This window comes from Candidatus Parakkermansia intestinigallinarum (genome assembly GCF_944389695.1).
Classification (GTDB): Bacteria; Verrucomicrobiota; Verrucomicrobiia; order Verrucomicrobiales; family Akkermansiaceae; genus Akkermansia; species Akkermansia intestinigallinarum.
This window is the reverse complement of sequence record NZ_CALXNG010000003.1, coordinates 57,672-114,697: the sequence shown is the minus strand read 5'-3', so window position 1 is coordinate 114,697 and position 57,026 is coordinate 57,672. Positions and strand designations below refer to the sequence as shown.

Genomic DNA, 57,026 nt, shown 5'->3' with positions numbered 1-57,026 from the left:
TGCTGATGTTTGCCGCCGGCATTTATCTGCGCTACCGCGAGCCGGACACGCCTCGCAGTTTCCGCATTCCGGGCGGCAAGTTCGGGATGTGGCTCGTGGGCGGGCTCGGGCTTCTGGGAAGCGTGATTGCCTTCGTGCTCAGCTTTGTGCCGCCGAGTCAGATTCCGGTGGGCAGCCCTGCGGTGTACGTGGGTATTCTGATTGTCGGCATGCTGGTGTTTGCGGGTATTCCTTTCATCATTTACGCGATGAGGCGCCCTGAGTGGGCCGACCCGCGCAGCGTCGCGGAGTTCGAGCCCTTCGGCTGGGAGAAAGCCGGCCGCGGCGGGGCCTCTGCCGCATCGTCGCACCATGCTTCTCAAAACACTGATTCTTCCGAACAATGAACACGACTGCCATATCTGCGGATCAGATCCGCCAATGCCTTCAGGAGGCGCACGACCGCTTCCTGTTGGCTCCGGGAGGCAAGAATGCCTCTTACATTCCGGCCCTAGCAAGGGTTGATTCCAAGCTATTCGGGCTCGCTGCCGCGACGGTGGACGGGCAGGTGATTACCGTGGGCGACAGCGAGGTGCCCTTCGCGATTGAGTCGATTTCCAAGGCCTTCAATTTGTCGCTGGTGATGGATGTGTTGGGCGCTGCAACCGTGCGGCGCAAAATTGGCGCGGAGGCGACGGGCGAGGCCTTCAATTCGGTCATGGCGCTCGAGTTGCACGGCGGCCGCCCGCTCAATCCGCTTGTGAATGCCGGAGCCATTTCGGCCGTCAGTCTGGTGCCGGGCGGCAATGCCGCAGCGGTGTGGACGAAGATGATGGCGCGCTTCACCGAGCTGGCCGGCCACGAGTTGCCGGTGATGAACGAGGTCTATGAGTCCGAGAGCGCGACCAATCAGCACAATAAGGGACTGGCTTGGCTCTTGGATAGCTACGGCTTTTTGTACAATGACCCGACGCAGAGTGTCGACCTCTACACGCGCATGTGCAGTCTCGCCGTCTCAACGCGCGATCTGGCCGTGATGGGGGCCTGCTACGCCGCCGGCGGTATCAACCCGCTCACGACGCGCCGCGTGGTGCGCCGCGAGCACGTGCCGCAGATTTTGGCCGATATGATGATGGAGGGGCTCTACACCGGCTCCGGCGACTGGCTCTATGCCAACGGTCTGCCGGCCAAGAGCGGCGTGGGCGGCGGCCTCGTCTGTGTGGTGCCCGGACGTCTCGCGCTGGCGGCATTCTCGCCTCCGCTGGATGAGGCCGGCAATTCGGTGCGCGGCCAGCTGGCTCTCAGTTACGTGATTGATGAGCTGGGACTGAGTCTTCTTCGCTGAGTTCCGCGTGGGCTCGTTGCCCGCCGTCGGGTTCACCGGGAGGCGGTGAAGCTGAGTGACAAGAGCCCCCGCCGTCGCGACGCGACGGCGGGGGCGATGGCATCGGGCTCTGCCGGGCTGCGCTCCTTGCCTGCGCCCGTGGCCCGAGTCGCTTCGACGCTGAGAGCGCCGAGGGTATGGAAGCCTTGCGTTATTCGGGGAGCTGCTCGCCTTCGACGATTTGCTCGAGGGTCTGGCGCTTGCGGATGATGCTCCATTTGTCACCGTCGACCAACACCTCGGCAGCCAGAGGGCGCGAGTTGTAGGTGGAGGACATGCTGAAGCCGTAGGCTCCGGCGCTCATCTCGGCCAGAACCTCGCCGGGTTTGACGTCGGCAATGGCGCGGTTCTGCGCCTGGAAGTCGCCGGATTCGCAGATCGGGCCGACGATGTCTGCCGTGATGGTGTCGCCGCTGTGTTCGCTGACGGGCCAGATTTCGTGATAGCCTTCGTAGAGGGCGGGGCGGATGATGTCGTTCATGCCCGCGTCGATCATCTTGAAGGTCTTGGCTTCGCCCTTCTTCTCGCAGACGCAGGTGGTGAGCATGACGGCGGCATTGCCGATGATGCGGCGGCCGGGTTCAACGAGAATCTTGAGCCCCAGCGGCTTGAGCAGCGGCACAATGGCATCGGCGTAGCTCTGAATCGTGATCTGCTCGGGGTGAGCGGCCCACCACTCGGGCTTGCCCGAAGCCAGACAGCCGTCGTAGACGATGCCGATGCCGCCGCCGATGGACCAGAACTCGATGCCGTAGAGCTCTTTGAACTTGAGCGCGATGGGCGCCACCTTCTCGATGGCCATCACAAAGGGCGCCACTTCGGTGAGCTGCGAGCCGATGTGCATCTGAAGACCGCGGATGTGCAGGTTGGGCATCTCGGCGGCGATGGTGGCGTAGAGCTCTTCGATGCGGCTGATGTCGACGCCGAATTTGTTCTCGTTTGTGCCGGTGGTGATGTATTTGTGCGTGTGGGCGTCGACGTTCGGGTTGACGCGGACGGCGACCGGAGCCTTGACGCCCATCTCTCCGGCGATGCGGTTGATCTGGCGCAGCTCGTTCTCGCTTTCGCAGTTGAAGCAGTAGATATTCAGACTGAGCGCGTAACGAATCTCGGCCTCCGTTTTGGCAACACCGGCGTAGGTGCAGAGAGTCGGGTCGCCGCCGGCGTTGACGATGCGCCAGAGTTCGCCGCCCGAGACGATGTCGAAGCCGACGCCCTGCCGGGCCATGAGGTTGAGGATGGCTTTGTTCGAGCAGGCCTTGACGGCGTAGGCGACGTGGGCGTCGAGCGGGGCGAGGGCCCGCTGAAGCTCAGCGAGGTCGTCGGTGATGGTTTTGCGGCTGTAGACGAAGGTCGGGGTGCCGACGGCGGCGGCAATGTCGGCCAGATTCACTCCCTCGCAGTGCAGGGAGCCGTTTTTGTACGCGAATGCATGCATGCTGTGTTTCTGTCTGTTGTTTGAAGGGGGGAGTCAGCCTTCGGTCGGGAGGCTGATGCTGTCGTTGCGTTTTCGGCCGCAGCGTGAGCCTTGCGGCTTTTTTCGGCGCCGCTGTCGTCGATGAGCTTGGCGATCCAAGCGAGATCCTGCGAGTTCTCCATGGCCAGCTTGAGCAGCACCGTGATCGGCACCGCCAGCAGCATGCCGCAGGGGCCGAGCACCCAGCCCCAGAGCATGACCGAGAGCAGCACCACCGACGTGGCAATGCCGAACTCCTTGCCGAGGAAGAGCGGCTCAATGCAGTTGCCGATGGCCGAGTTGATGGCCAGATAGCCGCCGGCGACGACGAAGGTCTCCGTCCACGTGCCCAGCAACATGGCCAGCAGAATGGGAGGAATGGCCGCGGCAATCGAACCGATGGTGGGGATGTAGTTGAGCAGGTAGGCTACCAGCCCCCAGAGGAAGGCGAAGGGAACGTTCATCCAAGCGCAGACGCCCCACGCCAGCAGCCCCGTGATGGCGCTGGCAACCGTTTTGATGAAGAGGTAGCGCTGGATGCCCAGCACGGCATGGACAACTTTGCTCTTGCTCTCTTCGGAGTTGCCGAGGCTGTCGAGGTTGCGGCGGAAGAGGGGTGTTTCACCCAGCAGGAAGGTCATGAGCACGAGCACGAGGGCGGTGGAGGTCATGAAGCCCGTGAGAGCCTGCGTCATGGAGAGGACGTTTTGCGGGTTGATGATCTCGGTCGGCGAGCTGATCAGCCCGCGGGCTTGCTCGCCGATGCCGATGTTGTCCAGAAAACCCATGAGCTCCTCATACTTGCGCGTGAAGCGGGCGATGAGGTCGCCCTGAAGAGTGGCTTTCATGTCCGCCGCCAAGAACCTGATGAGCATGAAAACGCCGTAGATGATGGCGCTGTCGACGACCACGGTCAGAGAAACGGCCAGCCAGTGCGGAAATTTCAGATAGCGGCGGAGCGCGACCGTTACCGAATAACTGATGACGGCCAGAAAGCTCGCCATGAGGATGGGAACGACGACGGAACTTGCCTGTTGCAGCCCGAGCAGGATGATGATGATGGCGGCCAGAGTCAGCACGACGCCGGCTCCGTCTTTGAGATAGAGGCGGTTGGTGTAAGGCTGTGAACGCTTTCTGTTGTCTTCGGGAATCACGCGCGACGCATTGTACACAGGCGGATGGCGGAATGCAAGAGCAATGCTGCCCCATGACGAAAAAAGGCCGAGGCTTCAGTCCGCGCGAAATATCACGCTGGTTTTCACGTCGGCGGCCACCGCGGCGCCGCCGCGACGGGCCGGGTGAAAGCGCCAGTGTTTGAGAATCCAATCGCGGGCGGCTGTGTCAAATTCACTCCGACCGCCGGAGCGGGTGATGTGCACGGCGAGGGGGGTGCCGTCCGCCCCGACCTTGATGAGCACGCCGACGCTGCCCGAGTAGCGCCCGGCTCGCATGTCGGGCGGGTAGGGCGGCGGCGGCGCCTCGAGGTAGCGCGGCGGGCTGTAGGAGCCCGAGGAGCCCGCCGCGGCGGCGGCGCGGGCGTCGGCTGCACGGCTGTTTGCCGATGGGGCCGCGCTGCGAGCTTGGGGCGCCCTTCGTTCCTGTCCTGCTGCGCGCGCCGCCTGCCGCGTCGGGGCGCCTGCTCGGGGAAGGGACGGAGCTGCGGGGGAAGCTGCCGGGGCGTCAGCGGATGATATCTCCGTACTGGGGAAGGCAATTTCAGCGGTCATGGCGGCGAGGAGCACGCCATCCTCCGCCGGGGCTTGCGGGGCGATGTCGAGCTGCGGCTCCGGGAGCATCACGGGGCGGGGCTCTGCTGCCGCCGGTTCGGGCAGCAGACGGAGCGGGGGGTGGAGAGTCGCTGCGAGGGCCGTGAGGTCGAGGGCGGGGGGGATGGCCGCGCTCTCCGGCTCAGCCGGAGGGGACGGGACGCAGAGAGCGGCCGACACGCCCGGCGCGACGGGAGACGTGGCCGAACCGTCCGTGTGCAGGCCGGGCAGCAGCAGGAGCGCCGCGAGCGCAGCCGACAGGAGCAGCACGGCGAGGGCTGCCCGTCTCAGCAGCCTCAGGCGCTCATGGTAAAGCTGCACGGGGCTGACGCGGCTGAAGCGCTCGAAGCGGCTCATGGGTCAACGGGGAGGCGAGGTTTCCGCAGAGGGTGGCTCCGTATCAGAGGCGCAGGGCGTGGCCTCGGAGGAGAGTGGCTCTGCCTCGGAGACTTGAGCCGGGGTTTCGGCAGAGGCTTGCTCCGCTTCGGCTGCGCAGGGCGTGGCCTCGGCCGAGGGTGGCTCCGCTTCGGGGGCCTGAGTCGGGGGGGCAGCAGGTGACTGTCCCGCTTCGGCGGCGGGGGGCCTCACCGCCGCTTCGTGGACCTGCGAAACCTCGTGCCCCGCGCCGCGACCGAGGCGCTGCGGGTCGATCCAATACAGATGCGCCTCGGCGACCTCATAGGGGCCGGGGGTGGAGAAGCGGCATGAGTCGCAATCGGGAAAGCGAACATGGCTGCGGCAGGACAGCAGCACGAGGTTTTCCTTGTGCCCGGGCAACCAGACGGCGAGTTCGGCGACGAGGCGATCAACTTCCGCCATGGCGGCGGCGCGTTCCGCGTCGCTGCCGGCTTGCTCCATGGCGGCGACGGCGGCATCCATGCGGGCATCGGCGAGCAGAAAGGGAGCGTCGTAGCCGCGGGCGTCGCTCGTGAAGAAGCGGCGATAGTCCGGCAGGGGGCTGCTCGCCATGGTGGCCCAGAAAATCAGCTCATGCTCGCCGCGCTGCAACTGAGAGGCACTCAGCTGCCAAGGCAGGGGCTCGAGGCGGAGCTCCAGACCGCACGCCGCAGCACGCTGAGCCAGCAGTGAGGCTGCCGCAGAGTTTTTTTCGCTCGGCGTGTAGCCGAGGCGAACGCTGAGGCGTTGCCCGTCCGCGCGGCGCAGAATGCCGTCGGAGCCCGCTTCGCCGTAACCGGCGCGCGCGAAAGCGGCGCGGGCTGCGGCCGGGTCGTAGCGACAGCTAGGCGTATGACGAGGCGTCAGCGCCCCGTAGCCGGAGCTGAAGGTGCCCAGCTGCTCGCCCTCTCCGAGATAGAGCAACTCGAGAACGCCGGGCATATCCATCGCCTGCATGATGCCTCGGCGCAGGTCGGCGTCGGGCAGGCGCTTGGTATTGAAGGCGATGCCGTAGGGCGGCATGGGGTAGTCGGCGCGGAAACGGTGCAGCTCGATGAGCCCGTCGCGCACGGCCGGGTGCGTGCCCGATTCAAACTGATCGCGCCAAGCCACGAGGTCGCGCGTCTGCAGGAGATCGAGTTTGCCGCGCAGCAAAAATTCGCGCGCTTGAGCTTCGTCCGTCAGAAAGTGGTGCTCGATGGCGTCGACGTTGCAGGTGTAGCGTCGGTAGCGGCGTTTCTCGGCCCACCACCCGGCGACGCGCCGCAGCTCAATCATCCGCCCGCGCTCGATGCGGCCGATGGTGTAAGCTCCGCTTGTCGGCGGAATGCGCTGCCGGTAGAGCTCCGTGTAGTCGCTGCCGAAGTCGGCGTAGAAGGAAGGCTCCGCCGCATGCAGCAGAGCTGCGGCCTGAAGAGGAGCGCGGTCTCCGGCTTCGTGCCTCAGCTTCACCATCAGCAGATCGTCAGCCAGCACGCGGATCTCTGCCAGACCCGCTTCCTGCGCGGCCGCATCCGCAGCAGGGCCTCCCATCTCGGCCAGCCGACGTCGCAGGTGCGCCCCGAGCGCGTAGTCCCCTGCGCGAACGGGGCGCCCATTGCTGTAGCGAGCCTCGGCGTCGAGGCGAAAGAAGACGCAGCGCCCCTGCGTAGCCCATGCGCAGGCGACCCCCGGAATGGCTCGGCCCGTCACGGGGTGGCTTTCCACCAGCGGCAGCTCGATGCGCTCAAAGCAGTTGTAGTGAAAAAACTGCGGACTCGGACTGCCGAAGGCGAGAAAGTTCGCCGGAAAGGGGCCGGCATTGCTCAGCCGCAGACACCCGCCCTTGAGAGCGGCGGGATCGCCGATCTCCGGCTCCTCAAGCCCCCGTTGCCAGTGGAGCTCGGCCGGCAGCTCGTCCTCGCAGCCGCGCAGAATGTGCAGCGCCTCGGGGCTGGGCGGGGTATGGGTGTCGCGCCAGAGCTCAGCCGGGTAATCCGCCGGCGGCAGCAGGCGTGCCGCGGTCTGAGCCGGCGGCGCACTGCCGGCCGTGCCGGAACACCGGCACAGCCGCAGCGCGAAGAGCAGCAGCACAACAAGTGCCGCCGCGACGAGCCATCGCGTCTTCATTGCGGCATCAGAACTTGATCGTCGCGCCGCCGAAGACGCCCACCCCCGCGTTGATGACGGAGCAGGCCGGATCGAGCCCCGCCGCCCCGTTGTAGCTCGGCGCCGTGATGAACTTCTGATTCGTCAGGTTCTCGACGCGCAAGTGCAGGGTGAGGTTCTCATTCACCTCGTAGCTTGCATACCAGCGCAGCATGTAGTAGGAATCGAGGCGGGGCTGGCCGACACTCCAGCCCGTGCGACCGCCCGCCGCCACGAGGCCGATACCCGTCGTGAGCCCCTCCAAGGGGCTGGTGTGAAGGTCGGCATACCAAGTCTGCCGGGCAGAATAGGCCACCTGACGGTCATCGCCCCCCAGCGGCTGCGCGAGCGTGCAGGCCAAGCGGTAACCCGTCTTGCAGTAGGGCTCGAACTGACCGTGCAGAGCCAGCTCGACGCCTTGGAGCGTCTGGTGCCCGGAGTCATTCACAAATCTGCTCGTCCACAGCCCGGTCTGCGGATCGAGACCCGAGACGGTGGTGATGGCGTCGCTCTTCTGCTGCCAGAAAAGCGTGGCGGTGAAACTGTGGTCGCGCACGATCCGCTGCTCGAAGCCCAGATCGACCGAGACACTCGTCTCGCAGTCCAGCTCGGGGTTGCCCCGGTAGAGACCGTAGCCGGAATCGTAGACCGCGCGGGAGCGCTGGAAGCTGCTCGGGGCGCGGTAGCCCGTGCCGACCGAGGCAAACACGCGCGAGCTCGAGTCATTGAAGCGATAATTGCTCGCGGCGCGGAACGTGAAGTGCGAGCCGTAGACGCTGCTGTTTTCGAGGCGCAGCGCCAAGGAGTTATCCCAGTTCTGCGCCGGCTGCCAGAGATGCTCGGCAAAGACCGTCGACGTCGTCTCGAGATTGCAGGAGGAGATGTCGCGTGCATAGTCCGCGCCCGACTCGACGCCGTAGTCGCTGCGCAGCCAGCTGAAGCCCAGCTGAGTCTTGTGATGCTCATTCCACGTGAAGCGGTTGCGCCACTCCAGCTGCACGTTGCGAAGATCGGAGACAAAGGGATACGTGGGGCTGCTGAGATTGTTGTCAACCCCGTAGTAGCCGGCCATCAGGCTCAGGGCGTAAAAGTCGTTGACTCGGCTCTGCCAGCGCGCCGTCACCAGATTCGAGCGGAAGCTGTAGCGCGAGAGCTCCTCGACCGCCTGTGCCGCTCCGTAGGCCGGGTATTTGCCGGCGTTGTTGTACGTCGCGTCCTCGCGGCGGTAGGTGAGCGTCAGCTCGTTGTCGTCGTTGAGGGCGTAATCGAGGCGCAGCGACTCCTGATAATTTCGATACAAACCTGCGTGCTTCAGCAGCGGCTTGCTGCCGTCCGCGTAGCTCAGATCATTGCCCGTGCGGTCGTAAGAGGCGTTGAGGAAGAAGGCGAACTTGTCCGTGCTGCCCTGAACGGTCGTGCTGTTCGTGTAACTGTCGAAGCTGCCCGTCTCGTTGAAAGTCGAGAAGCTCGGCTTGCCTTGCCCCTTCGGCGTCTCCATACAAATGACGCCGCCGATGTTGCCGCCGCCGTACACCGCACCCTGCGGACCTCGGAGCACCTCAACGTTGTCGATGCTCCGCAGATTGGTGCGCGCGATGACGTTTTGCGTGAGCGTGGTCGAGGTGTTGGTCAGGCGCATGCCGTCCATCATCGGCAACACATCGCTGCCGCCGCTCACCCCGCGAATAGTCACCGCCGTGTAGTTGCCGCGCTGGTAGTCGCCGCCCGGCAGCACGTAGAGCCCCGGAACTTCCGCCAGCGCCCCCGTGAGATCGTTGATGCCCTCCTTGAGCTTCTGCTTCACGTCGATGACGGAAACGGAAACGCCCGTCTGATCGCAGGGCAGCACCATGCCGTCGTGAGCCGAGACGGTCACGGGCGGCAACTCCGTCGCCGCAGCCTCTTCGGCGGCCGTCGGGGATGCCGTCGGGGATGCCGTTGCTGCGGCAGCCCTGCTTTCGCCTGCCGCAGCCGCCTGCGTCTCGCCGTTTCCGGCGTCGGGGCGGGCGGCGTCAGCCGTGTCGGATTGATACGTCCGATCTTGGTTATTTGTGTGGAGCTTCGCGGTCGCCGCCTCAGCGGCGGACGACTGAGCGAAGGCGCAACTGCCTGCCAGCGCAAGGGCAAGCACAACACGGATCGCACCCTTGGCGGGTGCCATGGTCTTGTCTTTCATCTGTATGGTTGCCGGATTCGAGGCAGTGCATCGCTGCCTCCGTGTTGGGCGATTCTCTCGGGCTGGCATTCCGACTGGGGGAGCAGAACTCCCGACACGGTTGCGGCACAGCGACGGATTCTCACCGTCTTCCCCATCTATTTCCTGCGGCATCCCGCCGCCTCCCGAAAGAGCCTCCGCGGCAGATCGGCCGACGGAAAGCGGCGCGATTAAACCATATCGGCGCGGGGGATTCAAGCCTTTTTCGCCCGAGAAGCGCGATGTGAGCGACTCCGCGAGCGGAGAAACCTTGACGCCGCCCCTTCCGCCTGCTATGATAGCGCAATCATGAGAGTCGTAGAAGCCCGCATCGAAATCCCCATGGGGAGCCGCAACAAGTATGAGGTCGATCCGAAGACGGGACGCATCAAGCTTGATCGCGTCCTTTACTCCTCGGTGTATTACCCGGCTGAGTACGGCTTCGTTGAAAAGACGCTTTACCTCGACGGTGATCCGCTGGACATCCTCGTGTTCACCTCCTCGCCGACCTTTCCCGGCTGTTATGTCGACTGCCGCATCATCGGCGGGATGGACATGATAGACGGCGGACAGCCCGATGTGAAGATTCTGGCCGTCAACGTCGGCGATCCGCGCTACGACCACGTGCAGTCCATTGCCGATCTCGCGCCGCACTACCTGCAGGAGATTCACAATTTCTTCTCGACCTACAAGACGCTCCAGAACAAGGTGACCGAGGTCGGCGAGTTCTTCGGTGTCTTCAAGGCCAACAATATCATCGACGAAGCCGTCGCACGCTACGAGGCGCAGCAAGCGCAGCAGCCGCGGCCCTGAGGCCGACGCTGACCCGACGCTGACCCGCCTGTTATCGACTCGCGTTGCGGGGGGCTTCCGACCCCGAGGGCGGGGAGGGGCTTTTGACTCGCGGGCGGTGCGCGGCGGGGAAGGGATTCGCTTGGCGTCGGGGGCTCCGTCAGTCGGGGAGTTTCAACAAGTCGCGGGCGTGGGCCTCGGCGCTTGCGCCGCTCATGCCCAGCATGCGCATGAGCTCCGAGACGCGGGCGTCGCCCTCGACCTCGCGCAGCCGCGACACCGTGCGCCCGTCCTGCACCTCTTTGCTGATCAGGTAGTGGTGGTTGGCCAGCGCCGCCACCTGCGGGAAGTGCGTGATGGCGATGACTTGGTGATCTCGCCCCAGCTCGCGCATCTTGAGCCCCACGGCGCGGGCAATCTCGCCGCCGACGTTCGCGTCGATTTCGTCAAAAATCAGCAGAGGCGTGTCATCCTGCTTCGCCAGCGCACTCTTCAGGGCGAGCATCACGCGTGCCAGTTCGCCGCTGGAGGCTATCAGCCGCAGAGGTTTGAGCGGCTCGCCCGGGTTGGGACCGAAGAGAAAATCGACCGCCTCGGCACCCTGCGGGCCGGGTTCATCAAGCGGCTGCAGCTGCACCTCAAAGAGCGACTGCCTGAAGCCCAAGTGCCGCGCATGCTCCAAAAACTCCCGCTGCAGCGGCCCTGCCGCTCGGCGGCGTGCGGCACTCAGCGCTCCGGCTGCCTTCACGAGCTCATCGTGGCGTGCCCGCTCGCGCTCCGCCAGCTCGCGCAGGCGCTCATCGCGGTTATCGGCCTCATCGAGGCGCCTGCGGCACGCCTCACCATGGGCTTGAATGGACTCCCAATCCTGACCGTATTTGCGGCGCAGCGAATCAAGCAGCGCGATGCGAGCCTCGAGCTCCGCGAGCTCGGCGGGATCCGAGCAGAGCTCGTCGGCGTAGGTTTGAAGCGACTGCCCCACATCCTCGAGCTCGTCGATCATGCCCTCGAGCGGCGCCAGCCAGCGCGACGTCGCGGCATCGAGGCGCTCGAGGTCGCGCCCGCAGCGCACCAAGCGTCGCAGCGTTGCCAGCAGGGATGACTCATCGCCATCGACCATCTGCACCATCGGCAACACCGTATCGCGGAGTCGCGAAGCATTGCGGGCTCGCTGCCAGCGCTCCTCAAGCCCGGACACCTCCTGCGCCGTAAACCCGGCCGACTCAATCTCCTCAACTTGGTGGCGGAGAAAATCGAGCTCGCGTTCATTGGCCATCTCACTCTCCAGCAGCTCGCGATGCGCCTGACGCGCCGCGGCCCACAGGCGATAAGCCGAATGGTAGGCATCGAGCTGCGCGGCATCCTCGGCAAAGGCATCGAGCAGGCAGAGCTGGCGCTGCTGCGACGTCAGGGAGCGGTGCGCCTCGGGGTGGTGCATATCGACCAGCCCGCCGGCCACCTCGCGCAGCAGATGCTGCGTCACCGGGCAGTTGTTGATAAACTGGCGATTGCCCGTCGCCGTGATCACGCGGCGAATCAGCAATTCGCCGTCTTCACAGCCGCTCACACCCGCCGCTTCGAGCTTCGCGTTGAGCTCATCCGTCGCCGGCAGGTGAAAAATCGCCTCGATACTGCACTGCGACTCGCCGTTGCGAATCATCGACTTGTCCGCCCTCTCCCCCATCACTAGGGCGATGCCGCCCATGATGACCGACTTGCCCGCACCCGTCTCACCCGTCACGCCGAGAAAGCCGGAACCGGGTTCCCACACCAGTTCATCGACCAGAGCCAGGTTGCGGATCTTGAGCAGAGCGAGCATATTTTGCTTTCAGTATCGCGCGAATTATGGCATAATCCGCCGCGAAAGTACACCCCAAAATCTTCAGGCATGAACGTTCTTTTTCTCGGCACAGGCACGTCCACCGGGGTACCCGTCATCGGCTGCGACTGCGCCGTCTGCCGCTCGGAGAACCCGCGCAACAAGCGCCTGCGCTCGTCGGTGCTGGTGCGCACGGCTGAGACGACCTTGCTCATAGACTCGGGACCCGACCTGCGCGCTCAGGCTCTGCGGCACGGACTCACGGCCATAGACGCCGTCATCTACACCCACGAGCACCTCGACCACACCACCGGCTTTGACGAGATGCGCGCCTTCGGCTGGAAAACCGAGGCGCGGCTGCCGCTCTACGCCGGCACGCAATGCCTCGAGCGCCTGCGTGCCATGTTTACTTGGGCCTTCTCTCCGCAAAACACGTATCGCGGGTACATCCGTCCGGATGCCCGAGACCACGGCGGGCGCCCCTTCGAGATCGGCGACATCAGCGTGACCCCCGTTCCCGTCGAGCACGCGACGGTGGAGACCTACGGCTACGTCTTTCGCGCCGACGGACGCAGCTTCGGCTACGTGCCCGACATTAAACGCTTGCCGGAGGCATCCGCCCCGCTGCTCAGGGGCCTCGACGCTCTCGCGATGGACGGACTCTGCTTCCCCGAGCACCACACGCACCTCACCGTCGATCAGAACATTGCCCTCATGCGCGAGCTCGCACCGACGCGCGGCTACGTCACCCACAGCGGGCACAGGCTCGACTTCGACGAGTTGGCGGCATACCTGCCCGACTTCATGAGCCCGGCCTATGACGGCCTGCTCATCGAGCCCTGACGGCAGGAAGCTTGCCCCGAATCACGGCAACACCAAGCGCCGACGAACACCCGCCGGCGCTTGGTATCGTTGAACGGCGCTTGCTCCCGATCGGGAGCTCAGACCTTTTCAATGCACACCACGCCGCGATCGTAGGCGGTGATGCGCGCGCGGTCTCCGTTGGCAAAGCCGGCTCGGCAGGACTCGTCCACGGCCCAGAGCTCGTCAAGAACGCGCAGGTACATCTCCTCGCCCTCGCCGATGACCGTTCCGGTTTGCCCCACAAGAGCCTCGGCGGCTTCTCGCGACAAGCTCGAATGGCCGAAGCAAAGCTTCATCACCCACGGCCGCACGATTTTAGCCCAGCAGAGGTAATAAAACGCCACGCCCAGCGCCGCGTAGATGATGAAAACGAGCACCGACCACTGCAGCGGAGCCCCGGTCATCCAAGTGCCCCACGCAGCGAAAATCGCCAGCGACGCATACGACAAAAACTCCGTGCAGGTGAAAATATCAATGACGAGCAGCGTCAGCGCCACGGCCAGAAACCAGTGCAGAAAGTCAGCGCTGAGGCCGACATCGGCGAGCATCTCCATCATGGCTCAGAGACGTTGACGGATGCGGGCAGATTGGCGGGCAGGTAGACCTTGGCGTTCGTGGTATGCGAGATCGTCTCGTAGCCCTCGAGCGTCTGACGGTTGAGCAGCATGCGGACGGCCTCCTGTGCGCCGACGACCGGAGCCAGCGCCGCCAGATAGGCCTTGTCGGCTTCTGCCCGAAGAGACATGGCTTGGGCGTGCCCCTCGGCGCGGATGACCTCTGCCTGCTTGTCCGCCTCCGCCAGCCGGATGCGGGCGTTGCTCTCGCCGTCGGCCTCGGCTCGGATCGCCCGACTGCGGCGTTCCGCCTCGATAATCTGGCGCATGGCCGCCGCCGTGTCCTTGTCCGTCGTCATCTCCTGAATCTCGACGGCCGTCAGGCTGACGCCCCAGCGCGAGAAGGTCGGTGCAATGGCTCGGGTGATTTTTTCCGAGAGCGCGGCTCGGCCCGAAAGAACGGCGTCGAGTTCCATCGTGCCGATGGTTGAGCGAACCTCGTTGAGAACGGACTCCACCAGTGCGCGATGCAGGTTGTCGACGTCGTAGACCGCCTTGATGGGGTCGACGATGCGCCAGCGTATGGTGCAGCTGACCTCGACGTTCGCATTGTCCTTGGTCGTGCAGGTGCGCCCGTTTTCACATGTGATCTGCTCGGACAGCTGGATGAAAATGCCCTCCTTGTTGGTTTGATTGCCCCAGAGAGGGCTGACGTCTTTGGGTGACTGAATCAGGGGAAGGCGGAAGTTGAGGCCGCTCTTCTTGACGGATTGCGGCTTGCCGAACATTTCAATGATGCAGCAATGCCCTTGCGGAACGGAAAAGATAAACATGGGATGAGAGGTTGCCGTTGGTGCCGATCGCTCGGTTCGCCGATTCAGCGAACGAGGCTTGTCGCCGTATGTTATCTTTTTTTACGCCCCGATGCAAGGAAAATGACGCGTGCCGCATCTTTGCGGCGGGGAAGGGGCGGGAGAGCGGCGAGGCCTGCGGGGCAATCGGCGGGATTGAGTCGATTGAGGGGATTGAGGGGATTGAGGAGGATTGAGGGGGACCGCGTTTGCGGCACCGCGGAGGAGCGTCGTCTGCCCGACCTCGCTAACTGTTTCTGAATGCAGGCCGCTCCGGCCGTGTCTGATTGTCGCAGCTGCACCTTCAACATGATCAGAAAAATAGGACGCATACTCGAAGACGCTTGGGTGTATCTCGGCTCCCTGGCGGCGATGGCTCTTCTCGTCGGGGTGCTGGGTATGGGGATTTATCATATGATGACTTGGCGGGAGGATCGCGGACACATCGAGTGCTTCAGGGGCGCCGTGAACACGCCCGACGCCTCCCTGCCCGTGGGGCTCTCTCCGCTGCCCGACAGCGTGGCCGACAGCGGCGAGACCGCCCACATTCGCTTCGAGTACGCAGACGACGGGAGACTGCGGCGTCTGGCCTACGTCGATGCCTCCGGTGAGGTGACACCAATGCCCGGCAGCCGCGTGGCCGAGCAGCGTATACGCTACGATGACAAGGGACGCGTGAGCTGCAAGGCGAATTACGACGGAGCCGGCGAACCCGCAGCGGACGCCGCGGGAGTGGCAAGCCGCCATTTCTTTTACGATGAGCGCGGCAACTGCGTGCGCACGGAACTGCGGGATGCCGACGGGGCTCTGGTGTGTGCGCGGCTCCCCGGTTATGCCGTCGCAACAACCCGCTACGACGAGCGGAATCGCCCCTTGGTGACGGCCTATCTCAACGAGAAGGAGCAGCCGACCGTCAACGCGCTGGGGGAGAGCCGGGTAGAGTATGCCTATGACGAAACGGCGCACGAGATGCAGCGCCGCAACTATGTCGGCGAGGCTCTGGCGGTGAATCGCTTGGGCTACGCCATCGAGAAGCACACGATGAGCGACGGCAATCGACTGCTGCGCGTCGAGTGGCTCGATGCCCAACAGCAGCCGGTTTACAACGCGTCAGCGGGAGCCGCCGTCGTATGCACCAAGCGCTCGCCGGGAGGGGCCGACACTCTTGAGCTTTACGGCGGGTGCGACGGCGCATTGCGGGGCTGTGAACCCGTCTGCGCCGCGCGTCTGGTGCACTGCGACCTCAAGGGTCGCCCGGAGTGGGAGCGCTATCAGAATGCGGAGGGAAGACCGCAGATGAATGAGGCTCTGGGGTATGCGGAGCGGCACTGCCGCTACCGCGAAGACGGAGCGCTGGCCAGCGAGACTTTCCTCGACGCCGGCGGGCATCCGGCATCCTGCGCCGAACGGCATTACCCGCTTCACCGTGCTGATGAGGCGCCGATGGTGCTCACCTTGCACCGCGACGGCCGCACGGCACTGCGACCGCTGGAGCCCGCCCAGCAGCTCGGAAGATGGCAACACTCGCAAGGAGGCTCGCTGCGCCCTCATCTCCGGCTTCTCCTTGCCGGAGCGATGGCCTGCGGCACATGCCCGTGAGCGGCTCTTTCCGCTGTCGGCAGCGCGGCGCGCAAGCCCGGCGGCAAGGCGCTGAGCTTTGACTTGCCAGGAGTCGACTCATTGTGTAGAATCCCCGAGTCTTACGATTCATGCCGACGCCGGATTCAGCCTTGCCCCGAGAAGAGAGTCCCGCTTTTCTCTCGGAACAGATTGTGACATACTTGGGCAACAAACGCGCCTTGCTCCCCTTCATCGACGCGTCGGTGAAGGCCATCCGCGAGCGCCTCGGAGGGCAATCCTTGCGTGCGGCCGATTTGTTTTCCGGCTCGGGAATCGTCGCACGCTATCTCAAACAGCACTGCCGGCTCCTCATCGCCAATGATCTCGAGTCTTATGCAGCCTGCGTCAACCGCTGCTACCTGACCAATGCCGAGACGGTGGATCGCCGCGAACTCGAGGCCGATCTGGAGCGCCTGCGGGAGCGAAGCGCCGAGCTGATGCCCGAGGGCGGCCCCGTGTCGGAGCTCTACGCCCCGGCGGATGACGCGCACATCGCGCCGGGAGAACGCGTGTTTTTCACGCGGCGCAACGCCCTTTTCATCGATGCGGCACGCCGAGCCATCGACGAACTGCCCGCCTCCCGGCGCGATTTTTTCCTCGCGCCGCTGCTTTACGGCGCCTCGGTACACAACAACACGGCAGGCGTCTTCAAGGGCTTTTACAAGAATCGCCGCGGCATCGGGCAGTTCGGCGGCGAGAATCGGCAAGCGCTTTCGCGCATCACGGGCGATATTGAGCTGATGTTGCCGATCTTCTCGCGCTTCAGCTGCGAATGCCGGGTCGAGCAAGGCGACGCCGGCTCGCTGGCGGCGCGCTTGCCGCAACTCGATCTCTGTTACCTTGACCCGCCCTACAACCAGCATCCCTACGGCTCCAATTATTTTATGCTCAACCTAATAGCCGAGCATCGCCGCCCGTCGGAAATCTCTCGGGTTTCGGGCATTCCGGCGGATTGGAATCGTTCGGCTTACAATTCTCCGGCGCGGGCGCGCGAGTCGCTCTTCCGTTTAGTCGAGCAATGCCCGGCGAAGTACCTGCTCATCTCCTACAACTCGGAGGGCTTCATCGGTCGCGAGGAATTGACGGACTTTCTCGGCAAACTCGGGCGCGTCGCATGCCGAGAGACCCCCTACAACGCCTTCCGGGGCAGCCGCAACCTGCGCTCCCGGCCTCTGCGTGTTCGCGAATATCTCTTCGTTCTGGAACGGAGCTGAGGGGAAAGCCGCGCCGGACTCAGACCTGATCCTCCGGCAGAGCCTCAGCCGCAAAGCAGCGGCGCGTCGTCACGTAGATAAACACGAGACCGACGACGACGGCCATGCTGCCGTAGAGTAAAAAGGTCGGCGTGCTGCAGGGATTGCTGACCGCCGAGGAGAGGTACATGACCAGCAGGTTGCCGAGTGTGGAGGTGAGATACCAGAAGCTCAGCACGATGCTCTTCATATTTTTGCCGGCAGCCGTGTAGGCGTATTCGAGGCCGGTGGTGCTCACGAGAATCTCGGAAGTGGTGAGAATGAGGTAGGGGAGGCATTGCCAGAGGATGCTCAGCTGAGCGCCGTGCTCAAGCTGCGTCTGAATGCCGGCGACGGCGAAATACGAGACGCCGGCCAGCACGATGCCGACACCCATGCGCTTGAGCGGAGCGCCCCACTTGCCGATGCGCGGGTAGATGAGCAGCGTGACAAGCGGCACGAGAATCATCACGAAAAGGGGATTGATGCTTTGAATCTCCTCGGCTCCGAAGCGCCATTCACGGCCAAAGAGGCCGAATTGCAGAGGCGTCATGCGATCCCCTTGGAGCACCCAGCTCGACATCGTTTGGTCGAAAAGGCTCCAGAAGGGGATAATCATCAGAAAGACAATGAGCACGCGAAACATGTTGCGCGCTTCGATCCGCCGTTCGCGGCTGTAGTGCGCCTCCAGCTCGGCGCGTTTGCAGTAGAGCATGCTGCCGGCCGTGCCGAAGAAACCGCTGAGGCGGAAGCTGGCCGCAAGCCTCAAGCCCGCCAGCACCAAAGCCGCCACAAACAACAGAAGCATGATCAGACCGCAGAAAGACGCCGCCGCTGCACCCAGCCCGCTGAGCAGCGCCATCTTCTCTGCCCCCGTGTAGACCCACCAGCCCAGCAGGACGACGATGGGGGCAATGACGATGAAGGCAGCGATGCAGAGAGCCGTGTCCGTCGCCTTGCTCACCTTCTGAGCCCCGTAGCGCTCGCAGGCGCGGGCCCTCCCCAGAAAGAGCCGAGTGGCAAGAGCCGGCAGAAACTCCGGCTGCGTGGGCTTTTTGTGCTGATAGTGCCGGCGCCCGCACCAGAAGATGAAGGTGGCGATGGCCATGAAGATGCCGGGTATCCCGAAGGCCCAACCGTAACCGAGGCTTTGCCGCGCCCACGGTACGACGAGGAAGGAGAAGAAGGAGCCGAGGTTGATGGACCAGTAGAAGGCGGCGTAGATGCGCGTCATCACGACGGAATCCTTCATGCCCTCGACCTGATCACCCACAAAGGCTGAAACGCAGGGTTTGATGCCGCCGGCACCGACGGCAATGATGAACAGACCGGTGAAGAGGATGGTCCTCTTGGTGTCGATATCACCCGTCAGATCGGCCAGCGCGAGCACACCGTGCCCGATGCAGTAGAAGAGCGAGACGTAGAGAATGGTGTGGTAACGCCCCAGAAAACGGTCGGCGACCCAAGCCCCGAGCATGGGCAGAATGTAGATGAGCGCAATGAAGAGGTGCGAGACCGCCATGGCGTCCTTCTCGCTCATCAGCAGCATCGACGTCATGTAAAGCGTCAGAATACTGCGCATGCCGTAAAAGCTGAACCGCTCACAGGCCTCATTGCCTACGATGTATTTAGTCTGGGGAGGCAGGCTGCGCGCCATGGTGATTCAGCTTGTGCGGGTGGGTGACCTGTGTCGGACGGGAAGGGATGGGGGAAGGAGATGTGCGGCCGGGCGGCCGGGCATTTCGGCGCGAACGATCAGTCTCTGCCGGAGGCGTTTTCGGAGAGCTTCAGCTCGTAACGCTGGTAGGCGCTCAGCAGCCAGTCGCGAATGAGCATCTGCTTGAGCGACGAATTGGCCTGCATCGAGAAAATCATGCGCGAGGTGCGGTACGCATCGTCATCGGTGACCGTGCGCGACGTGACGATGGCGAGGCTGGCGCCTTCCTCCGAGATCTGAGGTTCCGCGACCTTGTTGGAAGGCACCGACAGCAGCGTCTCCATGGTATAACCCGTCGGCAGCGTGCTCCGCGACTGAAGAGAGCAGGGGCCGAAGTCGCTCACCTGTCCGCCCATCGCATGAGCCATGGTGAAGGCGGCGTCGCCTTGGCCCTCGGCCAGCGCCTTGTCCAAAGCCTCCCGGAGCTCGTTGCCTGCCTTGGTAATCGCACTGAGCTCGTTTTGCTTGCGCAGGTCCGTGAGCGCCTTCTCACGAGCCTCCTCGTAGCTCAACACAGTAGGAGCATCGACAGCCTCGACGCGCATGATAATACTCTTGCCCTCGTGGCTGAAGGGACCGCACAGCTGGCTCATGCGCGCCAAGCCCTCGGTATTACCGGCAGCGAGAGCCTTTTCGTAGTCGGCGAGCGCCGGTGCATTGCCGGGCTTGACAGAGGTGAATGCCAGCTGCCCGAGCGTGGCTTGTCCGCCGCCGGCGACGGGCACCTCAAGCTTGAGAGCCTCGGGCAGCTCGCCCAACGTGCAGATCGGCAAGGTTTCCTTCGCGAAGCTGAAAGGCGGGTTTTCCGGACTCTCGGCATTGCTTTGCAGAATAGTCTCAAGACCGCGGCCGGCGCTTTCATGCACCTGCATCATCACCTGGCTGGTGACGTTATTGTTCATCGAACCGCTCTTGGCCGTGAGCGTGTAGACCGTCACAATGCGGCGCTCATCAGTCTTGTAATTATCCTTGTTCAGCTCCCAGAAAGCCTTAATTTGCTCCTCCGTAGGCTCGGCGGGCGCCTCGACGGCCGAAGCCGGAAGCCACACTCTCTTGCCCGAGAAGTTCTGAAAGAGAACATCCGTGATCAGCATCTGCGTCGACGGATGGGTGCTCAGGCTGCCCGTGTGCAGCTCGCAGAGCGCATTCCACGTGATAATATCGGCCACCAGCTCGCGGAAAGCGCGCTCCTGCGAGGTGCTGTGATCCGCCTCGCGCCCGCTGAGTTGGTTGTAGCGTTGCTCGCTGAACTGCCCGTTCTCCATGAGGCAGGGCAGCTGGTGCAGGTAGGCGTCAATCTGCTCGCGGCTCGGGCGCAGACCGAGCTCCTCGCCCTCGCGGCGGATGATGGCGCGGGTGATGGCCACATTCGTCTCGGCGCGCTTGGTGGGCGCCATGCTCCAGAGCTGCAGCGTCATCTGCAACTGCGCGCGAGAGAGCACGAGCGGCGAATCGGCATTGCTCTCATACCAAGCCTCCATGGCAGCCGCCTCGTCGTCGTCAATCTTCTGATTCTTGTTCTTGTCAAAGGCATTGCGCACCATGTTATCGCAGGCGTAAATCATGCGGCTGAGGCCGGCGCTGCCGCCTTCCCCGAGATTCAGATAGTCCTCGTAGCTGTAGTTGGTATCGCCGACCTTGAAGTAGTAATCGCGCGAGAAAAGGGAACTGTTGCCGGCGTAGTCCATCACGATGAGGCCGGTACCGACGCCGGCGATGGCAATGAGAACGATGACGGAATTGCGGCGGATGAAGTCAAGAATGTTCATGGCGTAACGAATGACGACCCCGATTCGGGCGGGGGAAGGTAACGCGCACTATTGTACCTGAAAATCACGCCCTTGCAAGTCCAAAAGAACCCACGACGTGTCATTCGCCGAGGGCGTCAGTAGAAGAAGAGCCCCTGCCATCGGGGCTCCTTCATTCAGCCCCTCTCCTCAGAGCACACCCTCATCGCCGGTATCATAGAGGCTGAGTCGCAGAAAGCCTACGGCACTTTCCGCCGCGCGAAGCGGCGCGGATAGCAGAGGCTGCACCTTGAATCGCCGCATCACCAGCCCGTCTTGCGACAGACCGAGAACCATTATGCGCCGCATACCCTCGGAACCTCTTGAGCAAACATACATGCAGCCATAAATCAAAAGAGGACCTCATACAGCAATTGACAAAGCAGCCCGCATCAACCCGCCGGCGGCAGAGACAGCGCATCATCCTCCCCCACCGGAATCACCAGCACCGGCGCCTCCTGAGGCGCCTGAGACCCCTCGTGCAGCAAACGCGCCCGCACCCGAATCTCCCCCGGCACATCCCCCACGCGAATCAGCAGCGGCGCAGACCCCCACTCCACCTGACGCGGAGCCCCATCCACCGCCACCCCGGCACCCTCCACCGAAAACTGCACCCAATCATTGCTCAAACGCTTCACCGACCCCGCATCATCCGTCACCTCCGCCACCACCGGCACCAGAGACGACCCATCCGCCCGCAAATCCGGCAAAGACGCATCCACCCGCAGCCGCAAGCGAGACGGGCGGCGCGCCGGGCGCACCACATCGCGGCACACCACCTTACCGTCAATCAGCCCCTCCGCCACCATCACATCCTCAGCCAACTTCCGCTTGCGCGTCACAGCCCCTTACTGCGCTGGAACTCCCAAGCACCCTCAAACACCACCGGCAAATAACCGCCCAAATGCTGCCCCACCTCAACACCGTCAACAAACACCCGGCAGCGCCCCATCACCCCCTCAAAATAAAGCAACTGGCGGCGGCCCTCCTCACCCTTCGGCAACTCGAACGTGCGGCGATACCAAGCCGGCCCCTGATAATTGCGACCGCCGCTGGCCTCAGCCGGCAGCACACCATCCACGGAATGCGGCAGCGTCACCCGCTCGCGGAACGCATCCGCCGCCGGCGGATTCTTCCCGCCGCGCACAAAATCCCAGCCCTCATTCAAGCGATAACAGCGGCGCCCAGGCGCCTGCGCATCACCCCCATCCGGCGCCCCGGCCACCGTCAAATGCTCCGCCCGCACCACCGCCGGCGACGGCTCCGTCCCATTCGTGAGCCCTGCCGCCGGCGCAGCCGCCCCCTGAGCCATCACCAACGAGCCCCCCGCGCCCAGCACGGCCATGCTGAAAGAGAGTAAAAGAGACCTCATACGCTCCTACCCCTACCACAAACATAGGCCCGCTGTCAAGCCCGGAGAAGAGAGCCGCAGGGCACACGAGGGGATCAAGAACCATGTTTTTGATCGAGAAGAAGAGAACGGAGAAGTGAAGTGAAGAACTTAACAGGTGGTATTGCCGCTATTGGGCAGATCGTCGATCCTTATAGAATGCGACGGGTATATTGAAACTGATATTGTTGTGAATTCGGAAAGTGTTCCTAAGGCGATTTCTTTTCTTCCATTTTTCACGCAGTTCTGATGAGTTCGTTTAATGTAAGTTGTTACAGAAGCCCCCGTCTTAAGATCTATACAGTCGTACTTCTTTTTAGGATCCCAATCCATATTCCTCATAATATTCTTTCTGAGAATCCCATATACCTCATCAGATAAGTTAACGAAAGGTTTACAGATGATCATATGTTTCTTTTCTGAAATTCTGGCTCTTACGATAGTTAGTTTAGAGGGTTTGTATTTTTTCTCACCTTTGTATCTTATAGATCTGCATATTGCTTCAGCTTGTCGCGTGCTCATTGCACAATGAGCTCCCAAGATGACACCGTATAATTTACGAGATAAAGATGTAGTATAAAAAGATCCATTTTCGTATTCAAGCCCTTCATCTAGCAAAAATCGGAATTCTCTTTCATAGCTCCAATCGAGCGGTTTGATGCTAAGAAGATCTTTTATGAGTTTTTCCGATGCTAATAAGTTGCCATTTGGATTTTTTACAATATAGTTTTTGAATTTTAATCTGTCTTTTGAATATATAACTGGAAAAAAGATATAATCTTTTTCTATGTCCAACAGAGATTTGAATCTAAAGACTAGGCATACTCCTTTATGCGAATCTGCATAATGGCCCCACATTAACAGAGAAGAACAGTTTGATGACATGCAGACTGCTGGATGGAAAGAGTCTCTCGTACGTTCGTACCAGAATGATTTGAAATCAAGAATATCTATCTTATCATTGCTATCCTTGACATCATCAGTATCAAACGACGGCAATATTTCTAGCGGGTCGTTGCTGTGACCAAGTTGCGTGACCTTAATTCTTACTACATTATTATTGATTATTTTAGCGAGATTCTCTGCTCTTGTATAATAAAACAAATAAAAGTAACCGTTTTTATCTGGGTTCAGGATCGACGTCATATCTCAACCAAGGAAAATAATTCAGATGTTGACACAAATATTTTTTTATAATGGTATATTCTTAAGCAATAAACAAGAGATACATAGGAACTGTTTATGTGCAAGAAAATCATATTAAGAATATTTATGTGATATTTCTATCCAGAGTGATTTAATCTTAAATGAGACTTCGACAATGCGCTTTTGCTCATCCAGAGGAGGGATTGGAATAAGTAACGAATTTAGCTGTGCAGCATTCGCGCGTGGCATTTTAACGCCATATGACAAGCTATTGATCTGATAAAGATATTCTGGTGAGATTAAAATAGCCTTCAGATATTCAGGTATACTTTGGGCAAATAGTTTAACTGGCACTATTTCGGTTGTACAGTATCCGTCGTTATCTGCTATTACTACTTTGTTTAGATACGGGCGAAGCTTACTATACAAAAGCATCCCCTTGAAGAATCGATACTTGTTGCTCGAAGATTTGCGATCAGCTAGAGTAATGTGTTTTAAAACTCTCCCAGTTTGTGATTCAATGTCTTCCAAATCCAAGACCCACGTGTCAGAGGGAGCATCCTGCACGGAGGATGCCGGGATTCCTCCGTATTGGCAATAGTTCTCCAGCCTCACCCACTCCCAACTCTCGGGAATATCGAAGGGAATCTCGTCGGAGATGTCTTTTTCCGAGCCGTCGGGGAAGAGCTCGAAGATGCCGCCGGAGCGGCGCTCGATACGGCTCGACGGGCCGGCTTTGCGCTTGCCGGGCAGGGCGGCGCGCTCTTTTGCGATGCGCTCCAGCAGGGCCGAGGCGGGTTCCTCCTTCGGATCCTGCGCGACGAGCTTGCCCTCGATGGCCGCTTGCAGCAGCTGCTGCCTCAGGCTGGTGGGCGTTTCATGGAGGATGCGGCGCATGCGTCGGTGGCTTTCTCGCAGGATGTCCAGTTGTTTCAGTTGGCGCTCTAAGGCGTCGACGATGCGGTGTTGCTCTTGAAGGGGGGGAAGAGGAATGAGGGTTTTGCCGAATTCCGTTCCCGATATTTCTGCAAAAGTTGTACCCGAAGCTCTATGTTTGATATCATCAGTTAAGGCGATGAGAGAATAGTATACATAGTCTGACAGGCCATCGTAGTTAAAAGCAACCGATTTGAAGCCTTGATTCGTGTACAATGCGGTTTCAGCTATTGCAACGTAACCTATAGGCGCTCGACTTGAAAAAACAACTGAGCCGGGCGGCAATTCCTTTGCAGACGATTTGAGTACACCTTTAGGTGAAATATACTTGCTCCCGTGCGATACGTATTTCCCTCTAAGATCTCTCATGTCCGCCGGTGTAATCCACGGGACCCCGCCATCCCACAATGAAGGGTCAGAAGTCGAAGGTGTCCCTCCGCCGACAATTGTACCCATCGAGGAAAGCCTCACCCACTCCCAGCTGCTGGGGATCTCAAAGGGCAGTTCATCATCGATGCAGACGGGCGTAGAGCCGTCCACGCTCTCGTAGAAATGCCCGTCGCGGCGCTCGATGCGCGAGCTTGATTTGGGCTTTTTGATCTTTTTCTCGCGGATCAGCCGGCTGCGCTCGGCGGCGATGCGTTCCAGCAGGGCCGAGGTGGGCTCTTCCCCGTCGTTCTGGTCGACGAGCTCACCGCGGATGGCGGCATCGAGCAGCTTTTTGCGCAGGGCGTCGATGATGGCTTCGATGCGGTCGCTCATGCCTCGGGGGTGTCGTTGAGGTTCAGCAGTTTCTCGAGCTCGGAGAAGGCGGCCTGTTCGCGTTGCAGCTCTTCGCGCAGCATGTGCATCAGGTCTTCGATGCTGCCCTCGATGCTCTCCTCTTCGTCCTTGAGCCATTTGAGATCGAGCGAGCTTTTGTCTCGCGCCAGAATCTCCTCGCGGGTGAAGCAGCGCCAGCGCTCGTCTTGCACCGCGCGGCGGTCGGCTGCTTCGTAGGCTTGGACGAAGCCGGCGTAGTGCTCCTCCGTCATCGGGTTTGTCTTGCCGAAGCGCGGCATGTTGGTGCGCAGATCGTAGACCCAGACTTCCCGCGTGTTGCCGCTGTCTTTCTGCCCGCGCGTGAAGAAGAGCACGTTTGTCTTGACGCCCTGAGCGTAGAAGATGCCCGAGGGCAGGCGCAGGATGGTGTGCAGGTTGCACTTCTCCATCAGGTCGCGGCGAATGCGCTCGCCGTCGTTGTCCGCAAAGAGGACGTTGTCGGGCACGACGACGGCGGCGCGCGCTTTCCCCGTCGGGCGCAGGCTGCGGTAGATGTGTTGCAGGAAGTTGAGCTGCTTGTTGCTGGTGGGGTAGGTGAGGTCGTCTCGCGTGGCGCGCTCGCCGCCGCGCTTGGTGCCGAAGGGCGGGTTGGTGAGCACGACGTCGTAGTTGCGCAGTTTTTTGCCGTCGTTGGAGAGGGTGTCGGCGTTGAGAATCTCGCCGTCCAGCCCGTGCAGCATGGCGTTCATGAGGGCCAGGCGGTGGGTGTCTTTGACGAGCTCGCAGCCCGTGAAGGCTTCCCGGATTTCAAAGAGAGATTCGTCTTCGCTGAGGCTGAAGAAGTCATCGCTGTGCTCGCGCACGTATTGCGCGGCGGCGATCATGAAGCCGAAGGTGCCGCAGGCGGGGTCATTGCAGCGTTCGCCGGGCTGGGGTTTGATGAGTCGGGTGATGACGTTGATGAGGGGGCGCGGGGTGAAGTATTGGCCGGCGCCGGATTTTTTCTCATTGGCGTTTTTCTCCAGCAGTCCTTCGTAGAGGTTGCCGAGGCCTTCTTCTCGCGCGGAGTACCAGTCGAGCGCGTCGATGGTGCTGATGATTTTCTCGAGGTTGGCGGGTTCGGCGATCTGGGAGACGGCGCCGCTGTAGATGGCTTGCAGGTGCTTGCTGCCTTCGCGCCCGAGGCGCTCGAGCAGGGCTTTGTAGCCGCTTTTGAGTTCGGTGCCGCTGAGGGCGGTGAGGGTGTCCCAGCGGCAGTCGGGGGGGATGTGCTCTTCGGTGCCGGTTTCTTTGGCCATTTTGAGGAAGAGCAGGTAGGTGAGCTCGGTGACGTACTGGTGGTAGGTGATGCCGTCGTCGCGCAGGACGTTGCAGAGGTTCCAGAGTTTGGAGACGATTTCCTGGGTGGTCATGCTGTGCGTTCGCTGTGGTAGAGGTATTGGTTCAGTTCGGTGATGAGGGCATCGAGTTTGCCGTCAAAGATTTGGTTGAGGCGCCTGAAGCCGCCGTTCTGGCGGAAGCGCTGTTCTTCGTCGAAGGTGCCTCGGGTGAGGACGCTTTCGTTGATGAGGTATTTTTCGATGCGCTCCAGCCAGTTGAGCTCGGTTTTGTTGAAGTTGTGGGCTTGCCGCAGTTTTGCGATGGCGCGGCTGATGCGCTCGCGGTGGTTTTGCAGGGGGATGCCCATGGCTTGCTGCCGGATGATGCTGATGATGTCTGCGGCGATGTCGGCGTTGCTCAGCTGTGAGAGGGCGGTGTTGAGTTGCTGCTCGGTGTAGCCGGCGCGGGCGAGTTCTCGCTCGAGCGATTTGAGGGCTTGGCGCGTGAGGTCGGCGGGTTTGGTGCAGATGAGGTTCAGCGCGGTGATTTTGTCTCGGTTCTCGCGGATGAAGCGGGTGAAGGCTTGCAGGTAGTCTTCTGCATCCATGGTGCCGCTGCCGAAGCCGCGGCTGTGCCGAAGCTCGCCGTCGGGCTTGTCGGAGATGAGGGTGGGGACGCCGCGCAGGTGCACTTGGTCGAGCCACACGAAGAGGGGGCGGTGGCTCAGGAGGGTTTCTTTGGCTTCGCGGGGCGGCTGGTTGCGCAGGCTTTCAATGAAGGCGGCGGGGTGGCTGCCTTCGGTGTGGTCGGCAAAGTGGCTGTTGAAGCTGCGGCGCTCGGCTTCGGTGACGCGCAGGATTTTGCGGCGGAGTTTGACGATGATGTGGCTGATGTGTTCGCTGATGAGCTCGGGGTCGCTCAGGGTGTTGAGTCCGTCGATGAGTTCGGTGAAGCTGTGGCCGGGGCTCGCGCCGATGGGCTGCATGGTGTCGACCTGCTGCATGGCTTCGCAGACGCCGACGCAGTCGTAGATGTCGAAGTGGTCTTTGTTGATTTCCGGGCAGAGGCGGGTGGCCCGGCCTTTCATCTGCTCGAAGAGGATGCGTGATTTGACGCGCCTCAGGAAGACGAGTTTGGTGATGGAGGGGACGTCGACGCCGGTGGTCAGCAGGTCGACGGTGACGACGATGGAGGGGTATTCTTCGTTCTTGAAGCGCCGGATGGCTTCGCGGATGCGCTCGCGGCTTCCGTTGGCGACGCTGCCGGTGATTTTGAGGATGGCGCGGCTGTCGACGCCCTGCGGGGCGTAGATGTCTCGCAGGATGTTGACGATGAGGTCTGCGTGTTTGTCGTTGACGGCGAAGATGAGGGTTTTGCCCTGGGTTTTGGAGGCCTCGGGGTCGATGTCTCGGGCGACTTCGCGCAGGACTTCGCGGTTGAAGGCTTCGGTGATGACTCGGCGGTTGAATTGATCGACGTCGTAGTTGATTTCGTCGGCGATTTCCCAGTGCTTGACTTCTTCGCCGGCGTAGTAGCCGGAGACGTCTTCGCCCGGTTCAAAGCGGATGCCGTCGCGGCTGAGTTTGGTTGTGATGAGGTGCGGGGCGTCGTGGTCGACGAGGTAGCCGTCGAGGACGGCTTCGGCGTAGGAGTAGATGAAGACGGGCGCGCCGAAGATTTGTGTGGTGTGCAGGGCGGGGGTGGCGGTGAGGCCGATTTTGACGGCGTCGAAGTAGTCGATGACGCTGCGGTATTTGCTCTGGTAGTCGCGCTGGTCGCTGAAGAAGAGCTCGGCTTGGCTCATTTCCTTGTCGAGGATGTAGCCGCGGTGGGCTTCGTCGACGATGATGAGGTCGTAGTCGCTGACGGCGGGTTTTCTCTCGTCGTCTGCGGCGTAGAGCAGGCGCTTGACGAGGCCTTGGACGGTGGAGATGTGGATGCGGGTTTCGCGCTCGGCGAGGGTTTCGCTGAGGCCTTTGATGTTGTAGATGGCGTCGAGGGTCAGGAGGTCTTCGAGGCGCACTTCGCGGAAGACGTCGAGGGCTTGTTCGCCGAGTTCCGTTCTGTCGACGAGGAAGAGGATGCGGCGAAAGCGCTCGCTTTTCAGGAAGCGGTAGATCATGCCGAGCACGGTGCGCGTTTTGCCGGTGCCGGTGGCCATGGCCAGCAGGATGCTGCGGCGCCCGTCGATGATGGCTTGCTCGGCGGCGTTGATGGCTTTGAGCTGGTAGGGGCGCAGGTTGAGGCCTGCGGGGTCTGTGAGGAGGTCTCGCGGCAGGGTTTCGAGGCGCTGGTTTTTGTCGGCGATGTTTTCGCTGAGCTTGTGCAGGAGGCCTTCGGGGCTCATCCAGCCGTGCAGGGCGTCCGGGGTGTTGCTGTCTCGGCGCAGATCCAGCCACCAGATGCCGGAGTGGGTTCTGAGTTGTTCGCTGTAGGCTCTCCCGTTGGTGGAGAAGATGAAGGGGACGCGGTATGCTCCCCAGCTTCCGGAGCTGTATTTGAGGTCTTCAGGGCGCAGGCTGCGGGCGTATTCCCGCCCTTGGTAGTCGAGCTCGGCGGTGATGTCTTTCCCCCATTTCTTGGCTTCGATGAGGCCGACGAGCTGCTCGCCGATGAAGAGGGCGTAGTCGGCGAAGCCTCCGCTGACGATGTCGGAGTTCACGGGCCATTCGGCGATGGCGATGTTGCGCCCCGGGCTCGGGCGGGTGCCGAGGGCATAGCGCAGCTTGGCGGTGTCGGCCTCCCAGCCGACTTGCCGCAGCTGGCTGTCGATGAGGGCACGCGTCTGCTTTTCACTCAGCTCGCCGGGGGCGGAGGGTGTGTCAAAGCCGGGGGTGTCGGGGTCTGTGTTCACGGGCGGGCCGGGGGCAAATCCTGCCGAGCTTATGATAGCACGGATGCGCCGCCCGTGCAAGGGGGTAAAACGGTGAGATGCAGCCCACCGCAGTGCTTTTTCTCCGCGGGGCGCTTGCTGCGCTCAAGTTAGGCCGAACTCACGGTGCTGCGCGGGCAAGGTGCCCCGCACTCGGGAAGCGCACTCAGGGCTGCGGAGCGGGGGCCGTCGGGGCAGTTGGGGCGCTTGGGGCGCTGGGGGTGGGGGTGCTGCGGCGGAGGTGCAGGATTTGCACGGCGTTGTCGGTGGGGCTGACGGGGATGAGGTTGCCGGGCCGGTTTTTGAGGCGCAGGTAGTGGGTGCCGCTGCGCGGGAGTTGGAGGGTGGCGAGTTTGCGGATGTCGTCGGTGGGGCCGGGGAGGGGGGCTTCGTCGATGAGGTTCCCCTTGTCGTCGATGAGTTGGATGATGGTGGGGCTCGCGGGGCGCGGCAGCAGTTCGACCATGAGTTTTTGTTTGGCGGGTTCTTGGCCGTTTTGCTCGCTCCAGGCGCGCGCGAGGCGGATGTAGCGGTCGGTGACGTCGATGGCGGGGATGCGGCTGTCGCGGTTCCAGACGGCGGGGAAGTAGTGCCCGGTGGGTTCGGCGGTGGCGGCCCAGATGCGTTGGGCGGGGTCGCGCGGGTCGATCATGGAGAGGTAGTCCATGACCCAAGGGGTGTTGAAGTCTTGCTCATTGAACTCGATCATGTGCCATTCGCCGTCAAACCAGGCTTCGACCCAGGTGTGGTTGCCGCGGATGTGGTTCCAGGTGAGCAGGCCGACGGCGCGCGCGGGGATGCCGACGGAACGCAGGGCGCAGATGAGCAGGATGCTTTGCCCGGTGCAGGAGACTTTTTTTTCTTCGAGCGCTTCCAGAGCACTCATGCAGGGGTGGCGCCGCTCGGGTGAGTAGATGACGCCCGTGGCTTTCGTCATGTTGGCGGCGATGGTGAGGACGGCTTCGCGCGCTGTTCGGCAGTTGCGGACGAGGGGCTTGAAGATGGCTTCGACGGTGGGGCGCCAGTTGCCGCGCTTTTCGTCAAAGACGGTGTCGGGGGTGAGGGCGTTGCGGACGATGTCTTCGGGGGCGCTGTTGCTCCACGGGTATTCGTCTGCGGCGCAGCAGAGGGTGATGAGGGGGAGGCTGAGCAGGGGGCAGAGGCTGTGGCGCAGCAGGCTGTTCATGGTGTCGGTTGGGGGGGAGGGAAAGGGGAGAGAGGGGGGGGCGGAGTGGGGGAGTGCGGGGGCGCGGGCTCGGGGCGTCAGCGGGGCGTCTCAGCGCGGGGCGGGGGGATGCTTGTTCCGCGGCTCAGAGGACGTCGCCGTAGAGGGTGAAGCCGGTGCATTCACGGATGCGGACGGGGACGATGCTGCCGATGGCGGCGTGCCCGTGCTCGATGATGACGGGTTTGTTCTGCGAGCTGCGGCCTTGGAGGCGGTCGGGGTTGGTTTTGCTGGGGCCTTCGACGAGGATGCTTTGGTCGCTGCCGACGAGGGCCATGTTGCGCTCGGTGGCGATGCGGTTGACGGTTTCGAGGAGGTCGTGGTTGCGCTCTTCTTTGACGCGCAGGCAGATTTGGTTGGCCATGGCGGCGGCGGGGGTGTCGCGCCGCGGGGAGTATTGGAAGATGAAGGCGTTGTCGAAGCGGACGTGTTCGACGGCGGCTTTGGTGAGTTGGTAGTCTTCGTCGGTTTCGCCGGGGAAGCCGACGATGATGTCGGTGGTGATGGCGAGGTCGGGCCGGGCTTCGCGCATGGAGTCGCAGAGGCGCAGGTATTTTTCGTTTTTGTAGGGGCGGCGCATGAGGCTGAGGATGCGGTCGCTGCCGCTCTGCATGGGGAAGTGGATGTGGCTGCAGAGTTTGGGGAGGTAGGTGTAGGCTTTGACGAGGTCTTCGCGGAAGCCGATGGGGTGCGGGGAGGTGAAGCGCAGGCGTTCGAGGCCGTCGATGTCGCTGAGTTTTTCCAGCAGGCGTACGAAGGCGCTTTTGCCGTTGATGAGGGGTTGGTCTTTGCCGTAGCGGTTGACGATTTGCCCGAGGAGGGTGATTTCTCGCACGCCGTTTTGGACGAGTTGCCGGGCTTCGCACAGGATGTCTTCCATGGGGCGGCTGCATTCGCTGCCGCGGGTGCTGGGGACGATGCAGTAGGAGCATTTCATGTCGCAGCCCTGCATGACGGAGACGTAGGCGGTGCAGCTGTTGTGGACGGGGAGGTGGTCTCGAATGGCGTTTTGGAAGCCTTGCTCTTGCCCGACGGCGCAGATGTGGGCGCCTTTTTTCGGGGCGCCGGGTTCGGGCTGGCCGAGGCGGCTGCGCAGCAGGCGGTTGCTGTATTCAAAGACGTGGTGGTATTGCTGGGTGCCGGTGACGAGGTCGAGCCGCGGGATGTCGCGGAAGAGGCTTTTCCCGCGGCTTTGGCTCATGCAGCCCATGAAGCCGTAGACGACCCAGGGTTTGGCGTCGGGGCGCGCGCAGAGGAGGCCCATTTTGCCGAGGGCTTTGAGTTCTGCTTTTTCGCGGACGGAGCAGGTGTTGATGAGGATGATGTCGGCTTCGGCTTCGTTTTGGGTGAGTTGGTAGCCGTGGCTCAGAAACATGCTGGCGACTTGCTCGGTGTCGCGCTCGTTCATCTGGCAACCGTAGGTTTTGATGAGGACGCTGGGCATGAGGGGGCGTGTGCGGTGGGTGAGGCGTGTTTCTCGGGAGGGATGGAGCCGGGGAGGGGCGGCGGCGCTGCGGCACGGCGGGCGGCGCGGCGGGGCTCAGGCGTCGTAGATGGTGGGGTCGGGGATGTCGGCGGCGATGAAGGCGTTGCGGCGTTCGCGGCAGGTGCCGCAGAGGCCGCAGTGGTGTTCGCCGCCTTTATAGCAGGAGTAGGTGTGGGCGAAGTCGACGTCGAGCATGGCTCCGAGCTGGACGATTTCTTCTTTGCTGCTGTCGATGAAGGGGCGGACAATTTCGAGCTTGGCGTAGGTGCCGAGGTGGATGGCGAGGCTCATGGCCATCATGAATTCTTCGCGGCAGTCGGGGTAGAGGTCGTGGTCGCCCGAGTGCGCGGCGATCACGATGCCTTCGGCTCCTTTGCTCTCGGCGATGCCGGCGGCGATGGCGAGGAAGATGCCGTTGCGGAAGGGTACGACGGTTTGCTTCATGTTTTTGTCGGCGTACTCTTCGGTGGGAATGGCGTCCGCGCCGCTGAGGAGGGCACTGCTGAGGTGCTGTGCAATGGCTTGGATGTCGATTTCGATGTAGGGGACTTGGAGCTGCTCGGCTTGCCAGCGGGCGCAGGCGAGTTCCTGCTCGGCGTGGTTGCTGCCGTAGCGGAAGGAGAGGGCGCAGATGACTTCGTGCCGGGTTTTGGCCCAGTGGAGGGCGGTGACGGAGTCGAGGCCGCCCGAGAGGAGTACGGCGACTTTCATGTGGGGACGGTGCGTTTTTTCGGGGAAAAAAGAGGTGAAAAGCTGAGGAAATGAGGCGGGGTGGGGTGAGGTGGGGACGGGGCGGCTCAGTTGGGGCGATTCTCGGGCTTGTGCTCGGCGATCGTTGTCAGCCGGATGCCGCCGCGTGCCCCGAAGCGGCCCTCCACCTTCATCCATGCAGGGTCGATGGCGGCGACGAGGTCGTCGAGGATGCGGTTGACGATCTGCTCGTTGAAGGCGGGATAGTTGCGGTAGGAGGCCAGATAATACTTGAGGCTCTTGGTCTCAACGATTTTGGCGGCCGGGCTGTAGGTGATGGTCAGGTGGCAGCTGTCGGGCTGGCCGGTGACGGGGCAGAGCGACGAGAATTCGCTGGTGTTGAGCTCGATGACGTAGGGGCGCTGCGGGGAGCGGTTGGGGAAGGCTTCGAGTTTGGCGTCGTCGGGCGAGCTGAAGAAGGCCGAGTGTTTGCCCAGCAGGGTGAGATCAGCGTTGGGTGTGGTGTCCATTCCGGTGATGAGGGGTTCGGGGTGCCGTTGCTGCCGCCTCACGCTTTCGTGAGGCGGTATTCATTCTTGCCGTCTTTCATGGCCCAGCCGAGCTCGGCGAGTTTGGCTCGCAGCTCGTCGGCTTTGGCCCAGTTTTTCTCTTGTCGGGCGGCCCAGCGTTCTTCGGCGATGGCGCGGATGTCGTCGGGGACTTCGATTTGTGCATCGGGGTCAGGCAGTTGCAGGCCCAGCGCCTCGGTGATGAGGCGGAAGCTGCGCCGCAGGGCCTCGGCTTCGGCCGGCTTGAGTTCGGCGGCTTTGACGCTCTTGATGGCGCTGAAGACGTGGCCGAGGGCTTCGGGGGTGTTGAGATCGTCCTCCAGGCTGGCCCATGCCGGCGCGAAGATGCCGGGGTCGGGGCGATTTTTGAGGAGGTCTCGGTAGGTCGGTTCTTTGGCGGCGGGGCAGGCGGCCGCGAGCTCTTTGTCGAAGCGGCCGAGTTTGTTGAGCGCGGCGGTGGCGTCTTTGAGGCCGCTGAGGGTGAAGTTGAGCGGGCGGCGGTAGTAGGCGCCCGCCAGCACGTAGCGCAGGGCGGCAGGGCTGTAGCCCATGTCGCTGAGCTGGTCGAGGGTGTACATGTTGCCGAGGCTCTTGCTCATCTTGGCGCCGTCGACGAGCAGGTGCGTCACGTGGAACCAGTGGCGGGCACTCTCGCCGCCGCAGGCGCAGCGGCTCTGTGCAATCTCGTTTTCGTGGTGGGGGAAGATGAGGTCGACGCCGCCGGAATGCAGGTCAAAGGTGTCGCCGAGGTATTTGTGGCTCATCGCCGAGCATTCCAAGTGCCAGCCGGGGCGGCCTTCTCCCCAGGGCGAGGGCCAGTAGTTCGGGCCGTCCTCGGGGCGGCGCGCCTTCCAGAGGACGAAGTCTGCCACGCTGTCTTTTTCATACTCGTCGGCGTCGGCGCGGGTGTTGGCCGTTTTGCCGAGGTTGAGCTCTTGGCGATCGAGGTGCGCCAAGCGGCCGTAGTCGCTGTACGAGGAGATGCGGAAGTAGACGGAGCCGTCTTCACTGCGGTAGGCGTGCCCCTTCTCCATGAGTTTTTCGACGAGCTCGATCTGCTCTTTGATGTGGCCGACGGCGCTGGGTTCGACATGCGGAGGCAGGCAGTTGAGCGCCTTGCAGTCGGCGTGAAATTTCTCCGTCCAGACGGCGGTGTAGTCGGCCAGCGCCTGATGCTGAGCTTGGGAGTTGCGGATGGTCTTGTCGTCCACATCGGTGATGTTGCGCACATGCTTGGTGCGCAGCCCGCCCAGCTCGACGACGCGGCGAAACACATCCTGCACGACGAAGGTGCGGAAGTTGCCGATGTGGGCCGCCGCATACACGGTCGGTCCGCAACAGTAGAAGCGGAGTGTCTTTCCGTCTTCCGCCTGCACGAGCTTCAGAGCTCCCGACTGTGTATCGTATAAGTTCAACATAGCAGCGCCAGTATGCCCCGATTCGGCGCTGCTGTCAAGCTTCACTTGCGCTTACGGGGGCGGCCTCGGCTTGCGCTGCGGCCGCGGGCTGAGCTGCGGTTTCTCGCTCGGGGGTGGCCGCAGGCTGAGCTTCGGCCTCGGGCCGGGGGGTGGCCGCCGCAGGCTCAGGCGCGGCTGCGGGCTGAGCTGCGGTTTCTCGCTCGGGGGTGGCCGCAGGCTGAGCTTCGGCCTCGGGCCGGGGGGTGGCCGCCGCAGGCTCAGGCGCGGCTGCGGGCTGAGCTGTGGCCTTGGGCTCGGGTGCGGCTACGGGTTGAGCTGCGGCCGCAGGCTGAGCTGTGGCTTCGGGTTGAGCTGTGGACTTAGGCTCGGGTGCGGCTTCGGGTTGAGCTACGGCTTCGGGCTTGGGTGCGGGCTGCGCTGTGTCGGCGGGGGCTTCTTCCGGCTTGTCTTGGGCGTGCTGGCGAGCCTGCCGCCATTGGCGTATGACTTCTTTGATCTGGGTGCTGCACTCGTCGCTGCTCGGGAAGAAGATGGCGCCGGGTTGCTCATGCTGCGATGCCGCCTCGCGGTCGCCGGGGTTGTCACTGCCGGGGTTGTCACTGCCGGGGTTTCGGGAGGGAGGCTCGGAGATTCCGGTGGCCGCAGGTGCCGTCGGGAAGGGCTGCACCCTGTAGCATCGGCGGAGAATCAGCTGCTTCGGGTGATCTTTGTCGCTCGGTCTGAACCAGACTTCGAAGGAGACGCCGAAGAAGTTGTGGGCTTCGCCTTTTTTGATGATGAAGAGCGGCAGGTTGGCATGCTGCTGTTTGCCGGTCTTTCTGAGGGGCTCGGGCAGCAGGGCGTCACCGGGGATGTCGTGCCGGAAGAGAATGTCTTTCTCGTCGGAGAAACGGGCTTCGCAGTTGAAGATGCGGAGCATTTCGTTGTTGCTCAGGTCGGAGATGACGAGGGTGAGGAGGCCGGGCTCACGGGTGTTGCAGTAGATTTCAGCCTGATAGACGCCGACTTGGGTGAGGGGCTCCGAGACGCGGAGCTCGGGCGTGCTGCCCGCGATGCTCCTTTGGCCGTTGCACATGGCTTCGATGGTGGCTTCGTCGGGTTTTTCGGCGAGCTCCTGCATGCTTGCGTCGATGGCTTGCAGGGCGGCGTTGAGAGCTTGTTTGCACTCTTCGGCGTTCTGCATGCCGCGTGCCGCGAGTTGCAGGTAGTGCCGACCGCCGAGGTCGATGGCGATGTCGGGCATGGATTCTCCGCTGGCTGCGGGGGAGGGCATGCGATCTCCCGGCTTGACGACGATATAGCCTTCCGGCAGTTCGCTGCCGTTTTCGAGCGAGCAGAAGTTGGCATGCACGACGCGCAGGGTGTTATTGCGCGTGGGCAGGCAGACCATCATGTGACCGGGTTCGGTGTGGAAGGCTTGCGTGCGCGGGGTGTGCGACCAACGGGGCGCGCGGCTCAGGTATTGCTCGAGCAAGTCGGTATGCTCTTGTTCGAGGCGGCTGAGGTTGGGCGTGAGGGCCACGGTGCTCGTTTGCACATCGGCATCGCCGATGTGCAGGCAGAGCGAACTCGGCCCCCTCAGACGATCGCCGGCGTTGTAGAGGATGTCGTTGTTTTGGATGGGGTTGGTGTCCCGCGGCAGGGGGAGCGGCGGCGTGTCGGCCACCAAGGCTATGGTGACCCAGAGGCCGGCGGCGATGCCCCAGCTTGCCAGCCAGTACAGGAGGTGGATGAGGGAGGGCGTGTAGCGCAGCGTCACCAGGTAGTAGAGCATGACGGCTGCGGCGAGGATGACGGAGCCGAGGAAGCAGCAGGTGACGATCATGCCGGGCAGGGCGGCGTCCGCCGCCCACTCGGGCAGCCACGCGAGTTTGGGCTGCCAGAGGAGCAGGGCGCTGCTGAGCAGGAAAATCAGGGCGAAGACGGCGTGGAGGTATCGGGAAGCGCCCAGCAGCCGCGAGAGCTTCGAGCGGTCAATCATGGTCGGTTGCAAAGAGCTCGGGGTGGTCGAGGATGAACTGTGCCGCGCGGAGCTTCGGGCTGTCGCTGCGTTCATAGATGTATTGCTGGCGCAGGTTCTGCCAGCGCTCATCGGTGAGGGGCCCGAGGGTGAGAGCTTTTTCGATGATTCGGGCGTGCGCGTGGGCCCCGAGATTGTGGAGGATGCCCGGCGCTTTTTCCAAGTCTCCGGCCTGCATCAGGGCGGGTTCATCGCGCGTGACGGCGCGGTGGATGCGGCAGCAGGTGATGAGCTCTTCGAGTTGTTCGGCGTGGACGCCGCTGAGCCGCTCGCGGTAGGGGGCGAGCCGGTCGGCTTCCGGCTCGGGAAGCCCGAGATGGCGGAGTTGCATGACGCGCGCGGCGCACACCATTTGGGGGTCGTGGGAGCTGAGGTAGGGCTCGATGTCCGGCCAGGCTTTGTCGCCTTCCTGATTCATCAGCATGTCGAGAATTAGGGCGAGAGGGGCGGCGGCGTTGCAGTCGATTTGATCGTCGACGGAGGCCGGCAGCATGGTGCGGAGCCGGGCCGCGGCTTGCCGCAGTTTATCTGAAGGGATGGTGCAGCGCAGGTCGCGCAGGATTTCGAGCAGGGCGCCCGGCGTGCTCTCGATGAAGTGTTCGGCGTGCTCCCAGTAGGGGAGCTCGGCCATGCGCTTGTCGAAGTCAGCGCCGTCGGCCAGCTGCAGGAAGCGCAGGGTGTTGGCCATGGCGTTTTTCTGCACGGGGCCCGAGAGCGGGCGGCTCATCAGCTCGTCGAGCAGCTCCCAAGCCCGGGGTGCCAGCGGTTTGACGGCTGCGGCAAGCAGCTCTTGCCGGGCGGGCTCGGGCAGGTCGCTGTCCCACTGCCTGAGCTTTTTGCGGATGTAGTTGATGAGGGAGGCGAGGCTGTCGTCGGCGGGGCTCTCCTTCGGCAGCGCACCGACCAGTTTGTCGTCCAGCAGTTGGCGGTAGAAATCGCCGTCGGCCATCAGGTAGAGCTGGGCGCTGTTTCCCTCCGGCGTCGTCGTCAGGGGGTTGGCGCCTTTGTGAAGCAGGCTGCGGATGCGATTGCGGAGCAGCTCGGTGATGCAATCCGGCATCTTGCCTCGGGCCGCCAGCAGTCGGCTCGCTTCGAGCAGTTCGTGATCCTGCGTGCCCGAGCGCGCTATCGGGGCGGTGTTCCCGGGCGCGGAAGGCGGGGGAGCGGGGGCCGCAGCAGGTGGCTCCGCCGGAGTCGGCACAGCGCTGCCGTCTTCGGCCGCCCGGAGCTGCGGGACTTGCAGCAGAAGGGGCAACAGAGGCAGAAGGGACTGTCTGTACGCTTTATTCATGGTGGGCTTCGCTTGCTGTTGCGGAGATCGGCGCCAAGAAGGCGTCCGCATGGCGGAAGATGTAGCGGGAGGTGGCCATTTCAAGCTCGAAGGCGGCGGAGGCCATGCCTGCGGCGAGCTCGTCGAGTTTGTCGGGTCGGTCGAGATTCTGCGAGAGTTCGCGGTAGAATGTTTCGGCTCGGGGGATGCCGAGTTCGGCGATGTCTTGCAGCAGCTGCTCGATTTGTTGACGGCTGAGTTTGCCGAACCAGAGCTCTTGCAGAGAGCTCAGGCGCAGGGCCCGGGCCAGAACCTCCGAGTCGGCCGTCCGGCCGTGGCGGTTCAGCCACTCCTGCACGTTTTGGTCCTGCCCGGTCGGAAGCCCTCGGCAGAGGAGCAGGGCGCGCCACGCGCCGGCGGCAAGGGGCAGGCGCTCGTCGTTGAGAAGCGGCTCGATGGCGGGTTCCGCATCGGGGCAGCGGGCCAGCAGTTCGAGCAGCAGGGCGCTGAGCTCGCCGTCGTCTTCCGCCAGAGCCTTTTCCGCCTGCGCTTTGATGAAGTCGGCGGGCAGGACGAGATCCGGGGTGTCTCGGATGCTTTGGACGAGGAGGGCGTAGAGGTGGTGGCAGAGCTCGGCTCCCGGGGCTTCTTCGCTCGGGTGCTGCCAGAGCGGCAGACGCTGAATCAGCTCGGCGCAGCGCTCGGGGTCGTGCCGCGCCAGCATGGCAAGGGCCTTGGGTATGGCCATCTCGCAGAGCTCGGACTGCGCCATTTCGGGCGTCGGGGTCAGCGCGGCGGCGACGCGGTCGAAGTCTTCGTCGCGCAGGCGAAAGTCGGGGTAGAGCGAGTAGCGGCATATCTCCGAGAGCAGGGCGATGCCCGAGCTGAAGTTCTGCGTGGGCGGGGTGAACTCCAGTTGCTCGCGGCGCAGTTTTTCGAGCAGCTGCGGACTGCTGGCGATGAAGTCCGCCGCCGTGAAGCCGGGGAATTCGTTGCTGTCGGCGCTGCCTGCGGCCAGCAGGGGGTCGGCGCCTTCCCGCAGCAGCAGGGCAATGGCTTCTTCAAGCCGTCGGCAGCGTTCCTCGGTGTCTCGGCTGAGCGCATCCATGCTGTGGCGCAGCTCGTAGTTGAGCTTGGCTGCCGCATAGAGCGGTGTTTCGCCCTCGCATCCGGGGGCATTGACGTCGGCTCCGCGGGCGATGAGCAGCTTCATGCAGTCCAGCGAGCCCGGAGCGGCTCCGACGGCCGCTTCCGCCAGCACGTTGAGCGCCGAATGGTCGGCGCTGCCGTGCGGTAGCGCATCCAGCAGGCGGACGAGAGCCTTGCTCCATCCGTTGGCGGCCGGAGCGGCCGTGCAGGGGATGCTCCGCTCCCCGACCCCGATCATATCGGTAACAGGCAGACCCAGATCGAGCAGTTTGAGCAGAACGCTCTCGTGGCTCTGGCGGCAGGCGACGATGAGCAGCGGGGTGCCGCTCGGCCCGTCGAGCCGGAGGTCGGCTCCGCCCGCCACCAAAACCTCCAGTAGACGCTCGGTGACGGCCGGATCGTCTTCCCCGAGGCCGTATTCGGTCAGCGCGAAGGAGAGCGGCGTGTCGCCGGGCACGTCATGCCCGTCGAAATCCTTGTCCGTCGCTCGCGCATTCGGATCGGCGCCGTCGATGAGCAGGCATCGGGCCAGCTCGGGCTTTTTGAAGAAGCAGGCTAGATGCAGCATGTTATATCCGCCTTCGCCGGTGGGCAGGCAGTAGCGGGCATCGGCCGTTTCGGCAAAATGCCTGATGAGGCTTCGGAGGGCCGCTATCTGCGTCTCGTCGAGATCGACGAGAGTCTCGGGGTTGATGCTGTCTCTGAGCTCGGCGAACTCGACGGCCGCTTCCTCCGTGGCGTGGCCGCGCGGCGCTTCTCCGCAGCCGCACATGGCTACTCCCGCGCTCAGCAGAAGAAGCGCGCGTCGTGCTCCCGATCCGATCATGGTCTCATTGTAGTACAGCCTCCCGCCGCTTGCAAGCCGTAAAAGCCGTAAATAACGTCAGCACTCAACGACGCTCTTCAGATGCCCGACGTGCACTTCGCCGTCGTGGATCTCTTGGAGGGCTTCTTTGATGGCGGCGCAGCACTCGCGTTCGCCGTGGACCAGGAAGACTTTGCTCTTGCTGCCGCCGGTTCTGCGGAAGTACGCGAGCAGTTCGTCGTGGTCCGCGTGGCCCGAGAACGAATCCAGCGAGCAGATTTGCGCCCGCACGGGGTACACGTCACCGAGAATGCGAACTTCGCGGTCGCCGTTGAGGATGCGCCGACCGAGGGTGTTGGCCGCGCAGTAGCCGACGAAGAGCACGGTGTTGTTGTCCCGACTGATGCCGTTTTTGAGGTGGTGGAGAATGCGCCCGGCCTCGCACATGCCCGAGGCGGAGATGATGATGGCGCGCTCGCGCATGGTGTTGAGACGCTGGGATTCGGTGACGGTGCGCACCATGTGCAGCTGCTCGAAGCCGAAGGGGTCGCGCTCTTCAAAGAGGAAGTCGTAGACTTCTTTGTTGAAGCACTCGGGGTGGATGCGGAAGATTTCCGTGGCGCTCACGGCCATGGGGCTGTCGACGTAGACGGGGTAGTTCGGCAGGCGCCCCTCGCGGTAGGCTCTGTTGAGGATGTAGAGCAGCTGCTGCGTGCGCTCGACGGCGAAGGAGGGAATGTAGACGTTGCCGCCGCGCTTCATGGCGCTGCGTATCGTGCGGCAGAAGGTCTCGTCATCGCGGCTGGGTGCGTCGTGGTGCCGCCCGCCGTAGGTGCTCTCCATGAGCATGATGTCGACGTCGGGAACGGGTACGGGATCGCGCAGCAGCTCGTTGTTGCCGCGTCCTACGTCGCCGGAGAAGAGCAGGCGTTTGTGTCGGCCGTCCGCCTCGTCATCGATGTCGAGCACCACTTGGGCCGCGCCGAGGATGTGGCCCGCGTCATAGAAGGTCAGCGTGATGCCCGGTGCGAGCGGGAAGCTCATCTCGTAGCCCAAAGTGATGAAACGGCGCAGGCAGAGTTCGGCGTCCTGCTCGGTGTAGATGACCTGCGCCACGTCACCGCCGCCGCCTCGTCGGCGATCCATCTTGTTGAGGAAGGCGACGTCGCTGGCTTGGATGCGGGCGGCATCCGCGAGCATGATCTGGCAGAGGTCGCGCGTCGCGTAGGTGGTGTAGATGTAGCCCGGAAAGCCCTTTTTGACGAGGTTGGGCAGATTGCCGGAATGGTCGATATGCGCGTGTGACAGCACGACGATGTCGATGCTTTTGGGGTCGAAGTAGGGGAAGTCGCGGTTGATGCGAAGCTCGTCTTCGCGGTGACCCTGATACATGCCGCAGTCAAGCAGAATGCGCTTGCCGTTGACTTCAATGAGATGTTGGGAGCCCGTGGTGGTCTCCGCTGCGCCGCAGAAGCAGATTTTCATGCTCTGATTCTAGCCGATTTGCTGAGTGAAAGCAAGCGGTTTCTTCCCTGAAATGTCATCGCATGCAAGAATGTGGCGGGAGCTTTGCGGCGATAGCTCTTGAATGCGGCGTGTTTTCCGTGTATACTGCCGCCATGAAGATTGATTACGCGGCGGCTCCGCACCCGGCATTCGAGCTTCGTCAGGAGGCGCTTTCCGAGGCGGTGATCGCTCAGAACAACATGTCGCCCTGCGATGGTGTGATCATGACGAAGACGGGCGAGCTGCGACCGGGCTATCTCGATGAGCCTGAGCTGCTCTGCATGCTGATTCCGGCCGGGCAGCTCGCGCGACGGCTGACGGCGGACGCTCTCTCGTCCTATACCGGCAAGGAGTTGCGCAAGTGGGCGGATGCGCTTGATCGCGCCCCCTTGCAGAAGCTGGTCGATGCCGCCGTGCAGGCTTATCTCGATTCGCTTCGCGAGCCGTCGGAGCTGCTCGGGTTGCTGCGCCTCTTTCCCGGGGTGGAGGAGGCTTCGCTCGATGCTCAGGGTAAGGTGCAGCTCAAAATGGCCGACGGAGCGCCTGTGCCCGAGGCCGCCGCTGCGTGGCTGGCGGCTCTGAACTGAGAAGGGTGCAGCCTTCTGACGGCGCCGCTGCCCGCCGGAGCCGACAGGGCTGCGACGCGAAAAGCCCGTTGCCTTCATGTCGGCAACGGGCTTTTGCTGTCGCGGTGAGAAAAGCGGGCAGAACTCGTTCAGGCGTCTGCACCCTGCTCGCCCATGGCTTGGCGGATGAGCTCTTTGATCTCGTCGGCCTGTTTCTGGAGCGAGCGCAGCTGCTTGACGGCCTGAGGCAGGTGCTTGATGGCGGCGTACTGCATGCCGGCCTCCTTGAAGAGGACGGCGGGAGCTCCCCAGTAGGTCTTGCCCGCCTCAAGGTTGTTCATGACGCCGCTGCGTGCCGCGAGCACCACGCGGTCGCCGACATCCAAATGCCCGGCAATACCGCACTGCGCGGCAATCGTCACGTAGCTGCCCAATTTCGTGCTGCCGGCAATGCCGCTCTGCGAGACAATGACCGTGTGCGGGCCGATTTGAACGTTGTGGGCAATCATGACGAGGTTGTCAATCTTGCTGCCTTCGCCGATGACGGTGCGGCCGAAGCGGGCGCGGTCGATCGTCGTGTTGGCGCCGATGTCGACGTTGTCACCGATCTCAACGATGCCCACCTGATCGACGGTCTCGTAGCGCCCCGTCTCCTTGTTGAGCAGGAAGCCGAAACCGTCGCCGCCGATGACGGCGCCGGGCTGAATCACCACGTGATTGCCCAGAATGCAGCGCTCGCGCACCACCACGCGGGCGTGGAGCTTGCAATCGCGCCCCAGCACGGCAGCCTTGCCGATGACGCAGCCCGGACCAATATCACAGCCGTCGCCGATGACGGCATCCGCCTCGATCACGGCACCGGGAGACACCCGCACCTTGGCGGCATCAAGCTTCGCGGACGGATCGACGAAAGCCCCGGGAGCAATGCCGGGCACGAAGTCGGACGCCGCCTTCATGAAGTGATCCACCAATGCGTTGAACGCCAGCGACGGGTTTTCGACCTCGATGAGAGCCGTCCCCTCGGGGTGGCGGGGCAGTCCGGGCGGAATCAGGACGAGCGAGGCCTTCGTGCTCAGGTAGTCGTGAAAATACTTCTCGTTGCCGAGGAAAGCGGCCTCGCCCGGCTGAGCCTCCGCCAGCGTGGCCACTCCCGATATGCAAAGATCGGGAGCTGCCTCGCGGACGGCTTTGCCGCCGGTGAGCCTGAGAACATCATCGAAACTGAGGTTCATGGGCAGACGCGATGTTGAAGAGTGATTGCAGCGAGGAGCGGAGCGACGGGCGGTTACTTCTTTGCCTCTTCGCCCTCAGCTCCCGAAGTCATGGCTCCGACCTGCTCGACGAGCTTGCGCTGAGCCTCCTCGGGGTTGAAGCCGGCAGGGGCATCGGCGTTGAGAGCCTTGATCACCTCGGGCGTGACGTTGAGCGAATCCTTGACGTAGGGGAAGGTCTCCGTCGCGATGCTCAGGCCGCCGACCTGGGTGCTGGCGGAAGAGGAATTGATGACAAGGTCGTAGTCTCCCTTGGCCGCGATATCCTGAATGACCTTGCTGATATCGGTAAAGACGACGCGCAGCATGTCCTGACGCACCTTGTTGAGCCCGACCTCGCGGCGCTGGACAAAGTCGCGCAGCTCGTTCTCAAGAGCGCGAAGCTCATTCATCTTGCGATCGTACTCCTCGCGCAGCTGGCGCATGCGGGACTCGGAGAGGCTGGAGTCTCCCTGAGCGGCCAAAGCCTTGATTTCTTCCTGCAGAGCCGTGATTTTCTTCTGGCGCCCCTCGACTTCCTGGCGGATGGAGGCCAGCAGCTTCTGCGACTTTTCCTCAACGTCGAATCTCTTGTGGTAGGAGAGGAAAACTTCACGGACATTGACGGCGGCTACCTTGGTGTCGGCCTGAGCCATGCCGGTGAGGGCGGAGGCGGCAAGCGCCACGGCGGAAATCATGGTGTATTTCATGGTGATGAATAGATGATTATCGGTTCACTCATTTTAGTCTGTTTTTTTCGGAAGTCAAGCACGCGATTTAGCCGCAGACGCCGCAAGTTGCGTCATGACATGCAAAGCGGCGCATCCGCGCTCGGTTCGGGTAGAGAGCGCGCGTCGTCTTTTCTGCGGCGGAGACAGGCCCCTCCTCTGCTCTTCATTCGCGGATGGCTTGTTTCCGCTTTTCTCCTCCGCCTCGAGTCGATTCCCGCCCCTGAGTCAGAGAGCAGCTCCTGAGCCACGGAAAGACGGAGGCGGGGGAAGCTGCGCCGGAAGCCTTGTGTGTCAGCGCGAGGCTGCGTGTGCGCGAGGTCCGGAGGGGTCTCTTGACAAGGCCGTCTGCGCTTGCTATAATGCCCCGACACGCATACGACATGAGTCCCTTTTTCGCCAAATTGCTGGGCGTGCCGACCAGCGACAGCCGCCCCGTGCAGCTGGACTCGAACCCGCGAGCCATGCTCTGCGTGGCGATTCTCGGCACCCTCTGCATCTGCGCGGCGGCTTCGGCTGCGGCGCCCGATGTGTCGAGCGCGGCATACCGCGTCACCTGGATTGTCATCGGCTCCTTTGTCCTCTGGTCTCTGAGTGCCGTGTCGCATGTCTTCCAGCAGCAGACCTGCCGCAAGCTGGGCATGGCCTTTTTCATGGTGGTGTTGCAGATGCTCATCCTCTGGATGATCTCCTTCTGCTACAACCTCGTCGATTCGTACGTCGAGCTCGAGTACATCCGGCCGCGCCATCTGCTGCTGGTCATGCCCTACATGCTCGCGCCGGTGACGGTGACGGTGCTGGCCGGGCGCCCGCTCGGGGTGTATACGGCGCTGGCCTGTGCGCTTTTCGGCGTGGCCATGTTCCCCGGCGATTCGTCGGAGGTTGCCGTTAACTATCTCATTATCAGCTTGCTGGCCGGCGTTGTCAGCACCAATTACGCGCGCTACGAGAAGCGCTCCGAGCCGCTGGTCGGCGGCATCGTCACCGGTCTGATTGTGTATCTCACCGTGGTGTTGCTCAACTATTTTTACTTTGACGGCACCGTCTGGCGAGCCAAGAGCCTCAGCATTGCCTTCGCCGTGACGATGGGGGTCAACCTGCTCACGGTGATTATCTTTGCCGGTGCGCTGCCGGTGCTCGAAACGCTCTCGAGCCTCTTTACGCCCATGACGTGGAAGGAGCGGGCGGACACGAACCACCCCTTGCTCAACAAGCTCAAGGAGACCGCCCCAGGCACCTATTCGCACTGTCAGGAGGTGAGCCTGCTGGCGAAGTCCGCCGCCGTCGCGCTGAAGGCGGATGCGGACATGGTCGAAGCCTGCGCTCTCTTTCATGACATCGGCAAGTTGCAGAGGCCGGAATACTTTTCGGAAAACATCGCCGACCAAGCGCAGACGCCCCACAGCCGCATGACGCCGGAGGCGAGTGCGCGCATCATCCTCGGCCACGTCGATGACGGCGTGAAGCTCGCGCAGTCAAACGGACTCGAGTCGCGCATCATCGACGTGATTCGCGAACACCATGGCCGCTCGCTGGTCTACTTCTTTTACCGCAAAGCCTGCGACCTCTACGACGAGGCCAAGCGCAAGTTTGACGAGGGCTTGACGGACACCTGCCCCCAGCCCGTCGACCGAGCCGTCTACACCTACAAGGGGCCGATTCCGCAGTCTTGCGAAAGCGCCATCGTCAGCATGGCAGACGCCGTTGAAAGCGCGACCCGATCCCTCAACCACGCGACGGAAGATGACTACCGCAATATGATTGAAAACATCTTCCGCAGCCGCATTCTCGATGGTCACCTCAACGACTGCGGTCTCACCCTCGGCGAAATCGACCTGATGAAAGAGGCGCTCATCAAGGGTGTATGCGCCAGCCACCACAGCCGCATCCAGTATCCCGACGCCTCGAAGAACGGGGGCGCTGTGTGAAATAACGGGCGCTTTTCGCTGATTTTGCTTGACAATCGATGCGGGGAGTGCTACCCTGCGGGTCCGCCTCCGCCTCGTGGCTCAGGCGAGATAAACCCGGCGGGTGATATCGGACGCACCGACGTCGGAAGAACTCCAGACAAAACAACATTTCATTCGATTCTGATACCATGACAGAGTATACACTCAAGGTCAGCAAGCGTGAGGTTGTCGGCACCGGCAAGCTCAACGCTCTCCGTGCTCAGGGCTACCTGCCCGGCGTCGTCTACGGCCCGCACATCGAGAAGAACATCAACATCCAGGCCAAGGCTGCGGACGTCCGCGCTCTGCTTGCGGACAAGGAGACCGACAGCCTCGTCGTCGAGCTCGACATCGACGGAGAGAAGATGTTCACGCTCATCAAGAACGTGCAGCGCAACTTCCTCAATGACACGACGACGCACCTCGACTTTCAGGCCGTGACGCCTGAGACGGTGGTGCGCGCCAAGGTCGAGCTCCGCCTCAAGGGCACGCCGGTCGGCGTGAGCATGGGCGGTCAGGTCAACCAGATCATTTACGAGGTGCCCGTTCGCGCCGCCGTCAAGGATCTGCCGACGCACCTCGAGGCGGATATCTCGGGCATCAAGCTCAACGAGTCCCTCCGCATGAGCCAGGTGCAGCTGCCTGAGAACGTGACCTCGCCCTTCAACGGCACGGTGGTGTTGGCCTCGGTGGTCAAGCCCTGATAGCTCGCTGATTTCAGTTGTATTTACAAGGCCCTGCGCCCCTTGAAGGGACGCAGGGCGTTTGTTTTGGTGTGGGGAGCATGCTCTCTGGCCCCTGCTTGCCTTCTCTCCGACAAGCTGCCGAGCGAAGGGGCAGGGGCTCGCTCTGAGCCGAGGGCGCAACAGGCGAGGAGGGCGCGACGGCTGCGTCGGTCAGCTCAGGGTAGTCGATGCGAGGGCGCGAAACTGCGGGCAGCCGCGGCAAGGGCCGGAAAAGGCAGGGCGGGGAAAGGGGGCAGGCGGGAGAGGGGGCCGGGCAGGAAAAGGGGAAAACGCAGCGCCGTTCCCGCAGCTCGGCGAGCCGCGCCGCTCAACCGCGGTATTTGGCTCTCCGGTGCTGCCAGATGGCGAAGGCGATGCCGATCACGTTGGGCAGCCAGAGTACGATGTAGGGCGTGATGCCGCTCGACTTGCGCGACAGCTCGCAGAGCACGAGAGCCATGAAATAAAGGGCGGCCACCATGATGCCGAGGAAAAAGCCCGTCGACGTGTCGCGGCGTCGCGCCGTGATGGCCAGCGGAACACCGATGAGCGCAAAGACGAGGCAGGCGCAGGCGAAAGAGGCTCGCTGAACTCCCTCCGTCTTGAATGCGCTGATGTTCTTTTGATTCATACCGCGCTGGTAATACTCGGCATCAGAGAGAGCCGTCGCCCAGAGGAAGGACGCGCAGGGAAAAGCCTCCTGCCGACCGGCTGCCGTGCTGTAGCCCTTCATCGCGGCGAGGTCGATGGGTGCGACTCTCTCCGTGTGGGTGAGGACGTCGGCTATTTCACTGTTGGTGAAGCGGTTGGGTTTGAGCTTGCGGTGCGTGCGCAGCGGGATGTGGATGCGCATGGGCATGCTCTCCACCATGACGAGGTGCGTTGCATCCTTCTCGTGAGCCTCGATGGTGCAGTGGCTCAACTCGAGCGAGAGGATGCGCTGCTGTTCATCAAAGGTGCCGATGCGAGCCTTCTCGGCGTGCATGGCGTCAAAGTTGCCCATGGTGGGCGAGGGGGTGCCGCTGTCATCGACGGGGTAGACGTGCAGGCCGAGAATATCATCCCCGCTGCGTTTCTCGATGTAGAGCTGCGTCTTGTCGATGCGCGTCGCGTCCTGCGAGGCATTGAGCAGGTTGCGCGGATTGTCCGTCGCGGCGCGCATGACCAGTTCGCTCATCGCCTGCTTGCCCTTGGGGGCGATCTCGATGTTGATGTAGTAGCAGAGCCCCGACAGCACAATGGCAAGCCCGATGGCCGGCGCACTCAGGCGCCAGAGGCTCAGCCCGGCCATGCGCATCGACGTCAGCTCATTGTCTGCCGCCAGCCTTCCGTACACCAACAGCACGGCCGTCAGAAAGCCCCACGGCACCGTGAAGGTCAGCGAGAAGGGAATGACCTGCAGAATGAAGTCAACGACGATGCTCGGCGGTGCTCCGCTCTCCACCAACAGCGAGTGCAGCTCTTTGAAGAGCTGACCGAGCAGCATCAGCAGCGTCAGAGAGAGAACCCCCAGCGCCGTGACGGTGATGAGCTGAAAGAGAATGTAGCGGTCGAGCGTCTTCATGGCGATGAATCAGGCGGCGCTCACCGGGTCGCTCCGGCAAAGTTTTTCAGCAGTTGCAAGCCGAGCTTCTGGCTCTTTTCAGGGTGAAATTGCGTGGCGATGAGCCGCCCGCAGCGAATGGCCGCCGTGAAGGTCTCGCCGTAGCAGCAGGTAGCGGCCGCCAGCGATGCATCCTCCGGCTCGGGGAAGTAGGAGTGCACGAAATAGAAGTGCCGCCCCGTGCCCATACCGGCCCACATCGGGTCGTCCTCGCGCGCGACGCTCACCTCATTCCACCCCATGTGCGGCACCTTGAGACCGAGATCGCGGAAGCGGCGCACGCGGCCGCTGAAGATGCCGAGCCCGGGCACGCCTGGGCTCTCCTCACTGCTCTCAAAGAGAATCTGATAGCCGATGCAGATGCCCAGAAAGGGCCGATCCTGCGACACCCAGTCGCGGATGGCGGGCGCCAGCCCCTGCCCCTCGAGAGCGCGGGCGCAGTCGCCGAACGCCCCCACGCCGGGCAGCACCAAGTGCGTGATGCCCGCCAAGTCGTCCGGCGTGCGGACGAGGCGCGACTCAAAGCCGGCGGACAAAAAGGAATTGCGCACGCTTGAAAGATTGCCGGCGCCGTAATCAATGATGCCCAGAGTACTCATATGCGTCGTTGCGATGGGGTTGCCGCGGGGGTCATGGCGTGGAGTTCATGGCGTGGAGTTCATGGCGTGGAGCTTCGGTGGCTCAGAGGGCGCCCTTGGTGGAGGGAATCAGGGAAGCCGCACGCGGATCAATCTCGACCGCCTCGCGCAGAGCATGGGCGAGGCTCTTGTAGATACCTTCGGCAATGTGGTGGCCGTCCATGCCGTAAAAAACCTCGATATGCAGGTTGCAGCGCAGGTTGTTCGCCAGAGCGCGGCAGAACTCCACCGTCAGCGAAAGCGGCATGTTGGGAGCGTCGGCGGCGCCCTGCGGTGCACGGAACTCGAGGAAGGGACGGTTGGAGAGGTCGATGACGCAGCGGCAGAGCGTTTCGTCCATCGGCACGTAGGCGCAGCCGTAGCGGCGGATGCCGCGCTTGTCACCCAGCGCGCGGGCGATTGTCTCGCCGATGACGATACCGGTGTCCTCGACCGTGTGGTGGGCATCGACCTCGAGGTCGCCGCGTGCGGTGAGCGCCATGTCGATGAGGCTGTGGCGGGCGAAGAGGTTGAGCATGTGGTCGAAGAAGGGGTGCCCGGTGGCAATGGCGGCGCAACCCGAGCCGTCGAGGTTGAGATCGAGGCTGATGTCGGTTTCGCCGGTCGTACGCTTGCTGCTGGCTTTTCTGGATTCGGACATCTTGGTAAGCCTCATTGTAGCACCTTCCGCAAGCTTTGCCAACTGTAAACAATGCCACGGGCAGACTTTGTGCGCTCAAGGCCTCGCTCGGACTGCCCGACTCCCGTCGGCTTTTCTGCTTGACCCCTCGTTTCCTCTCGGATAGACTGCCCTCATGCCCGCTGACGACCGCTCCCTGCTCATGAACCGCTGCCTCTGGATTGATTGGCTGCGGCTTGTCGCCCTCTTTTTGGTGACCCTCTGCCATTGCTGCGACCCCTTGCTCTTCAACCCCCTTGCGGCTCCCTCCACCGAATTGAGCTTCTGGGGCGCCGTCTGGCAGTGCTCGACGCGTGCCTGTGTCCCCCTCTTTGTCTGCATGACGGGAGCGTTGCTGTTGCCCGCGCGAACAGCAACTTTCCCCTTTTGGCGCAAACGCATCGGGCGCGTGCTTTGGCCCTTCCTCATCTGGAGCGCCCTCTACTGCCTCTTCCCTTGGTTCTTCCTCGGCCTCGGCGGGGCAGATCCGTCGCGCATTGCCGATCACTTTGTCTCGGCCGCCGTCGCGCCGAGCGGCGAGCTGAGCAGCGCTCTCGGCGAGATCGCTCTCATCCCTTTGAGCTTCTCGCTCTACTGCGTGCACATGTGGTACGTCTACGTGCTCATCGGGCTCTACCTCTTCATCCCCATTCTCTCGGCCTGGCTGGAGCGCGCGACGCTGCGTGAGAAGTTGGCCGTGCTCGGGCTCTGGACGCTTTCGCTGTTCATCCCCTATCTCAACTTGGCCATGCCCGAGCTCTGGGGCGTCTGCGCTTGGAACAGTTGCGGCATGTTGCACTATTTTGCGGGCTTCAGCGGGTATCTGCTGCTCGGTCACCTCATGATGCGCGGAAGGCGCATCGGCTTCGGCCGCGCACTGGCGGCGGGGGCGGCTCTCATCGTCATGGGCTACCTTGTCACCTTGGTCGGCTTCCGCATCATGCAGACGGAGTCTTACCATGCGGGCAGCTTCGGCGAGATGCTCCGTTTGGCGCTTTCCCCCGAAACGCCCGGCGTCCCCTATGTGCCGGCGCACGAGGTGTTCATCTTCTTTTGCAGCCCCAATGTTGCGCTGATGGTGGCCGGCCTGCTTCTCATCTTCCGAGAAATCACCGATTCTCCGCTTTGGGTGCGCCGTCTGCTGGCCAACCTGACTTCCTGCGGCTTCGGCATCTACTTGGTGCACTATTTCATCGTGGGCCCCGCCTTCATGCTGTGCCGCAGCTTGGGTATTGGCGATGAGCTGCTGGTCTTGGCCTCGGCCGTCATCGTGCTGCCCGTCACGTGGTGCATCGTGGCTTTGCTCAAGCGCCTGATTCCCGGCAAGTGGCTGTTGGGCTGAGTTGACCGCAAGCCCCCGCACGGGCGGGGCAGACCGCGTTGAGCGAAGCCCCCGAAGGGTGGAGCAGGGCTGACGCAAGCCTCCGCAAGGCGAGGTCGGGCCGGGTTGTCGCAAGCCTCCTGCAAGGCGAGGTCTGGCCGGGTTGACGCAAGCCTCCGCAAGGCGAGGTCGGGCCGGGTTGTCGCAAGCCCCCTGCAAGGCGATGCCGAACCGAGTCGGCCGAAGCCGCCGAGGCGACGGCTCACCGCGCCTGCCGGGCGTTGCGGTAGCGCTCCATCCCGGGGAGAGGCTGTTGCTCGGCTGCGTCCAAGGGGCGCAGAACGCGGCAGGGAACACCGCCGGCCAGAACTCCGCTCGGAATGTCTCGGCTGACGACGCTGCCGGCGGCGATGATGCAGTTGGCACCGATGCTCACGCCGGGCAGGATTTTGACGCCGCCGCCGATCCAGACATCATTGCCGACGCAGATGGGTAGGCTGTACTCCGCCCCGGTGCGGCGAGTCGCGGCATCGGAGGGATGCGAAGCGGTGTAGAAGCCGCATTGCGGACCGACGAGAACCGAATCGCCCAAGCTGATTTTGGCGCCGTCGAGCATCACGCAGTCGTGGTTGATGAAGACGCCGTCGCCCAGCTCGATGTTGAAGCCGTAGTCGCACCAGAAGTTCGGCATGATCATCGCCTGCCCGCGGATGCTGCCGAGGAGCTTGCGGAGCAGCTCCTGCATCGCGCCCTCGTCGGACGGATCCGTGCGGTTGAATTGGTAACAGAGCTGCTTGGCACGGAGCCTCAGGGCGCAGAGTTCTGCATCCGCCGCGTTGAAAAGCTCCCCTCGGAGCATCTTGCTCTGTTCCGAATCTTCCATGAGCAGGACTTTAGCACAGCGCATCGCATCGGTCAAGAGAGGGAGGCGAGGGCGGCCGCTTGGGCGAGGGTCGGGGCCGCGCTTTTTCGTTTGAAAGCAGGGGCGAGCGCCGCCGGCAGTGTCGGGCTCGGGCGGCGCGTCGGTGCCGCGAGCTGTTTCGGTGCGCGCTGCCGCATGACTCGGGCGCGGTACACGGCCACAGGACGCGTCCGCAGCACCTTGGCTCGATATGCCCTCCTTGATATGCCCTCCTTGCTTCCTCGGCATCCCTCCGGACGCATCAGGCACTCCGCCGGCCGGGGCTATCAATAACGAAAAAAATGACGATTTGTTTCTTTTGTGCGTGAAAAGCTCGTTGCGCTGTTATAGAGTAAGCGCGTCGATACCCCTATGAATACAACATTTTTGATCAAGACTTTAGCCGCTCTGGCATGGAGCGCACCGCTTGTCTGCGCCGAGGGAGCGCCCGAGGCCTTTACTCTTCCCGCGCCGGATCAGATCAATGAGACGGACGCGTGGCATCGTACCCCGCTGATGCAGGCCGTGCGCCGCGGATCTGCGGAGGAAGTGAAGGCCCTGCTCGACGCCGGGGCAGGGGTGAATGCCGCTTCCGTTCTCGGGCGCACGGCGCTGATGATGGCGGCGGATTCGCAGCAGCCGGAGATGGTGGAGCTGTTGCTGGGCGCCGGGGCCGATGTGCAGGCGCGCGATCTTCAGGGCAATACCGCGCTGATGCTCGCGCAGACGGAGGGGGACGGGTATCTGTCCCTCCCCTGCCCGACCCTGCAGGGCAAGGATGCCGTGACGCGCTGCACGCAGCTTCTCCTGGCCGCGGGGGCGGAGGCCGAGGCGTGCAACGCGGCCGGGCAGAATGCGCTGATGGCGGCCTGCTACAGGCGCATGGCTTCTCCCGATGCGGAGGCCGCGATTCGCCTGCTCGTGTCTGCCGGGGCGGATATCAACAGCCGCGATGCGGAAGGCCGCACGCCGCTGATGTACTCTCTCATGCGGGGGGATCACGGGTGGATGCTGCCTCTGCTCACCGGGCTCGGTGCCGATATCGACGCACGCGACAAGGCCGGGCGCACGCCGCTGATGTATGCCGTGCTGGGCTACATGTCGGATGAGGTATGGACGTTCATGAGGGAGGCCAAGCCGGACGTCCGCGCCCGCGATCGCGCCGGCAAGTCGACAATGGACTATACCGGGCCGAGTAGCCGCAACCGCAAGAGGCTCCTCGAGATGGGCGCCGAGTGATGCGAGTGCACCCGGCGAGCTCGGGCTCGCAAGGCTTGCCGCGGCGGGCCGCGGTTGCGGCTTCGCGCGGCTCGCCTCCCCGGGAGCTGCCGTCCGCCCGGTTTTACCCTCTAGTCGGCCGATTTCGGAAAGATGCTTCGGCGGACGCGAATTCTGCTTGACCTGCTCCGGCTCGCATGACATCATGCCGCCATGAAGAAGAGAATTCGCCTTGCATCCGTGGTGGCGGCAGCGTGTTGCCTTGCCTTTGCTCCCTTGCCTCTCGCTGCGGAAGACCACGGAGCCCCCGATGCGGAACAAAGCAGCGAGCCCCTCACCAAGGCCGACCGCAAGAAACTGGCGGCCGAGAAGAAGGCCGCCAAGAAGAAGGCTGCCCGTGCCAAGGTTCCTTTCAAATGGTTCAAGTCGGAAAAGTCCGCTCTGGCTTTCGCCAAAAAACACAATTTGCCGGTCTGGATGATCTACAGCGACCCGAAGACCTGCCCGGTCTGCGTGGTTTTTGAGAAAGAAATCCTCAACAACTCCAAGCTCAAGCGCAGCCGCGGCATCGGTTGCGGCTACATCAGCGGTGAGCCGATGCCCGAGTATCAATGCACCGCTAAACCCAGCGGCGCGATTGTGACGCCCGACGGCAAGGTCGTCGGCAATCTCTCCTGTTTCCGTGGCTGGGGTGTCGAGCAGTACATCGATCGCCTCAAGCAGGCTGCCGATGATCTTGAGCCTCAGGACGGCGACGCTTCCGCCGCGGAGTGAGAGGCCGAGCATTCGGCCTGAGAATGAGGCTTGAGCGTGCACGGCGGCCTGAGGGCTCGGTGTTGTCTGCGGATACACGGCGGCCTGAGGGCGCGGTGAGCCTTGCGCTCGTGTATCGGGAAGCTGCCGGAGCCCGAGCGAAGGCGTCCGAACGGAAGACTCTCGGCGAGCTTTATCGGGCTGCCTTCCGAGGAGGACTTCGTATTAGCGGGTGAGGCCCGTCTCTTTCCTTTCGGTGCTTCGGGTGAAGTCCGGGTCTGAGTGCCGAGGGGCAGGGGAGGGTGCGGATTTTCGCTTGCGTTTGCGCTGCGGCCTGCGTGAATGGGCTTGACAAGGGAGGCTTCCTTTGACAGAGTGCCAGCATGAACAGATTCCTGTCTTCACTGCTGGTTGCAGGCCTTTGTTGCCTGGCATCATCTGCTCATGCCGCTCCGACGCGCCCCAATGCCGTTGTCATCATGACGGATGACCTCGGCTACGGCGATCTGGGCTGCACGGGGTCGCGCCAAGTGGTCAGTCCCAACATCGACCGCTTGGCCGAACAGGGTGTTTTCTTTGAGCGCGCCTACGCTGCGGCACCCATGTGCGGTCCTTCGCGCATGGCCCTGATGACGGGGCGCCAGCCGAAGCGCTACGGCATCACCGTCAACCCGAACTGGAAGCATCCCGACTTGCCCGAGAGCCGCTACGGCCTCCCCGTTACGGAGAAGTTGCTGCCCGAGTATCTCAACCCGCTGGGCTATACCTGCGGTGTGGTGGGTAAGTGGCACCTCGGCCACACGAAGGGGCAGACGCCGACCGAGCGCGGCTTCGCCCGTTGGTGGGGCTTCCTCGGCGGGTCGCGTTCGTACTTCCCTCTCGCGCAGGAGCAGGGCGGGCTCAACCCCAGCCGCATCGTTTCCTCCTATGACGAAAACCCCAAGGTGACCTACCTGACGGATGACGTGACGCGCGAGGCCGTGCGTTTCATCCGCGAGCAGTCTCCGGAGGGCAAGCCCTTCTTCCTCTTTGTCTCCTACAACGCCCCGCACTGGCCGATGGAGTCGTTGAAGGAGGACCGCGAGGCGACGCGGCAGCACGCCGAGGAGAACGGCGTGCCCGTTCCGACGGGGCTTCGCATGCACTACTGCGCGATGATTCACGGTGTGGACCGCGGTGTCGGCCGGATCATGGATGCGCTTCGCGAGCAGGGGCTTGCCGATGATACGCTCGTGTTTTTCATGTCCGACAACGGCGGTGCGCCCGAGTCGCCCTGCTCAAACGCGCCTTGGCGCGGTCACAAGCGCCTTCACTATGAGGGCGGCGTGAGGGTTCCGTTCCTGGTCAGCTGTGTCGGTACCCAACAGGGGAAGGCCTGGCCGAAGGATCTGCTCGTTCCCGGTCGCCGCTGCGGAGAGATTGTCTCGCTGATGGATATCCTGCCGACGCTCCTGCAGCTCAATGACCAGCCTGTGCCGAAGACCATGGACGGGCGAAGCATGGTGCCCGTGCTCCGGGGTGAATCCGCCGGGGATCGCAGCCTGCAGTGGTGCACGGATCAGACCAATGCGATTCTTGTCGGCGATTGGAAGTTGCTGCGAGCCAAGGGCGTTGAACCCCGCCTGTACTGCCTCGGCGATGATCCCGGTGAGAAAGAGAACCGCGCCAAGTCTCAGCAGAAGCGCCTTCGCGAGCTCTCCCGAGAGCTGGATGACTATCTGGAATCGACGCCCGGGCCTCGTTATCCGGATCACGAGTCCTGGGGCAAGAAGCTTCTCAAAGAGCACAAGGAAGCGAAGACGATGCCCCGGTACTGATTCGTCCCCTGCTGATCATCAGTATTGAAACTAGAAAGCCGGCGAGCGGAGGCCAAGCCTTCGCTCGCCGCTGTGCGTATAAAGAAATGGAGATCGGATGCTTCAAAACTTGACTTCGGGCGGGGTCATGCTAGACTGAGTTGCAGAATGAGCAGCTTCGGATATTATCGCTTTGCCTCCGTCACGCCCGCCGTGCGGGTTGCCGATGTGGAGTTCAACGTCGCGCGCCTTGTCAGCAGCATGCAGGCCGCCGTTCAGGGCGGAGCTCAGGTGGTTCTTTTCCCCGAGCTGTGCCTCACCGGCTACAGCTGCGGAGACCTCTTCTTTCAGCCCTGCCTGCAGAAGGCGGCCCTCGCAGGCCTCAGGAGCTTCGCCGACCAAACCGCTCGCTTCGGCCGGGACGGTCTGGCCCCGGTGGCCGTTGTTTCCCTTCCGCTCGCGGTGCAGGACGGGCTCTACAACGCGGCTGCGGTCGTGCAGGGCGGGCGAGTGCTGGGGCTGGTCGTCAAATCCGTGCTGCCGAACTACCGCGAGTTTTACGAAAAGCGCCAATTCCTTCCGGCCGCAAAATTGCCGGTGAACGAGGTGATGCTGCCCGGCTTCGGCGCGGTGCCCATCGGGGCAGACCTGCTTTTCTGCGACGATGCCCACCTCGTCTTCGGCGTTGAAATCTGCGAGGACCTCTGGTCCGTTATCCCGCCCAGCAGCCGCCTGTGCCTGCTGGGGGCACGCGTCATCCTCAATCCGTCCGCCAGCAACGAGCTCGCCGGCAAAGCCGCCTACCGACGCAACCTCGTCGCCCAGCAGAGCGGGCGCTGCCTCTCCGGCTACGTCTTCTCGTCGGCCGGGGTCGGCGAGAGCACGCAGGACGTCGTTTACGGCGGCCATGCGCTGATTGCCGAGAACGGGCACATTGTGGCGGAGAGCGAGCGCTTTAGGCGCGAGAGCGGCATCATCATGGCGGATATCGACCTCGCCCGCCTCGGCAACGCCCGCATGAGCGAGAGCTCCTTCCATGACAACTCCCTGCCGGCGGAGTGGAACAGCGTGCGCCGCATCTCCCTCAGCTCGCTGCCGGATACCTGCGACCTCAGCTACGCCGCGATAGCCGCCCGTCCCTTCCTGCCTGCCGACGACGTGCGCGAGCGTCGCTGCGAGGACATCCTCAACATTCAGGCGGCCGGCCTGGCCAAGCGCATGGAGCAGACGCGCGCCCGCACGCTCGTCATCGGCATATCGGGCGGGCTCGACAGCTCGTTGGCTCTCCTCGTCTGCGCCCGCGCCTGCGAGCTGCTGGGCAAGGATCCGTCGATGATTCTGGCCATCACCATGCCGGGCTTCGGCACGACGGGCCGCACGTACAACAACGCCGTCAAAATGATCGAGCTGGTCGGTGCGAGCTTCAAAGAAGTGAACATTCGCGAAGCCTGCCTGCACCACTTCGCCGAACTGGGCTTCGACCCCTCGCAGCGCACGGTGACTTACGAGAACGTGCAGGCGCGCGAGCGCACGAAGATTTTGATGAATCACGCCAACTTCACGGGCGGCATCGTCGTAGGCACGGGCGACCTCTCGGAGATTGCGCTGGGCTGGTCGACCTACAACGGCGATCACATGAGCATGTACGCCGTCAACTGCTCCATCCCCAAAACACTCATTCGCTGCCTGATATCGCATGTCGCCGAGCGCAGTTCCGACGAGCTTGCCGCCGTGCTGCGCGACGTTATCGACACCCCCGTGAGCCCTGAGCTGCTTCCCCCTGCCGACGACGGCACCGTCGAGCAGAAAACCGAAGAC

Annotated in this window: 46 protein-coding genes and 1 riboswitch (2 of these 47 cut by a window edge); of the genes, 14 read left to right on the top strand and 32 right to left on the bottom strand. The window is 62.9% G+C overall.

The window, feature by feature from the left end; all coding sequences use genetic code 11:
* Both gadC and glsA read left to right on the top strand, forming a co-directional pair.
* Positions 1-386: the 3' portion of a glutamine/gamma-aminobutyrate antiporter GadC gene (gadC, locus tag AC6UAL_RS01690; protein ID WP_500681620.1), read on the top strand. Its footprint begins 1,162 nt before the window's first position; the window shows 386 of its 1,548 coding nt (coding positions 1,163-1,548); its start codon lies off the left edge, out of view; its stop codon occupies positions 384-386.
* Complete coding sequence (gene glsA / locus AC6UAL_RS01685; RefSeq protein ID WP_500681619.1) at positions 383-1,324, top strand: glutaminase A; 942 nt, start codon at positions 383-385, stop codon at positions 1,322-1,324. Before gadC ends, glsA begins: the two co-directional genes overlap by 4 nt.
* Positions 1,325-1,514: 190 nt before the next feature.
* Here glsA and lysA read toward each other — a convergent pair whose 3' ends face one another.
* From lysA to AC6UAL_RS01660, 5 genes are all read right to left on the bottom strand, one after another.
* Positions 1,515-2,801 carry a diaminopimelate decarboxylase gene (gene lysA, locus AC6UAL_RS01680; protein ID WP_500681618.1) on the bottom strand — a complete coding sequence of 429 codons (1,287 nt, stop codon included), beginning with the start codon at positions 2,799-2,801 and terminating at the stop codon, positions 1,515-1,517.
* The gene (locus AC6UAL_RS01675) at positions 2,753-3,973 is read right to left on the bottom strand and encodes an AI-2E family transporter (protein WP_500681617.1); all 1,221 of its coding nucleotides are present in this window, start codon (positions 3,971-3,973) and stop codon (positions 2,753-2,755) included. The genes lysA and AC6UAL_RS01675 overlap by 49 nt, the downstream gene beginning before the upstream one ends.
* A 75-nt stretch (positions 3,974-4,048) precedes the next feature.
* Positions 4,049-4,942, bottom strand: a complete 894-nt coding sequence (locus AC6UAL_RS01670) for a TonB family protein (RefSeq protein WP_500681616.1) — start codon at positions 4,940-4,942, stop codon at positions 4,049-4,051.
* Positions 4,943-4,945: 3 nt separating this feature from the next.
* Positions 4,946-7,090, bottom strand: a complete 2,145-nt coding sequence (locus AC6UAL_RS01665; RefSeq protein ID WP_500681615.1) for an ABC transporter substrate-binding protein — start codon at positions 7,088-7,090, stop codon at positions 4,946-4,948.
* 7 nt (positions 7,091-7,097) lie between these two features.
* Positions 7,098-9,284 carry a TonB-dependent receptor plug domain-containing protein gene (locus AC6UAL_RS01660; RefSeq protein ID WP_500681614.1) on the bottom strand — a complete coding sequence of 729 codons (2,187 nt, stop codon included), beginning with the start codon at positions 9,282-9,284 and terminating at the stop codon, positions 7,098-7,100.
* 43 nt (positions 9,285-9,327) lie between these two features.
* A riboswitch (cobalamin riboswitch) is annotated at positions 9,328-9,467 on the bottom strand.
* A 144-nt stretch (positions 9,468-9,611) separates the two neighbouring features.
* On the opposite strand from AC6UAL_RS01660, the gene AC6UAL_RS01655 reads away from it, so the two are divergent.
* Positions 9,612-10,115 (top strand): inorganic diphosphatase, encoded by a 504-nt coding sequence (locus AC6UAL_RS01655; protein WP_500681613.1) that lies wholly within the window; start codon positions 9,612-9,614, stop codon positions 10,113-10,115.
* A gap of 139 nt (positions 10,116-10,254) precedes the next feature.
* On the opposite strand, the gene recN is transcribed toward AC6UAL_RS01655, so the two are convergent.
* Positions 10,255-11,913, bottom strand: a complete 1,659-nt coding sequence (recN, locus tag AC6UAL_RS01650; protein ID WP_500681612.1) for a DNA repair protein RecN — start codon at positions 11,911-11,913, stop codon at positions 10,255-10,257.
* Between the two features lie 69 nt (positions 11,914-11,982).
* Between recN and AC6UAL_RS01645 the strand changes: the two genes are divergently transcribed.
* Positions 11,983-12,756 (top strand): MBL fold metallo-hydrolase, encoded by a 774-nt coding sequence (locus tag AC6UAL_RS01645; RefSeq protein WP_500681611.1) that lies wholly within the window; start codon positions 11,983-11,985, stop codon positions 12,754-12,756.
* 98 nt (positions 12,757-12,854) lie between these two features.
* Here the strand turns inward: AC6UAL_RS01645 and AC6UAL_RS01640 are convergent, their stop codons facing one another.
* Positions 12,855-13,334 carry an NfeD family protein gene (locus AC6UAL_RS01640; protein WP_500681610.1) on the bottom strand — a complete coding sequence of 160 codons (480 nt, stop codon included), beginning with the start codon at positions 13,332-13,334 and terminating at the stop codon, positions 12,855-12,857.
* Positions 13,331-14,164, bottom strand: coding sequence for an SPFH domain-containing protein (locus AC6UAL_RS01635; protein ID WP_500681609.1), 834 nt, complete (start codon positions 14,162-14,164; stop codon positions 13,331-13,333). Before AC6UAL_RS01635 ends, AC6UAL_RS01640 begins: the two co-directional genes overlap by 4 nt.
* A gap of 327 nt (positions 14,165-14,491) precedes the next feature.
* Between AC6UAL_RS01635 and AC6UAL_RS01630 the strand changes: the two genes are divergently transcribed.
* Positions 14,492-15,781 carry a hypothetical protein gene (locus AC6UAL_RS01630; RefSeq protein ID WP_500681608.1) on the top strand — a complete coding sequence of 430 codons (1,290 nt, stop codon included), beginning with the start codon at positions 14,492-14,494 and terminating at the stop codon, positions 15,779-15,781.
* A gap of 173 nt (positions 15,782-15,954) precedes the next feature.
* Positions 15,955-17,016, top strand: a complete 1,062-nt coding sequence (locus AC6UAL_RS01625; protein WP_500681607.1) for a DNA adenine methylase — start codon at positions 15,955-15,957, stop codon at positions 17,014-17,016.
* A 19-nt stretch (positions 17,017-17,035) separates the two neighbouring features.
* On the opposite strand, the gene AC6UAL_RS01620 is transcribed toward AC6UAL_RS01625, so the two are convergent.
* The 18 genes from AC6UAL_RS01620 to AC6UAL_RS01535 all read right to left on the bottom strand — a co-directional run bounded on the left by AC6UAL_RS01620 (position 17,036) and on the right by AC6UAL_RS01535 (position 41,081).
* Positions 17,036-18,691, bottom strand: coding sequence for a POT-type proton-dependent oligopeptide transporter (locus tag AC6UAL_RS01620; protein ID WP_500681606.1), 1,656 nt, complete (start codon positions 18,689-18,691; stop codon positions 17,036-17,038).
* 98 nt (positions 18,692-18,789) lie between these two features.
* On the bottom strand, positions 18,790-20,520 hold the full coding sequence (locus AC6UAL_RS01615) for a peptidylprolyl isomerase (protein ID WP_500681605.1): 1,731 nt from the start codon (positions 20,518-20,520) through the stop codon (positions 18,790-18,792).
* Positions 20,521-20,688: 168 nt separating this feature from the next.
* Positions 20,689-20,835 carry a hypothetical protein gene (locus AC6UAL_RS01610; protein ID WP_500681604.1) on the bottom strand — a complete coding sequence of 49 codons (147 nt, stop codon included), beginning with the start codon at positions 20,833-20,835 and terminating at the stop codon, positions 20,689-20,691.
* A gap of 95 nt (positions 20,836-20,930) precedes the next feature.
* Positions 20,931-21,380 (bottom strand): hypothetical protein, encoded by a 450-nt coding sequence (locus AC6UAL_RS01605; RefSeq protein ID WP_500681603.1) that lies wholly within the window; start codon positions 21,378-21,380, stop codon positions 20,931-20,933.
* The gene (locus tag AC6UAL_RS01600) at positions 21,377-21,910 is read right to left on the bottom strand and encodes a sugar-binding domain-containing protein (RefSeq protein ID WP_500681602.1); all 534 of its coding nucleotides are present in this window, start codon (positions 21,908-21,910) and stop codon (positions 21,377-21,379) included. Before AC6UAL_RS01600 ends, AC6UAL_RS01605 begins: the two co-directional genes overlap by 4 nt.
* Before the next feature lie 129 nt (positions 21,911-22,039).
* Entirely contained in the window at positions 22,040-23,074 is a 1,035-nt protein-coding gene (locus tag AC6UAL_RS01595; RefSeq protein ID WP_500681601.1) for a DUF2971 domain-containing protein, read from the bottom strand.
* A gap of 114 nt (positions 23,075-23,188) precedes the next feature.
* Positions 23,189-24,772 carry a restriction endonuclease subunit S gene (locus tag AC6UAL_RS01590; RefSeq protein WP_500681600.1) on the bottom strand — a complete coding sequence of 528 codons (1,584 nt, stop codon included), beginning with the start codon at positions 24,770-24,772 and terminating at the stop codon, positions 23,189-23,191.
* Positions 24,769-26,184: a class I SAM-dependent DNA methyltransferase gene (locus tag AC6UAL_RS01585; RefSeq protein ID WP_500681599.1), complete on the bottom strand. Its 1,416-nt coding sequence runs from the start codon at positions 26,182-26,184 to the stop codon at positions 24,769-24,771. Before AC6UAL_RS01585 ends, AC6UAL_RS01590 begins: the two co-directional genes overlap by 4 nt.
* Entirely contained in the window at positions 26,181-28,946 is a 2,766-nt protein-coding gene (gene hsdR, locus AC6UAL_RS01580; protein ID WP_500681598.1) for a type I restriction-modification system endonuclease, read from the bottom strand. The genes AC6UAL_RS01585 and hsdR overlap by 4 nt, the downstream gene beginning before the upstream one ends.
* 184 nt (positions 28,947-29,130) lie before the next feature.
* Positions 29,131-30,150, bottom strand: coding sequence for a transglutaminase-like domain-containing protein (locus AC6UAL_RS01575; protein ID WP_500681597.1), 1,020 nt, complete (start codon positions 30,148-30,150; stop codon positions 29,131-29,133).
* A 124-nt stretch (positions 30,151-30,274) separates the two neighbouring features.
* A complete protein-coding gene (gene miaB, locus AC6UAL_RS01570; protein ID WP_500681596.1) occupies positions 30,275-31,633 on the bottom strand; it encodes a tRNA (N6-isopentenyl adenosine(37)-C2)-methylthiotransferase MiaB in 1,359 nt (452 codons plus the stop codon).
* A gap of 96 nt (positions 31,634-31,729) precedes the next feature.
* Positions 31,730-32,386, bottom strand: coding sequence for a 7-cyano-7-deazaguanine synthase QueC (gene queC, locus AC6UAL_RS01565; protein WP_500681595.1), 657 nt, complete (start codon positions 32,384-32,386; stop codon positions 31,730-31,732).
* A gap of 86 nt (positions 32,387-32,472) precedes the next feature.
* Positions 32,473-32,895: a preQ(1) synthase gene (queF, locus tag AC6UAL_RS01560; RefSeq protein ID WP_500681594.1), complete on the bottom strand. Its 423-nt coding sequence runs from the start codon at positions 32,893-32,895 to the stop codon at positions 32,473-32,475.
* A 38-nt stretch (positions 32,896-32,933) separates the two neighbouring features.
* Complete coding sequence (gene cysS, locus AC6UAL_RS01555; protein WP_500681593.1) at positions 32,934-34,352, bottom strand: cysteine--tRNA ligase; 1,419 nt, start codon at positions 34,350-34,352, stop codon at positions 32,934-32,936.
* A gap of 34 nt (positions 34,353-34,386) precedes the next feature.
* Entirely contained in the window at positions 34,387-36,333 is a 1,947-nt protein-coding gene (locus AC6UAL_RS01550) for a hypothetical protein (protein WP_500681592.1), read from the bottom strand.
* Complete coding sequence (locus AC6UAL_RS01545; protein ID WP_500681591.1) at positions 36,326-37,663, bottom strand: hypothetical protein; 1,338 nt, start codon at positions 37,661-37,663, stop codon at positions 36,326-36,328. The genes AC6UAL_RS01550 and AC6UAL_RS01545 overlap by 8 nt, the downstream gene beginning before the upstream one ends.
* Positions 37,656-39,617, bottom strand: a complete 1,962-nt coding sequence (locus tag AC6UAL_RS01540) for an ankyrin repeat domain-containing protein (RefSeq protein WP_500681590.1) — start codon at positions 39,615-39,617, stop codon at positions 37,656-37,658. Before AC6UAL_RS01540 ends, AC6UAL_RS01545 begins: the two co-directional genes overlap by 8 nt.
* Positions 39,618-39,674: 57 nt before the next feature.
* Positions 39,675-41,081, bottom strand: coding sequence for an MBL fold metallo-hydrolase RNA specificity domain-containing protein (locus AC6UAL_RS01535; protein WP_500681589.1), 1,407 nt, complete (start codon positions 41,079-41,081; stop codon positions 39,675-39,677).
* Positions 41,082-41,215: 134 nt separating this feature from the next.
* Between AC6UAL_RS01535 and AC6UAL_RS01530 the strand changes: the two genes are divergently transcribed.
* Complete coding sequence (locus AC6UAL_RS01530) at positions 41,216-41,689, top strand: hypothetical protein (protein WP_500681588.1); 474 nt, start codon at positions 41,216-41,218, stop codon at positions 41,687-41,689.
* Between the two features lie 128 nt (positions 41,690-41,817).
* Here the strand turns inward: AC6UAL_RS01530 and lpxD are convergent, their stop codons facing one another.
* Together lpxD and AC6UAL_RS01520 are read right to left on the bottom strand one after the other, a co-directional pair.
* Entirely contained in the window at positions 41,818-42,900 is a 1,083-nt protein-coding gene (gene lpxD, locus AC6UAL_RS01525) for a UDP-3-O-(3-hydroxymyristoyl)glucosamine N-acyltransferase (protein ID WP_500681587.1), read from the bottom strand.
* 53 nt (positions 42,901-42,953) lie between these two features.
* Complete coding sequence (locus tag AC6UAL_RS01520; protein ID WP_500681586.1) at positions 42,954-43,628, bottom strand: OmpH/Skp family outer membrane protein; 675 nt, start codon at positions 43,626-43,628, stop codon at positions 42,954-42,956.
* Positions 43,629-44,029: 401 nt separating this feature from the next.
* Here AC6UAL_RS01520 and AC6UAL_RS01515 point away from each other — a divergent pair, with 401 nt between their 5' ends.
* Both AC6UAL_RS01515 and AC6UAL_RS01510 read left to right on the top strand, forming a co-directional pair.
* On the top strand, positions 44,030-45,574 hold the full coding sequence (locus AC6UAL_RS01515) for an HDIG domain-containing metalloprotein (protein ID WP_500681585.1): 1,545 nt from the start codon (positions 44,030-44,032) through the stop codon (positions 45,572-45,574).
* A gap of 170 nt (positions 45,575-45,744) precedes the next feature.
* The gene (locus tag AC6UAL_RS01510) at positions 45,745-46,299 is read left to right on the top strand and encodes a 50S ribosomal protein L25 (RefSeq protein WP_500681584.1); all 555 of its coding nucleotides are present in this window, start codon (positions 45,745-45,747) and stop codon (positions 46,297-46,299) included.
* A gap of 349 nt (positions 46,300-46,648) precedes the next feature.
* Here the strand turns inward: AC6UAL_RS01510 and AC6UAL_RS01505 are convergent, their stop codons facing one another.
* The 3 genes from AC6UAL_RS01505 to hisB all read right to left on the bottom strand — a co-directional run bounded on the left by AC6UAL_RS01505 (position 46,649) and on the right by hisB (position 49,201).
* On the bottom strand, positions 46,649-47,884 hold the full coding sequence (locus tag AC6UAL_RS01505) for an LptF/LptG family permease (protein ID WP_500681583.1): 1,236 nt from the start codon (positions 47,882-47,884) through the stop codon (positions 46,649-46,651).
* Between the two features lie 20 nt (positions 47,885-47,904).
* Entirely contained in the window at positions 47,905-48,522 is a 618-nt protein-coding gene (hisH, locus tag AC6UAL_RS01500) for an imidazole glycerol phosphate synthase subunit HisH (protein WP_500681582.1), read from the bottom strand.
* A gap of 82 nt (positions 48,523-48,604) precedes the next feature.
* Positions 48,605-49,201, bottom strand: a complete 597-nt coding sequence (hisB, locus tag AC6UAL_RS01495) for an imidazoleglycerol-phosphate dehydratase HisB (protein WP_500681581.1) — start codon at positions 49,199-49,201, stop codon at positions 48,605-48,607.
* Between the two features lie 154 nt (positions 49,202-49,355).
* Between hisB and AC6UAL_RS01490 the strand changes: the two genes are divergently transcribed.
* Positions 49,356-50,561: an acyltransferase gene (locus AC6UAL_RS01490; protein ID WP_500681580.1), complete on the top strand. Its 1,206-nt coding sequence runs from the start codon at positions 49,356-49,358 to the stop codon at positions 50,559-50,561.
* A 241-nt stretch (positions 50,562-50,802) separates the two neighbouring features.
* On the opposite strand, the gene AC6UAL_RS01485 is transcribed toward AC6UAL_RS01490, so the two are convergent.
* Positions 50,803-51,423 (bottom strand): sugar O-acetyltransferase, encoded by a 621-nt coding sequence (locus AC6UAL_RS01485; protein WP_500681579.1) that lies wholly within the window; start codon positions 51,421-51,423, stop codon positions 50,803-50,805.
* Between the two features lie 390 nt (positions 51,424-51,813).
* Here AC6UAL_RS01485 and AC6UAL_RS01480 point away from each other — a divergent pair, with 390 nt between their 5' ends.
* From AC6UAL_RS01480 to AC6UAL_RS01465, 4 genes are all read left to right on the top strand, one after another.
* Entirely contained in the window at positions 51,814-52,680 is an 867-nt protein-coding gene (locus AC6UAL_RS01480) for an ankyrin repeat domain-containing protein (protein WP_500681578.1), read from the top strand.
* A gap of 192 nt (positions 52,681-52,872) precedes the next feature.
* The gene (locus AC6UAL_RS01475; protein WP_500681577.1) at positions 52,873-53,433 is read left to right on the top strand and encodes a hypothetical protein; all 561 of its coding nucleotides are present in this window, start codon (positions 52,873-52,875) and stop codon (positions 53,431-53,433) included.
* Between the two features lie 362 nt (positions 53,434-53,795).
* Positions 53,796-55,229, top strand: coding sequence for a sulfatase family protein (locus tag AC6UAL_RS01470; RefSeq protein ID WP_500681576.1), 1,434 nt, complete (start codon positions 53,796-53,798; stop codon positions 55,227-55,229).
* Between the two features lie 147 nt (positions 55,230-55,376).
* Positions 55,377-57,026, top strand: partial view of an NAD(+) synthase gene (locus AC6UAL_RS01465; protein ID WP_500681575.1) — the 5' portion only. It continues 288 nt past the right edge of the window; 1,650 of the gene's 1,938 nt are visible here — the first part of the coding sequence; its start codon is at positions 55,377-55,379; its stop codon lies off the right edge, out of view.

What these genes read in the sequence shown, in the direction of transcription:
- AC6UAL_RS01520 (WP_500681586.1), bottom strand. Translation starts at nt 43,628, where the DNA reads ATGAAATACACCATGATTTCCGCCGTGGCGCTTGCCGCCTCCGCCCTC.
- hisH (WP_500681582.1), bottom strand. Translation starts at nt 48,522, where the DNA reads ATGAGTACTCTGGGCATCATTGATTACGGCGCCGGCAATCTTTCAAGC.
- miaB (WP_500681596.1), bottom strand. Translation starts at nt 31,633, where the DNA reads ATGCCCAGCGTCCTCATCAAAACCTACGGTTGCCAGATGAACGAGCGC.
- AC6UAL_RS01550 (WP_500681592.1), bottom strand. Translation starts at nt 36,333, where the DNA reads ATGATTGACCGCTCGAAGCTCTCGCGGCTGCTGGGCGCTTCCCGATAC.
- AC6UAL_RS01535 (WP_500681589.1), bottom strand. Translation starts at nt 41,081, where the DNA reads ATGAAAATCTGCTTCTGCGGCGCAGCGGAGACCACCACGGGCTCCCAA.
- recN (WP_500681612.1), bottom strand. Translation starts at nt 11,913, where the DNA reads ATGCTCGCTCTGCTCAAGATCCGCAACCTGGCTCTGGTCGATGAACTG.
- AC6UAL_RS01670 (WP_500681616.1), bottom strand. Translation starts at nt 4,942, where the DNA reads ATGAGCCGCTTCGAGCGCTTCAGCCGCGTCAGCCCCGTGCAGCTTTAC.
- AC6UAL_RS01545 (WP_500681591.1), bottom strand. Translation starts at nt 37,663, where the DNA reads ATGAATAAAGCGTACAGACAGTCCCTTCTGCCTCTGTTGCCCCTTCTG.
- hisB (WP_500681581.1), bottom strand. Translation starts at nt 49,201, where the DNA reads ATGTCCGAATCCAGAAAAGCCAGCAGCAAGCGTACGACCGGCGAAACC.
- glsA (WP_500681619.1), top strand. Translation starts at nt 383, where the DNA reads ATGAACACGACTGCCATATCTGCGGATCAGATCCGCCAATGCCTTCAG.
- AC6UAL_RS01595 (WP_500681601.1), bottom strand. Translation starts at nt 23,074, where the DNA reads ATGACGTCGATCCTGAACCCAGATAAAAACGGTTACTTTTATTTGTTT.
- lysA (WP_500681618.1), bottom strand. Translation starts at nt 2,801, where the DNA reads ATGCATGCATTCGCGTACAAAAACGGCTCCCTGCACTGCGAGGGAGTG.
- AC6UAL_RS01540 (WP_500681590.1), bottom strand. Translation starts at nt 39,617, where the DNA reads ATGATCGGATCGGGAGCACGACGCGCGCTTCTTCTGCTGAGCGCGGGA.
- AC6UAL_RS01515 (WP_500681585.1), top strand. Translation starts at nt 44,030, where the DNA reads ATGAGTCCCTTTTTCGCCAAATTGCTGGGCGTGCCGACCAGCGACAGC.
- AC6UAL_RS01660 (WP_500681614.1), bottom strand. Translation starts at nt 9,284, where the DNA reads ATGAAAGACAAGACCATGGCACCCGCCAAGGGTGCGATCCGTGTTGTG.
- AC6UAL_RS01530 (WP_500681588.1), top strand. Translation starts at nt 41,216, where the DNA reads ATGAAGATTGATTACGCGGCGGCTCCGCACCCGGCATTCGAGCTTCGT.
- AC6UAL_RS01485 (WP_500681579.1), bottom strand. Translation starts at nt 51,423, where the DNA reads ATGGAAGATTCGGAACAGAGCAAGATGCTCCGAGGGGAGCTTTTCAAC.
- AC6UAL_RS01575 (WP_500681597.1), bottom strand. Translation starts at nt 30,150, where the DNA reads ATGAACAGCCTGCTGCGCCACAGCCTCTGCCCCCTGCTCAGCCTCCCC.
- lpxD (WP_500681587.1), bottom strand. Translation starts at nt 42,900, where the DNA reads ATGAACCTCAGTTTCGATGATGTTCTCAGGCTCACCGGCGGCAAAGCC.
- AC6UAL_RS01480 (WP_500681578.1), top strand. Translation starts at nt 51,814, where the DNA reads ATGAATACAACATTTTTGATCAAGACTTTAGCCGCTCTGGCATGGAGC.
- AC6UAL_RS01585 (WP_500681599.1), bottom strand. Translation starts at nt 26,184, where the DNA reads ATGACCACCCAGGAAATCGTCTCCAAACTCTGGAACCTCTGCAACGTC.
- AC6UAL_RS01615 (WP_500681605.1), bottom strand. Translation starts at nt 20,520, where the DNA reads ATGAACATTCTTGACTTCATCCGCCGCAATTCCGTCATCGTTCTCATT.
- queC (WP_500681595.1), bottom strand. Translation starts at nt 32,386, where the DNA reads ATGAAAGTCGCCGTACTCCTCTCGGGCGGCCTCGACTCCGTCACCGCC.
- AC6UAL_RS01665 (WP_500681615.1), bottom strand. Translation starts at nt 7,090, where the DNA reads ATGAAGACGCGATGGCTCGTCGCGGCGGCACTTGTTGTGCTGCTGCTC.
- AC6UAL_RS01620 (WP_500681606.1), bottom strand. Translation starts at nt 18,691, where the DNA reads ATGGCGCGCAGCCTGCCTCCCCAGACTAAATACATCGTAGGCAATGAG.
- AC6UAL_RS01630 (WP_500681608.1), top strand. Translation starts at nt 14,492, where the DNA reads ATGATCAGAAAAATAGGACGCATACTCGAAGACGCTTGGGTGTATCTC.
- AC6UAL_RS01510 (WP_500681584.1), top strand. Translation starts at nt 45,745, where the DNA reads ATGACAGAGTATACACTCAAGGTCAGCAAGCGTGAGGTTGTCGGCACC.
- AC6UAL_RS01470 (WP_500681576.1), top strand. Translation starts at nt 53,796, where the DNA reads ATGAACAGATTCCTGTCTTCACTGCTGGTTGCAGGCCTTTGTTGCCTG.
- AC6UAL_RS01640 (WP_500681610.1), bottom strand. Translation starts at nt 13,334, where the DNA reads ATGATGGAGATGCTCGCCGATGTCGGCCTCAGCGCTGACTTTCTGCAC.
- AC6UAL_RS01655 (WP_500681613.1), top strand. Translation starts at nt 9,612, where the DNA reads ATGAGAGTCGTAGAAGCCCGCATCGAAATCCCCATGGGGAGCCGCAAC.
- AC6UAL_RS01505 (WP_500681583.1), bottom strand. Translation starts at nt 47,884, where the DNA reads ATGAAGACGCTCGACCGCTACATTCTCTTTCAGCTCATCACCGTCACG.
- AC6UAL_RS01600 (WP_500681602.1), bottom strand. Translation starts at nt 21,910, where the DNA reads ATGAGGTCTCTTTTACTCTCTTTCAGCATGGCCGTGCTGGGCGCGGGG.
- AC6UAL_RS01610 (WP_500681604.1), bottom strand. Translation starts at nt 20,835, where the DNA reads ATGGTTCTCGGTCTGTCGCAAGACGGGCTGGTGATGCGGCGATTCAAG.
- AC6UAL_RS01475 (WP_500681577.1), top strand. Translation starts at nt 52,873, where the DNA reads ATGAAGAAGAGAATTCGCCTTGCATCCGTGGTGGCGGCAGCGTGTTGC.
- AC6UAL_RS01635 (WP_500681609.1), bottom strand. Translation starts at nt 14,164, where the DNA reads ATGTTTATCTTTTCCGTTCCGCAAGGGCATTGCTGCATCATTGAAATG.
- AC6UAL_RS01490 (WP_500681580.1), top strand. Translation starts at nt 49,356, where the DNA reads ATGCCCGCTGACGACCGCTCCCTGCTCATGAACCGCTGCCTCTGGATT.
- AC6UAL_RS01590 (WP_500681600.1), bottom strand. Translation starts at nt 24,772, where the DNA reads ATGAGCGACCGCATCGAAGCCATCATCGACGCCCTGCGCAAAAAGCTG.
- cysS (WP_500681593.1), bottom strand. Translation starts at nt 34,352, where the DNA reads ATGTTGAACTTATACGATACACAGTCGGGAGCTCTGAAGCTCGTGCAG.
- AC6UAL_RS01645 (WP_500681611.1), top strand. Translation starts at nt 11,983, where the DNA reads ATGAACGTTCTTTTTCTCGGCACAGGCACGTCCACCGGGGTACCCGTC.
- queF (WP_500681594.1), bottom strand. Translation starts at nt 32,895, where the DNA reads ATGGACACCACACCCAACGCTGATCTCACCCTGCTGGGCAAACACTCG.